Origin of the sequence: Microseira sp. BLCC-F43 (genome assembly GCF_041929235.1) — a bacterium.
Lineage (GTDB): Bacteria > Cyanobacteriota > Cyanobacteriia > Cyanobacteriales > Aerosakkonemataceae > Microseira.
The window spans coordinates 1-57,671 of record NZ_JBHFNP010000278.1; the positions used below are offsets into that span (position 1 = coordinate 1).

Annotated in this window: 45 protein-coding genes and 2 pseudogenes (1 of these 47 running past the window's edge); 21 read left to right on the top strand and 26 right to left on the bottom strand. The window is 46.2% G+C overall.

The genetic code is table 11. The features are described 5' to 3' along the window. Window positions 1–118 precede the first annotated feature (118 nt). A pseudogene (tnpA, locus tag ACE1CM_RS36370) lies at window positions 119–304 on the bottom strand (IS200/IS605 family transposase); the annotation flags it as partial. A 466-nt stretch (window positions 305–770) separates the two neighbouring features. Between tnpA and ACE1CM_RS36375 the strand changes: the two are divergent. The 4 genes and pseudogenes from ACE1CM_RS36375 (at window position 771) to ACE1CM_RS36390 (ending at window position 3,910) form a co-directional block, all read left to right on the top strand. Further along, window positions 771–1,262, top strand: coding sequence for a hypothetical protein (locus tag ACE1CM_RS36375; RefSeq protein ID WP_374883808.1), 492 nt, complete (start codon window positions 771–773; stop codon window positions 1,260–1,262). A gap of 149 nt (window positions 1,263–1,411) precedes the next feature. Next, window positions 1,412–1,963, top strand: a complete 552-nt coding sequence (locus ACE1CM_RS36380) for an IS607 family transposase (protein WP_374883809.1) — start codon at window positions 1,412–1,414, stop codon at window positions 1,961–1,963. 31 nt (window positions 1,964–1,994) lie between these two features. Beyond that, window positions 1,995–3,182 (top strand): annotated as a pseudogene (locus ACE1CM_RS36385) (RNA-guided endonuclease InsQ/TnpB family protein). A gap of 41 nt (window positions 3,183–3,223) precedes the next feature. Further along, window positions 3,224–3,910, top strand: a complete 687-nt coding sequence (locus ACE1CM_RS36390) for a zinc ribbon domain-containing protein (RefSeq protein ID WP_374883810.1) — start codon at window positions 3,224–3,226, stop codon at window positions 3,908–3,910. On the opposite strand, the gene glcD is transcribed toward ACE1CM_RS36390, so the two are convergent. The 6 genes from glcD to miaA form a co-directional block, all read right to left on the bottom strand. Beyond that, the gene (gene glcD / locus ACE1CM_RS36395; RefSeq protein ID WP_374883811.1) at window positions 3,870–5,345 is read right to left on the bottom strand and encodes a glycolate oxidase subunit GlcD; all 1,476 of its coding nucleotides are present in this window, start codon (window positions 5,343–5,345) and stop codon (window positions 3,870–3,872) included. The genes ACE1CM_RS36390 and glcD overlap by 41 nt on opposite strands. Window positions 5,346–5,412: 67 nt before the next feature. Then, window positions 5,413–7,416 carry a tetratricopeptide repeat protein gene (locus tag ACE1CM_RS36400; protein ID WP_374883812.1) on the bottom strand — a complete coding sequence of 668 codons (2,004 nt, stop codon included), beginning with the start codon at window positions 7,414–7,416 and terminating at the stop codon, window positions 5,413–5,415. A gap of 166 nt (window positions 7,417–7,582) precedes the next feature. After that, complete coding sequence (locus ACE1CM_RS36405) at window positions 7,583–7,753, bottom strand: hypothetical protein (RefSeq protein ID WP_374883813.1); 171 nt, start codon at window positions 7,751–7,753, stop codon at window positions 7,583–7,585. Between the two features lie 260 nt (window positions 7,754–8,013). Next, window positions 8,014–8,337, bottom strand: coding sequence for a hypothetical protein (locus tag ACE1CM_RS36410; protein WP_374883814.1), 324 nt, complete (start codon window positions 8,335–8,337; stop codon window positions 8,014–8,016). A 693-nt stretch (window positions 8,338–9,030) separates the two neighbouring features. Next, entirely contained in the window at window positions 9,031–9,210 is a 180-nt protein-coding gene (locus ACE1CM_RS36415) for a tetratricopeptide repeat protein (protein ID WP_374883815.1), read from the bottom strand. 262 nt (window positions 9,211–9,472) lie between these two features. Continuing rightward, window positions 9,473–10,387, bottom strand: coding sequence for a tRNA (adenosine(37)-N6)-dimethylallyltransferase MiaA (gene miaA, locus ACE1CM_RS36420; RefSeq protein WP_374883816.1), 915 nt, complete (start codon window positions 10,385–10,387; stop codon window positions 9,473–9,475). Between the two features lie 271 nt (window positions 10,388–10,658). Between miaA and ACE1CM_RS36425 the strand changes: the two genes are divergently transcribed. From ACE1CM_RS36425 to ACE1CM_RS36435, 3 genes are all read left to right on the top strand, one after another. Beyond that, a complete protein-coding gene (locus ACE1CM_RS36425; protein WP_374883817.1) occupies window positions 10,659–15,557 on the top strand; it encodes an ATP-binding protein in 4,899 nt (1,632 codons plus the stop codon). A gap of 608 nt (window positions 15,558–16,165) precedes the next feature. After that, complete coding sequence (locus tag ACE1CM_RS36430) at window positions 16,166–16,900, top strand: heme oxygenase (biliverdin-producing) (protein ID WP_374883818.1); 735 nt, start codon at window positions 16,166–16,168, stop codon at window positions 16,898–16,900. Window positions 16,901–18,017: 1,117 nt separating this feature from the next. Then, window positions 18,018–19,145 (top strand): choice-of-anchor tandem repeat NxxGxxAF-containing protein, encoded by a 1,128-nt coding sequence (locus ACE1CM_RS36435; protein ID WP_374883819.1) that lies wholly within the window; start codon window positions 18,018–18,020, stop codon window positions 19,143–19,145. 38 nt (window positions 19,146–19,183) lie between these two features. On the opposite strand, the gene ACE1CM_RS36440 is transcribed toward ACE1CM_RS36435, so the two are convergent. The 5 genes from ACE1CM_RS36440 to ACE1CM_RS36460 form a co-directional block, all read right to left on the bottom strand. Continuing rightward, window positions 19,184–19,474 (bottom strand): cupin domain-containing protein, encoded by a 291-nt coding sequence (locus ACE1CM_RS36440; protein ID WP_374883820.1) that lies wholly within the window; start codon window positions 19,472–19,474, stop codon window positions 19,184–19,186. A 197-nt stretch (window positions 19,475–19,671) separates the two neighbouring features. Further along, the gene (locus ACE1CM_RS36445) at window positions 19,672–20,739 is read right to left on the bottom strand and encodes a Mo-dependent nitrogenase C-terminal domain-containing protein (RefSeq protein ID WP_374883821.1); all 1,068 of its coding nucleotides are present in this window, start codon (window positions 20,737–20,739) and stop codon (window positions 19,672–19,674) included. Window positions 20,740–20,822: 83 nt separating this feature from the next. Beyond that, complete coding sequence (locus ACE1CM_RS36450; RefSeq protein WP_374883822.1) at window positions 20,823–21,326, bottom strand: cyclic nucleotide-binding domain-containing protein; 504 nt, start codon at window positions 21,324–21,326, stop codon at window positions 20,823–20,825. A 116-nt stretch (window positions 21,327–21,442) separates the two neighbouring features. After that, on the bottom strand, window positions 21,443–24,901 hold the full coding sequence (gene mfd, locus ACE1CM_RS36455; RefSeq protein WP_374883861.1) for a transcription-repair coupling factor: 3,459 nt from the start codon (window positions 24,899–24,901) through the stop codon (window positions 21,443–21,445). Between the two features lie 199 nt (window positions 24,902–25,100). Then, on the bottom strand, window positions 25,101–25,373 hold the full coding sequence (locus ACE1CM_RS36460) for a hypothetical protein (RefSeq protein ID WP_374883823.1): 273 nt from the start codon (window positions 25,371–25,373) through the stop codon (window positions 25,101–25,103). Between ACE1CM_RS36460 and ACE1CM_RS36465 the strand changes: the two genes are divergently transcribed. Next, the gene (locus ACE1CM_RS36465) at window positions 25,360–26,688 is read left to right on the top strand and encodes a hemolysin family protein (RefSeq protein WP_374883824.1); all 1,329 of its coding nucleotides are present in this window, start codon (window positions 25,360–25,362) and stop codon (window positions 26,686–26,688) included. The genes ACE1CM_RS36460 and ACE1CM_RS36465 overlap by 14 nt on opposite strands. Window positions 26,689–26,947: 259 nt before the next feature. Beyond that, window positions 26,948–27,691 (top strand): Uma2 family endonuclease, encoded by a 744-nt coding sequence (locus tag ACE1CM_RS36470; RefSeq protein ID WP_374883825.1) that lies wholly within the window; start codon window positions 26,948–26,950, stop codon window positions 27,689–27,691. A 30-nt stretch (window positions 27,692–27,721) separates the two neighbouring features. Here the strand turns inward: ACE1CM_RS36470 and ACE1CM_RS36475 are convergent, their stop codons facing one another. Beyond that, entirely contained in the window at window positions 27,722–28,066 is a 345-nt protein-coding gene (locus tag ACE1CM_RS36475; protein WP_374883826.1) for a hypothetical protein, read from the bottom strand. 374 nt (window positions 28,067–28,440) lie between these two features. Here ACE1CM_RS36475 and ACE1CM_RS36480 point away from each other — a divergent pair, with 374 nt between their 5' ends. After that, complete coding sequence (locus ACE1CM_RS36480; protein ID WP_374883827.1) at window positions 28,441–28,767, top strand: hypothetical protein; 327 nt, start codon at window positions 28,441–28,443, stop codon at window positions 28,765–28,767. Window positions 28,768–28,991: 224 nt separating this feature from the next. Here the strand turns inward: ACE1CM_RS36480 and ACE1CM_RS36485 are convergent, their stop codons facing one another. Next, a complete protein-coding gene (locus ACE1CM_RS36485) occupies window positions 28,992–29,915 on the bottom strand; it encodes a tetratricopeptide repeat protein (RefSeq protein ID WP_374883828.1) in 924 nt (307 codons plus the stop codon). 152 nt (window positions 29,916–30,067) lie between these two features. Continuing rightward, entirely contained in the window at window positions 30,068–31,456 is a 1,389-nt protein-coding gene (locus tag ACE1CM_RS36490) for an NB-ARC domain-containing protein (RefSeq protein ID WP_374883829.1), read from the bottom strand. 208 nt (window positions 31,457–31,664) lie between these two features. Here ACE1CM_RS36490 and ACE1CM_RS36495 point away from each other — a divergent pair, with 208 nt between their 5' ends. Continuing rightward, window positions 31,665–32,681, top strand: a complete 1,017-nt coding sequence (locus ACE1CM_RS36495) for an XDD3 family exosortase-dependent surface protein (protein WP_374883830.1) — start codon at window positions 31,665–31,667, stop codon at window positions 32,679–32,681. 314 nt (window positions 32,682–32,995) lie between these two features. Here ACE1CM_RS36495 and kdpC read toward each other — a convergent pair whose 3' ends face one another. From kdpC to kdpB, 3 genes are all read right to left on the bottom strand, one after another. Further along, window positions 32,996–33,610: a K(+)-transporting ATPase subunit C gene (kdpC, locus tag ACE1CM_RS36500; protein ID WP_374883831.1), complete on the bottom strand. Its 615-nt coding sequence runs from the start codon at window positions 33,608–33,610 to the stop codon at window positions 32,996–32,998. A 182-nt stretch (window positions 33,611–33,792) separates the two neighbouring features. After that, the gene (kdpF, locus tag ACE1CM_RS36505; protein ID WP_374883832.1) at window positions 33,793–34,170 is read right to left on the bottom strand and encodes a K(+)-transporting ATPase subunit F; all 378 of its coding nucleotides are present in this window, start codon (window positions 34,168–34,170) and stop codon (window positions 33,793–33,795) included. A 41-nt stretch (window positions 34,171–34,211) separates the two neighbouring features. Further along, window positions 34,212–36,281, bottom strand: coding sequence for a potassium-transporting ATPase subunit KdpB (kdpB, locus tag ACE1CM_RS36510; RefSeq protein ID WP_374883833.1), 2,070 nt, complete (start codon window positions 36,279–36,281; stop codon window positions 34,212–34,214). 148 nt (window positions 36,282–36,429) lie between these two features. Between kdpB and ACE1CM_RS36515 the strand changes: the two genes are divergently transcribed. Then, entirely contained in the window at window positions 36,430–36,789 is a 360-nt protein-coding gene (locus tag ACE1CM_RS36515; RefSeq protein ID WP_374883834.1) for a four helix bundle protein, read from the top strand. 222 nt (window positions 36,790–37,011) lie between these two features. Here ACE1CM_RS36515 and kdpA read toward each other — a convergent pair whose 3' ends face one another. Beyond that, window positions 37,012–38,718, bottom strand: a complete 1,707-nt coding sequence (kdpA, locus tag ACE1CM_RS36520) for a potassium-transporting ATPase subunit KdpA (protein ID WP_374883835.1) — start codon at window positions 38,716–38,718, stop codon at window positions 37,012–37,014. A gap of 277 nt (window positions 38,719–38,995) precedes the next feature. On the opposite strand from kdpA, the gene ACE1CM_RS36525 reads away from it, so the two are divergent. The 4 genes from ACE1CM_RS36525 to ACE1CM_RS36540 all read left to right on the top strand — a co-directional run bounded on the left by ACE1CM_RS36525 (window position 38,996) and on the right by ACE1CM_RS36540 (window position 43,420). Continuing rightward, complete coding sequence (locus ACE1CM_RS36525; protein ID WP_374883836.1) at window positions 38,996–40,165, top strand: sensor histidine kinase; 1,170 nt, start codon at window positions 38,996–38,998, stop codon at window positions 40,163–40,165. Between the two features lies 1 nt (window position 40,166). Next, on the top strand, window positions 40,167–40,853 hold the full coding sequence (locus ACE1CM_RS36530; RefSeq protein WP_374883837.1) for a response regulator: 687 nt from the start codon (window positions 40,167–40,169) through the stop codon (window positions 40,851–40,853). Between the two features lie 84 nt (window positions 40,854–40,937). Then, entirely contained in the window at window positions 40,938–42,080 is a 1,143-nt protein-coding gene (locus tag ACE1CM_RS36535; protein ID WP_374883838.1) for a universal stress protein, read from the top strand. A 341-nt stretch (window positions 42,081–42,421) separates the two neighbouring features. After that, the gene (locus ACE1CM_RS36540; protein ID WP_374883839.1) at window positions 42,422–43,420 is read left to right on the top strand and encodes a hypothetical protein; all 999 of its coding nucleotides are present in this window, start codon (window positions 42,422–42,424) and stop codon (window positions 43,418–43,420) included. Window positions 43,421–43,434: 14 nt separating this feature from the next. Here ACE1CM_RS36540 and ACE1CM_RS36545 read toward each other — a convergent pair whose 3' ends face one another. The 4 genes from ACE1CM_RS36545 to ACE1CM_RS36560 all read right to left on the bottom strand — a co-directional run bounded on the left by ACE1CM_RS36545 (window position 43,435) and on the right by ACE1CM_RS36560 (window position 48,078). Continuing rightward, a complete protein-coding gene (locus ACE1CM_RS36545; RefSeq protein ID WP_374883840.1) occupies window positions 43,435–44,187 on the bottom strand; it encodes a DevA family ABC transporter ATP-binding protein in 753 nt (250 codons plus the stop codon). A 103-nt stretch (window positions 44,188–44,290) separates the two neighbouring features. Then, window positions 44,291–45,451 (bottom strand): ABC transporter permease DevC, encoded by a 1,161-nt coding sequence (gene devC, locus ACE1CM_RS36550; RefSeq protein ID WP_374883841.1) that lies wholly within the window; start codon window positions 45,449–45,451, stop codon window positions 44,291–44,293. Window positions 45,452–45,607: 156 nt separating this feature from the next. Continuing rightward, window positions 45,608–47,248 (bottom strand): HlyD family efflux transporter periplasmic adaptor subunit, encoded by a 1,641-nt coding sequence (locus tag ACE1CM_RS36555; protein WP_374883842.1) that lies wholly within the window; start codon window positions 47,246–47,248, stop codon window positions 45,608–45,610. A gap of 194 nt (window positions 47,249–47,442) precedes the next feature. Next, window positions 47,443–48,078 (bottom strand): TetR/AcrR family transcriptional regulator, encoded by a 636-nt coding sequence (locus ACE1CM_RS36560; RefSeq protein WP_374883843.1) that lies wholly within the window; start codon window positions 48,076–48,078, stop codon window positions 47,443–47,445. Window positions 48,079–48,208: 130 nt separating this feature from the next. On the opposite strand from ACE1CM_RS36560, the gene ACE1CM_RS36565 reads away from it, so the two are divergent. Together ACE1CM_RS36565 and ACE1CM_RS36570 are read left to right on the top strand one after the other, a co-directional pair. Continuing rightward, window positions 48,209–48,985 carry an FkbM family methyltransferase gene (locus ACE1CM_RS36565; RefSeq protein ID WP_374883844.1) on the top strand — a complete coding sequence of 259 codons (777 nt, stop codon included), beginning with the start codon at window positions 48,209–48,211 and terminating at the stop codon, window positions 48,983–48,985. 203 nt (window positions 48,986–49,188) lie between these two features. After that, window positions 49,189–50,397 carry an RNA-guided endonuclease InsQ/TnpB family protein gene (locus tag ACE1CM_RS36570; protein WP_374883845.1) on the top strand — a complete coding sequence of 403 codons (1,209 nt, stop codon included), beginning with the start codon at window positions 49,189–49,191 and terminating at the stop codon, window positions 50,395–50,397. Window positions 50,398–50,408: 11 nt separating this feature from the next. Here the strand turns inward: ACE1CM_RS36570 and ACE1CM_RS36575 are convergent, their stop codons facing one another. Next, window positions 50,409–51,146 carry a phycocyanobilin:ferredoxin oxidoreductase gene (locus tag ACE1CM_RS36575; protein ID WP_374883846.1) on the bottom strand — a complete coding sequence of 246 codons (738 nt, stop codon included), beginning with the start codon at window positions 51,144–51,146 and terminating at the stop codon, window positions 50,409–50,411. Between the two features lie 87 nt (window positions 51,147–51,233). On the opposite strand from ACE1CM_RS36575, the gene ACE1CM_RS36580 reads away from it, so the two are divergent. From ACE1CM_RS36580 to ACE1CM_RS36590, 3 genes are all read left to right on the top strand, one after another. Continuing rightward, window positions 51,234–52,595, top strand: a complete 1,362-nt coding sequence (locus tag ACE1CM_RS36580; RefSeq protein ID WP_374883847.1) for a serine/threonine protein kinase — start codon at window positions 51,234–51,236, stop codon at window positions 52,593–52,595. A 77-nt stretch (window positions 52,596–52,672) separates the two neighbouring features. Further along, a complete protein-coding gene (tatA, locus tag ACE1CM_RS36585) occupies window positions 52,673–52,858 on the top strand; it encodes a twin-arginine translocase TatA/TatE family subunit (RefSeq protein WP_374883848.1) in 186 nt (61 codons plus the stop codon). Between the two features lie 559 nt (window positions 52,859–53,417). Beyond that, window positions 53,418–54,086, top strand: a complete 669-nt coding sequence (locus tag ACE1CM_RS36590) for a sulfotransferase family protein (protein ID WP_374883849.1) — start codon at window positions 53,418–53,420, stop codon at window positions 54,084–54,086. A 251-nt stretch (window positions 54,087–54,337) separates the two neighbouring features. Here ACE1CM_RS36590 and cphA read toward each other — a convergent pair whose 3' ends face one another. Both cphA and ACE1CM_RS36600 read right to left on the bottom strand, forming a co-directional pair. Next, window positions 54,338–57,022, bottom strand: a complete 2,685-nt coding sequence (cphA, locus tag ACE1CM_RS36595; RefSeq protein WP_374883850.1) for a cyanophycin synthetase — start codon at window positions 57,020–57,022, stop codon at window positions 54,338–54,340. A gap of 248 nt (window positions 57,023–57,270) precedes the next feature. Then, window positions 57,271–57,671, bottom strand: partial view of a cyanophycinase gene (locus tag ACE1CM_RS36600; RefSeq protein WP_374883851.1) — the 3' portion only. Its footprint extends 448 nt past the window's final position; only the last 401 of its 849 coding nucleotides appear in the window; the start codon falls outside the window, past its right edge — the gene reads right to left on this strand; it ends in the stop codon at window positions 57,271–57,273.

Sequence of the window (57,671 nt, forward strand, 5' to 3'; positions counted from 1 at the left end):
TCACCCACATGGTCATTAAGTTGTCAAGGTTCAGTTCAGCCGATACGACGGGCCATAACGCTTGCTAGGCATACACTTAGGGCTGATAGCCTTTCGTTTTCGCCTAAACGAATCGCACAACGTGGTCGGGCATAATTTCCACTTCAATGATGTCAACCTGAATTTCTTTAGCTATCTGCGCTAAAAGCTCTTTAAGTCTTAAATCAACCCCGTCTTTAAGTACAGGACGACGATATTTCGGTGTCCAAACAACATGGTATTTACATGAATAGACGACGTTATTGTTAGATTTAAACTTTTTCATGGAAGGTATTGTCAATATACTGCTTGGCTCTATATAATAGATCAAGTTAAGCTAAATAACAAGGCGGTGATTGTAGTGCAAGTAAGATGGAATTTCAAAATCAAGGCAACCAAGTCACAAGACGAAACTATGTCTCGTCATCTTGACACGTTGAGAAAGCATCGTAACTTTGCACTACGGGAACGAGAGACAGGTTATAACACCAATAATCAGAATGGGAATTCGGAGATTGTTTACGCTATAAATTCGTTTTGCGACATTACACTGCGGACAGAGTATGGATATTGTTGCGCTTTAACATGTCCCGGTCTCAAGCATGGCGTAGTCCCTCAAGACTTGAATATAGCCAAAAAAGCTAACAAGAAGACGGGCGAAATTAGATGGGATTCAGCGAGTGGCATCCAATCCAAAATCACAACTGAATTGAGACATACTCGTGCCAACGCAAGCTGAAATAGATTCGTGTGTGCTGCCAACTAATCTAGCCAACCTAGATACAGCATTCACTAATTTTTGGCGGCATGGACGTGGATTTCCCCAATACAAAACTAGGCTTGATTCTTTTGAGATTAAGACTGGTAGAGTATTAATTAAGGACGCTAGAGATAACTACGCTACCATCTACCTTCCTGGCATTGGTGATGTCAAGATTCACAATAGCCGCGATTTGAGTGGAATTCAAAAGTTTGGGACTTCTACCATCAAGCGAGAAGGCGGCGACTGGTACATTTCAGCATTAGTTGATGTACCCGACCTACCAGAAACCAACAAACTAGAAAATGCTAAATCTGTTGTCGGCATTGATGTAGGAGTCAACAAGCTAGTTGCCTTGTCAGATGGCAGCTTTACCCTTGAATACCCGTCCTGCTACCAACAAGAGAACTGCACGACGCCTATCCATGGGTCAACGCGCTGCAAGCCGGAAGCTCAAAGGTGCCAAGAACCGCAAAAAAGCTGATCAACGTGTTGCCAAGATGCAGCATGAAATAGCCCAAGAGCGAGATGGGCGCAACTGGCAAGCTGCTCAAAATATTGTCAACACAGCGGATGTGATTGGAGCCGTTAGATAGTTGTCAAGAATATATGCAAACGTCTTAATATGTTTCTATGATGGAGACATACAGACCGCAGAAATTTGGAGAATTAATTGGGAAGTCGGTGTCAACGTTGCAGCGATGGGACAGAGAAGGCATTCTGAAGGCTCACCGTTCGCCAACAGGACGCCGATACTACACTCACGACCAATTACTAGAATACCTGGGACTCTTTTGTGATGAGCAAGGAAAAAATATCGTTGATTTACGAGTGTCAACTATGGCACAAAAACCCGATTTGAAAAATCAAAAAGCTGCGGTTGCCTGTTATTGTCAGAGTCATAACATTCAGGTTGATGATTGGGTAGAAGAAATAGCTAGTGGCTTAAATTACAAGCGTCCTAAGTTATCACGAATCTTTGAAGACATTGAGTTAGGTCGGGTAAAAAAATTAATCATAGCTCACAAAGATAGGTTAGTAAGATTTGGATTTGAATGGTTTGAAGGATTTTGTAATCGGCATGGAACAAAAATTATTATAGTCAACGGAGAACAGCTTTCGCCTGAACAAGAGTTAGTGACTGACTTACTGTCTATAGTTCACATTTTCAGTGCTAGAATCTAAGGGTTGAGGTCATACAAAAAGGCAATTAAAAATGCTGCTTTGCAAAAAGAACCGGCTACAACTAAGTAAAGAAGGCATTTTGGCGCTAGAGTTTATGCAAGCTAAGTGTAGAGGCTTGTACAACTGGTGGCTCTCTAAATTACGTCATGGTGAACAGTGGCAACTGTATGAAGCTAAGAAAAGCTTGCAGCAGAGCAAACAACACGACCCCCAATTGAATCAAGTTTATGGAAAGCTATTAGCGGAGGTGTATTTCAGAATAGACTCTTCGATGCAAGCTTTTTACCGAAGAGTTCATCGCGGTGAAACGCCAGGATTTCCTAGATTTAGACCACGGCACGCTTTTTTCACACTCTGCTATCCGGCAAGTTATCTGAAAGTTGAGCACAAGCGCATAATTCTACCTACAGGAGGGAAAGGGAAAAACAAACTATATGCCAATATTCAAGCTGTCCTCACAGAACCACCCCCGGAAAAATTTAAAGAAGTTGCTGTTTCCAGAGACAGTCGAGGCAATTACTATTGCTCTTTTGTGTATGAAGCAATTCCACATCAATTAGATAGAATTGGCACAGTAGCTTTTGATTTAGGTGTCAAAACCTTAGCTGTCGGTGTCAACTCAGTGGGCAGAAATTATCACATAGGAGGATTTAAAGGTAATGGTTGGTTCAACAAGCAGTTAGACCGGATTCGTGCCAAACGCGACCAATGTAAAAAAGGTTCCCGACGCTATCGTTACCTCAGTAATGTTTACCAGCGGGTATCCGAGAAACGTCGAAACAAACAAAAAGACTCATTGCATAAAGCCTCAAGCTTAATCGCCTACAAACTGGCTGAAAGTGCTGTAGTAATTGGCGATTTGTCGGTGCGACAGATGGCAATGAAGTCAGAAAATAAATGGTTAAACAGGGCAGTATTCAATGATTGGGGTTTGTATCAGTTTGTCTTCATGCTCAAATACAAGTGCCAGAAAGCTGGGAAACAAGTTCATCTTGTGAGCGAACGAGATACCAGCAAAACTTGTCATCGTTGCGGACACACTCAAGATATGCCACTGTAGCAAAGAACTTACCATTGCCCAAATTGCAGTTTAGTAATGGACAGGGATGAGAACTCTGCCCGGAACATACTACTGCGGTATCTTGCGAGGCTATCGCCACACAAACTGCTATCAGGCAAGCGGTGTACTTGGGGTGACTCAAGAAATCGACACGTTTAAACACGTTTAGAAAGGCAGATGAAGACTTAAACCTGTCCAATATGGTCAAGCGTGCCCAGCCCAAACATAACGGGAAAGGCGGCTACAAGAAGAACGGAGCCAAAGCCAAAACGGGGTTAAACAAAGTCATCTTAGACTGTGGATGGAACGACTTGTTTAACAAAATTGCTTGGCTTGCCCTAAAAGCGGGTAAGTCAGTAATCAGAGTCAATCCAAAACACAGTAGTCAAGAGTGTCCAAAATGTCATCACATCGACAAAAGTAACCGTGATGGCGAAAAGTTTCTGTGTGTCAAATGTGGCTACACCGACCACGCAGACACTAAAGCTTCTCGAACAGTCGGGAAGAGAGTGGGGTTAGTCTTCCCACAAAAAATAAGAAAGACTCTACCGAGGGACTCTCGGAAAGTCACGCCTGTGAAGCCTGCTAGTCAGGAAGCATCAACCGTATCGAGGGTTGAGTCCAGGAACCATGCCTCTGAGCAATTGGGTATTCAGTTGTCCCTTTTTGATACAACTGAGTATACAACTGCCGACAGTCGGGTATCTAAGAGATACGGCAGAAACTCGCAAGAGTTTCCCCTTGCCTTTAGGCATGGGGAGTGTCAAACGATTTATGCACCGTCGTATCATCGTCATCCTCGTTCCCAGGTGGAACCTGGGAACGAGATCGCGAGATCTCAACTCACTAATACAGTTCTACGTTCTCAAATTTCTGCTCAATTTTAACGGCGCGCGCCGCTTCCCCACAGGTGCGAGGTGTGGGGAACATTTTACCCGGATTGGCTAAACCTTGGGGATTAAAAACTTCTCGCACCCATTGCATTGTTTCTAAGTCAATCTGGGTAAACATATCGGTCATATAGCAGCGTTTATCTGCACCAATTCCATGTTCTCCCGACAGACTCCCGCCAACTTGTACGCAAAGTTTCAGAATATCTCCGCCTAATTCTTCGACTTTTTCCAATGCTCCCGGTACGGAGTTATCGTAAAGAATCAGCGGGTGTAAATTGCCATCTCCGGCATGAAATACATTCGCGACTTTATAGCCGTATTTCTTGCTCAATTCCTCTATTTCTCGCAAAATAAAAGATAACTGGGTGCGCGGAATTACCCCATCTTGTACGTAATAATCGGGACTAACGTGTCCGGCGGCTGCGAAGGCGGCTTTCCGTCCTTTCCATAATTTTAATCGGGTTTCTGGGTCGTTTGCCGTTGTAATGTTGCGCGCGCCGTTCTTTTTACAAATTTCGGCAATGCGCTGTTTATTCGTCGCAACTTCTACTTCCAATCCGTCTATTTCTACTAGCAAGATTGCCCCGGCATCGCGGGGATAACAGCCAGTGGCAACTACATCTTCTACGGCGTTGATGCTGAGGTTATCCATAATTTCCATACCGGCGGGTATTATCCCGGACCCGATAATATCTGAAACCGCCGCTCCCGATTCTTCAATTGTGGTAAAATCAGCTAATAAAACGCAAATTGATTCTGCTGTTTTGAGGATTCTTAAAGTAATTTCTGTGGCAATTCCTAGGGTGCCTTCGGAACCAACAAATAAACCCGTCATGTCATATCCTGGCATTTCTTGAACCGCGCCACCGACATCGACAATTGACCCATCGGGGAGGACTAATTTTAATCCCATGACGTGGTTGGTGGTGACGCCGTATTTGAGACAATGAACGCCGCCGGAATTTTCGGCAACGTTGCCACCAATTGAGCAGATAATTTGACTAGAAGGGTCTGGTGCGTAGTAGAAACCTGCGCCGCTGACGGCTTGTGTCACCCAGTTATTAATGACTCCGGGTTGAACTACAACTCGCTGATTTTCTAAGTCTATGCTGAGGATTTTCTTCATCAAGGCGGTGACGATGAGGACGCAATCTTCGACTGGTAATGCACCGCCAGATAAACCCGTTCCCGCACCTCTCGCTACCCAAGCTATTTGATTTTGGTGGCAAATTTTGACAATTTCTGCTACCTGTTCCGTCGTTTTCGGTAGCACTACTGCTGCTGGTCTTTGTCGGTAGCTGGTGAGTCCGTCGCATTCGTAGGTGAGTAACTCTTCGCGACGCTGAACGACGCTGTTTTTACCGACTACGGCTGCAAATTGTTTGAGGATGGGTTGCCAGTTTCGCTGTTGTTTTTCTTGTAGGATCATGGGTGGTTTGTTGCAGGTTGCGTCTGAATAATATTGTTACAAAAATTAATTTAAAATAGATAGGGTGTTAGCGTTTTAATTTTCCCAGCAGTCGCTTGCGGTTCTCGATGGCTTCCGTATTGGCGGGCCAAATTTGAATGGCTTTGTCGTAGGTGGCGATCGCTTCCTCATATTTTCTCATTTTCTCCAACACTGCACCCCGGCGATACCAAGCTTGAGAGTAGTCTGGCTTAATTTGCGCCGCTCTGTCAAATGCCCCTATTGCTTCCTCATACCGCCGCATCTGTTCTAGAATTATTCCTCGGTTATACCAAGCATCGGCGTAGTCTTGTTTAATCCCAACGGCTTTGTCTAACGCGGCTAGTGCTTCATCATACCGTTTCAAGTTACCCAAAACTTGACCCCGTTCTCCCCAAGCGTAAGGCGAGTTGGGATCGAGTTGTAGCGCTTTATCTAAGGATGATACTGCTGCCTCATATCTCTGCAATTGTCGCAGCACTTCGCCTTTTTGCCTCCAAGCTTCTGCATATGCTGGTTTATGTTGCACTGCTTCCCCAAGCGATATCAAGGCGTCATCGTAGCGCTGTAGTTTATTTAACACCGCGCCTCGCTGATACCACGCAAGGGCGTCATCTGGTTTAATTTGAACGGCTTGATTTAAAGCTGCTAGAGCTTCTTCATAACGTTGCAGTTTATCGAGTAACTCACCCTGAAAGTACCACGCCGTGGCGTCATCGGGTTGAATTTGCACTGCTTTATTTACAGCTGCTAATGCTTCTTCATGGCGTTGTAATTTATCTAGCACCTTGCTGCGACCATACCAAGCGGGTGCATAATCTGACTTGAATTTAAGCGCTTCTTCAAAAGCTTTGAGTGCTTCGTCATTTTTTTGCAATTCCAACAGCGCCTCGCCGCGTTTTACCCAAGCTTGGGGGTAGTTTGGCTGAAATTGCAAGACTTTGTCTATGAGGACGATCGCTTCATCATACCGCCGCAATTCAACTAAGGTACTGCCTTGATTAAATAATTCAACGGCTTCGGGTACGGCAGGTGTTGGCGTGGGAGTATTGACTGGGGCGGGGAAACTCGGTTCTTCTTTGGGTGTAGAGTGTAAAAGCTGGGATAATCCCAAGGTCACCATAACCGTTACCAGAATAATCAACAACTGCGGTGACTTAACAAATTGCTGTTGTCGCAATTTTGACAGGACAAAGTATTGCGTCTGAGCCGCTGTAAAATTTTGTAAGGAACGCAAATCGTTGAGTACTTCGCTGGCTGATTGGTAGCGATCGCGAAAGTGCGATCGCACCATCCGGTCTAAAATTGCTGCAAAGACTTCGCTAACTTGGGCATATTGGCGCCAGATAATTTCCCCAGTTTGCGGATCTTCCTGGAATTGATCTGGTACGATTGCCGTCAATCCCTGGATTGCCGTTATTCCCAAACCGTAGATATCGCTGTTAAAACGCGGTTTTCCTCCCTGTTGTTCGTTTGGCATATAACCAGGGGAACCCACCAAAATTGTACAACTTGTTTCCCCCTGGGGATTCGCAATTAGGGTATTAATTTCTTTCACCGCGCCAAAGTCAATTAAGATTAGCTTACCATCAACGCGGCGTCGGATTAAATTTGATGGCTTAATATCGCGGTGAATCACATTTTGTTGGTGGACAAAAACCAGGGTTTCCAGGACATCCTGTAATAGCGCAATCGCTTCTGGTTCTCTCAGACACCCCTCGCCGCTGGTAAAATTGGCGAATTCGACGCCCAGATCGTCCCCGTCAATGAATTCTTGGACTAAGTAAAATTCCTGATTTTGCTCAAAGTGAGCAAACAGTTGGGGAATGCGATCGTGCGATCCCAAACGGTACAATACTTGGGCCTCCCTGTCAAATAAACGTCTCGCTGTCTGCAATACCGAAGGATCTGCATCTTTCGGTTTGAGTTGCTTAACGACACAGAGGGGATTACCGGGGAGATCTCTATCTTCAGCTAGATACGTCTCGCCAAACCCCCCACTTTTGAGCTGCCCAATGATATGGTAGCGATCGCGCAGTGTTTGTCCGAGCATGAACTTCGTGCAATGTAGCAAAGCATCTTGCTCAACGCATGATAACTGATTACTCGAAACTATGCATAGATCTCTAGTTGCCAAAACTACCTTCTAATTTTGCTTGGGATGCGCTTGCACAACTTGTTGATAAAAAGCTTCAAGTGCTTCTACGCAAGCTTTGTCGTCATAAAGATAGATAATCGTGACCTGCTTTGATTCGTTCTGCAATGTGGCGTCGCCAAGTTGGAGCTAAACCCAATTTGACGGCAATGTCTGTATATTCAGCTTCGTTTTGAGCAATTGTATCGGTGACGCCCAACATTTTTAGAAAGGCGTAGGCGTGACGCCCTCCCATGAATTCTCCGGGACAAGTAACAATGGATCAATTACAAGCGATCGCTTCTACAGGACTTACGCAAGGGCGTTGCCAGAAACAAAGGTGAGACCGTCGTTCGCGTTCGCGCAGCGGCGCGCCAGCGCTCAGCGTTGGGAGGCATATCTCTCGCCACCAAACCAACGATTTTTCGGAGCGCCCTTTGTTTCTTTGCGTAAGTCCTGTTCTAGTGATGTATTTCCCCCCGACCAACTTAATGTATCCAAAAAAAAATCTGAAATTCAATTATTTTTCAGATATTCAATTCGTTGCGTCATGCTGATAAATAGGCAGTAATCTTGGCTTTTCAGCCCTACCTTATCCCCAGCCCTATCCAGTCGTTTTGACAGCAATTTTAACCGCAAAAATACCAACCTGGCTTGAGGAAAGTGACGGGCAATTTCAGCAAAAATATAATCGGGCTGAGGCAGATATTTAAACGGTGCTTGGCCACACAAATAAATAACTGCATCATCGGGTAACCCAAAATCTGTCCTACTCTTTTTACTCGGGGGAATATCTTCTGCTTTGGCATAAACTACGCCAATATTCGGTAAACCAATCAATCTTTCATAATAATGTTATTGAGCATTTTTATGTTCGATCAACTTGCTGGATAAAACCTAGTCAATTGTTGCTATACCGGAAGTTACTGGATGTCCCCAAGCCGTGCATTGAACGGGGGCTAAACCCAACCCAGCCATTTTTACCGTTCCAGCTTCCATGGCGATTTCTGGAAATACTAGGATGTGTAATTCCTCGGCAATTATCTGTTGACAGACGGCTGACAGATTGCCAGTAATTTGATGAAATACATCGCTGTAGTTTCGGCACTGTTGCGTGAAAGTATCTGTAATTCCTTGATGCCCTAAATAATATCATGTCAGGTAGCAACGGTTGTGTAACTGCTAATAGCTAATCGCTGGCTGCTCTGGAGGCAATTGACAATATCGCAATTAGCAATTAGCAATTAGCCATCCATACACTACCGATATCTAAGGACATGATATGAAATGTTGTAGCACAAACTATCCCTGTCAAAGCATTGCTTTTACTTTCAGGGGTTGTTAGCGAGGTTTGCTGAATTAAATTTTGCATTCCTTCTCAATTGCTTGTTCAACTTGCGCCTGTTATAGTAACAACTTGCCCAAATTAACGTAGCTACCCCAGTGACTGGGATTGATATGATGTCAGGCTTTTCACCCATAATTAAAACTCAGAGCGTCAGAGTGTCCCCCCGGAGCGAGCGTCAGTCCTAACTATGGGTAATCAAACGGACATGATATGACTGATATTCCCTGAGGATAAACAGTTTCAGCTTCAGTTATTTCGCCATTCTTTGCTAAAATTAATCCCAAATTATTATAAGCATCGACCAAGTTTGAATCGAGAGCGATCGCATCTTGATAAGCCCCTATCGCCTCAGCCTCTTTATCCAATCTTTCTCAACAAGATCCTAGTACATAATACGCGGTTGCATTGGCAGCCAAATCAAAAGATTTTAAAATTGCTGACTGAGCATTTTGAGCCTAGCTAGTTTGATAATAAAAAATGCCTAAATTGCTCCTGGCTTCAGCGCGATCAATCCTCAACCGTAAATATTATTGATATTTTGGCACTGCGGCATCAAATTGCTGTTGCTGGTGCAAGGATAAGGCTTCTTGGTAAATTATATCCACGGCATTTTATGGCTGCATAAAACTATCGAATACTCCTGGTAAATTTTTGGAGTCTGTTCCACACTTTTTCTAACAAATCTGGTTGGTCGGCGTCAAACCATTCAATTTCGGGATAAGCTTTAAACCAGGTGCGCTGTCGCTTGGCAAATTGTCGCGTATGCAAAACGGTTAAATCTTTCGCTTGGGCTAGGAAAACCTCTCCCGCTAGATATTGTTTGATTTCTCGATAGCCTAGAGTATCGAGTAAAGGTAAATCCATACCATATTTTTGGCACAGCAATTCTACCTCAGCTACTAAACCATCTTTTAGCATTTTTTCGGTTCGTTGTTCAATCCGTTTCTGAATGTGAGACGGATCGCAATCTAAGCCAATTTGTAAAATAGGATAAGTGGGTGGATTTTCGCCTTGCTGTTGGGAAATGGGAATTCCTGTGACATAATACACCTCTAAAGCGCGTAATGTCCTTACGGGATCGTTGGGATGAATTTTTTGAGCGGCGGCGGGATCGACTTGTTGCAGCAAGGCGTAAACTTGAGTTTGACCGAGGGATTCGAGTTGCGAGCGCAATTCTTTCTGCGGCGCCACCCTGGGAATTTTCATCCCCCGCACGACTGATTTAATATATAAACCAGTCCCTCCCACTAATAAAGGAATGCATCCCCTTGCGTGAAACTGGGCAATTAATTCTTGAGCTTGCTGCTGGTAATCTGCAACCGTTAAAGTTTCTGTGGGATTGCAAATATCAATTAAATAGTGCGATACTCTCTGTTGTTCGCCAGGTGTTGGTTTAGCCGTGCCAATATCAAACTCCCGATAAACCAGCCGCGAGTCAGCGCTAATAATAACAGAATTCAGTCTTTGAGCGATATCCAAAGCCAGTCCCGACTTCCCCGTCGCCGTAGCACCGCAGATAACTATAAGTGGGTTATAGGTCATAGGTCGTCAAGTTTAGCAGGTGTGCAGGTGTGCAAGGGAGCAAGGGAGCAAGGGAGAATATATATTCAAATTCTCCTCTTGCCCCTGGAGCCTCCCCGCCGTCGTGCCCACCTGCACCCCTGCCCCATTTGCGAAGGGTACATACCCCAGATAAAAAACCATCTATGATGCCCTCCGGTCGCCTATAAGCCTTTTATGTTATAATTTTGGAGTGTTTTTTCCTTTTAGTGCTGCCAAGCGGATAAAAGGCTCTATTGGAGAAGTCCTTATTATGACGAGTAGTTACGGCGCCGATCAGATTCGAGTTCTGGAAGGTCTGGAAGCAGTCCGCACGCGACCGGGTATGTACATTGGTAGCACCGGGCCAAGAGGACTCCACCATCTAGTGTACGAGGTAGTTGACAACTCCATCGATGAGGCGCTAGCTGGCTACTGCACGCACATCGAAGTCGATCTGAATGCAGATGGTTCGGTCACGGTAACTGATGATGGTCGGGGTATCCCCACAGGTATCCATCCCCAAACTGGCAAATCCGCCCTGGAAACGGTGTTGACGGTCCTCCACGCTGGCGGTAAATTTGGCGATGGAGGCTACAAGGTTTCTGGAGGACTGCACGGCGTCGGCGTTTCGGTGGTGAACGCTTTGTCCGAGTTGGTGGAAGTCACGGTGTGGCGAGAGAAGAAGGTTCACAAGCAGCGCTACGAACGGGGGACCCCGGTCACAGAATTAGAGGTTAAGCCAATCAAAGAGAACCGAACGGGAACTTCGGTAACCTTCAGCCCCGATCCGCAAATCTTTACCACGGGAACCGAGTATGACTATACCACCTTGGCGGGACGCCTGCGCGAGTTGGCCTATCTCAATGCTGGGGTCAAAATTACATTTACCGATAACCGCACCGAATTGCTCAAAAGCAATACCCCCAAAGTAGAAGTCTACGAATACAAAGGCGGGATTCGGGAATACGTTGCTTACATGAACCGAGAAAAGCAACCACTGCACGAGGAAATTATTTACGTGCAGGGAGAACGCAACAACGTCCAGGTGGAAGTGGCGTTGCAGTGGTCTTCTGATGCTTATACGGATAATTTATTGGGTTTTGCCAATAACATCCGCACTGTGGATGGCGGCACGCACCTGGAAGGGTTGAAGGCGGTGCTGACGCGGACGTTGAATGCGATCGCTCGCAAGCGCAATAAAATTAAAGAATCCGAAGCCAACCTCGGCGGCGAAAACGTCCGCGAAGGCTTAACCGGCGTCATTTCCGTCAAAGTCCCCAATCCAGAATTTGAAGGTCAAACCAAAACCAAACTCGGCAACACCGAAGTCAGGGGTATTGTTGATTCTCTAGTAGGCGAAATTCTCACCGAATACTTAGACTTTCACCCAGCAGTAGCAGACGCCATTATCGAAAAAGCAGTTCAGGCATTTAAAGCCGCAGAAGCTGCCCGTCGCGCCAGGGATTTAGTCCGCCGCAAATCCGTCTTAGAATCCTCCCCTTTACCCGGTAAATTAGCCGATTGCAGCACCCGAGATCCCTCTGAATCCGAGATATTTCTAGTTGAAGGGGATTCGGCCGGCGGCTGTTGGGCCAGTTTTACTTATATATTACTGGCTGATGGATCAGAAAAAACTATCAAAGAGATAGTTGACGAACAAGCAGAAGGAAAAGAACACTTCTGCTACACCATCCGCGAGAGTGGAAACATCGGTATCGAGCGGATTACTAACGCTCGGATGACCAAGGCAAATGCTGAAGTAATAAAGCTGACATTAGATAACGGGGAAATCCTGATCTGTACCCCGGATCACCCCTTCATGTTGCGGGATGGCAGCTATAAAGCAGCAGCATTGCTGACCCCAGAAGATTCGTTGATGCCAATTCACCGCCAGATTTCCAAAAAAGATAAAAATGGCTGGGGAATTGACGGTTACGAAATGGTTTTGAATCCCCTGAATGATAAGTGGATTTACACTCATCTTTTAGCGGATTTTTATAACCTAAAACATGGAGTTTATCAGGCATCGGATGGCAATCATCGCCATCACGTTGACTTCAATAAACGCAACAACAATCCGACAAATATTCAGCGACTTCCGGCGGAAGAACATTTAGCACTTCATCGGGCGCATCTAGAGAAAACCTTGCACCGACCTGATGTAAAAGAAAAGAGTCGCCAAGTTCACATGAGCGAAGAATTTCGCGCCATGATGAGCGAAAGGATGCAACAGCCAGAAACGCGACAAATTATATCAGAACAGGCGAAAGCTCAATGGCAAGATGAAGAGTACAAAGCTTACATGACTCAAAAATGGCGTGAGTTTTATGAGAGTAATGAAGCTTATCGCCAGCAAAATCAGGAACTATTGGACAAAGCGCAGCAAGAGTATTGGAGTGATGAAGCGAATCGTTTAGCACAAGCTGAACGGGTGCGGAATTACTTTGCCAATAATCCTGAAGCGCGTGCAGCTCATTCAGAATTAGCGAAAAAGCAATGGGAAGATGAGGATTTGTTGGAATGGCGACGCCAAAAGACAAAGGAACAATGGACTTATGAATACCGCATCAAGCGGAAGGAAGCGTTAGACAAAACCTACTATCGCAAGACGATTGAGGCGTTGAAGAAAGTAGAAATTTGTTGCCACGGCTATCTGGATTTGGAGCTTTATCAATGCTACCGTCGCCGCCTGCGGGATAAGTCCTTGTTGACATTTGAAACTTTTTGCGATCGCTACTTCTACGGCGACATCACCGCAGCGAAGCGCGCAGTCAAGAATTACAATCACCGCGTGGTTAAAATCGAACCCGTAGAAGAGCGCTACGACGTTTACGACATCGAAGTTCCCAACAGCCACAACTTCGCCCTAGCGAGTGGTGTATTCGTCCACAATAGCGCCAAACAAGGACGCGATCGCCGCTTCCAAGCCATCCTCCCCTTGCGCGGTAAAATCCTGAACATAGAGAAAACCGACGACGCCAAAATTTACAAAAATAACGAAATCCAATCCTTGATTACAGCGCTTGGATTAGGCGTCAAAGGCGAGGAATTCGATGCATCTGGACTACGCTATCACCGCATAGTGATCATGAGCGTAGCTGGTGATGAACCAACCCTGGTGGCGGACGATACAGGCAAGACCGAATTTGTCTCTATCGGTCAATTCATTGATGATTGCGTTGAAGGTCGTCGGACTACAGAAAATTATCGCGTCATCTCCTTTGACCCCGTGACCCACGCCACCCGCTTTCGACCCCTCAAAGCTGTGATTCGTCACAGCCACGAGGAGCCGATGTATAAAATTACAACGCGCTACAATCGCTCGCTCAAAGTGACATCATCTCACAGCGTGTTTGTCTACGAAGATGGGCAAGTACGTCTCAAAAAAGGCAACGAAGTTCGACCAGGCGATTTGTTGGTAGCTAGTCGGCGTCTTCCGCGTCCAGACGTGAGTCCAACTGAAATTGATTTGCTGGCAACATTATACCGGACTGGCTTAACCGAGGGACTCTACCTACAAGGCGAAGACGTGCGGCAAGTAGCCAGTAAACGGGTTTTGGCGAAGGTAACGCGCCCAGAATTGTGGAGCGAACCGCGAGTTAAATTAGAGTTAGAAGATTGGCAACAACTGATAAGTCAACGTCAGGCGTTGGGAGTCTCCCAGAAAAAGGTTGCCAATGCTTGTGGCGTCAAGCAACCAATTACAATTAGTCACTGGGAGCGTGGAATTAACCGACCAACCTTGCCTGACTTTCTCAGTTATCTGGAAGCCATTGGTGGCAATGAAAATATCCTCTATGAAACATTGCCCAGCAAAATTGACGAACGACTGGCACAAGATGAGAAGAGCAAAAATGCCCGTTGGCGGGAAGTAAGTTGTGACAAACCGTTGGATTTCTTCACCCCCAGCGAACTCGCTCAAATGGGTGCAGATGTAAAAATTGTGCCGCAAGCGCATACCGATAAAGCATTTGGTCGCTACCTACCAATTACTCGCGAATTAATCTGGTTTTTGGGCTGGTATGTTGCTAAAGGAAGTTTGCTCCAGCATCAAGTTAGCCTTAGCTTGGGCAAAAAAGATGAGCCGTTCATCCCCGAACTCTGCGCTGCTATTGAGAAGGTGTTTGGTGAAATACCTCATCGCTATAACGATCCAAGGTATGACGGAATCAAGCTCTACTTCCACAGCATTGCAGCAGCGCGACTTTTGAAAGCTTGGGGTTTGAATGGATCGGACCATGAGAAGAAATTGCCAGATATCGTTTTCAGCTTGCCTGAAACATTGCAGCTGGCGTTTCTGGAAGGTTACTTCCTGGGAGATGGCTCAGCAGGGAAAAATAGCATCATATTTACCACCTCCTCTCCCACTCTCAAAGATGGGCTACTCTATCTGTTCGGACAACTAGGCATAATAGCCAGCGTTCATAACAGTCAGTCATCCAACCCCCCGGAAGCACCTGTTCAAACTCGCCACTACGCCTACTACATTCGGTTAAGTACCAAGGAACAGCTAGAACGGTGGAAGTCAATCTGGCAGCGCCACCCCAAAGCGTCACGGCTAGAGGAGCATCTGGCACGTCCAGGGAGCCAAGCAAAGCAATATGTGACAATAGGCGAGGATTTGATGGGGTTGAAAGTGGTTTCGGCTGAGGAAATAGATCTAGTCGGTGACTATGTTTACGATTTCTCAGTTGAGGGTGACGAAAACTTCATTTGTGGCATAGGTGGAGTCGGAGCAAAAAATACTGATGCTGACGTTGATGGCGCGCATATCCGTACCCTGTTGTTAACTTTCTTCTATCGGTATCAACGGGCGCTGATCGACCAAGGCTATATTTACATCGCCTGTCCTCCGTTGTATAAAGTAGAACGGGGTCGCTCTCACTACTACTGCTATAGCGATCGCGAACTGCAAAACCAGCTGCGGGAATTCCCCCCCAATGCCAACTACACCATCCAACGGTTCAAAGGATTGGGCGAAATGATGCCAGCACAGTTGTGGGAAACAACGATGAACCCGGAAACGCGCACGCTCAAACAAGTCGAAATCGAAGATGCCGCCGAAGCGGATCGAATCTTTACAATCTTGATGGGCGACAGAGTGCAACCCCGCCGCGAGTTCATCGAAACCTACGGTCCCAAACTCAACCTTACCGACTTGGATATCTAATCGGGCCAGAGGAGCAGAGGAGCAGAGGAGCAGAGGAAGATAACGAAGTAGAAGTAATGACTTCCCCAGCTCCCCCAGCTCAAGAAAGCTCCCCAAGCTCCCCCTTTCGTAAAAAATCTTAATGAAATTTCTCATCAATTCAGTCTAATGTAACGATTTAGGGGTTTTAAATCTTAGCCGGATCAATAGACTCCTCAGTAAACTTTAGGGACTGTAATTTAGCGTCAGCACCCCGCTCTAAAGATTTGGGGTAACGTTATCCCAAATCTTTAGGTAGCTGACCAGCCCAAGTCCCGAAAACGGGGCAACTACGTTATCGGCAAGCGTTCAAGTTCCTACCAGGGAATGCGTAGCCAGTTCTCTGCTCTAGAACTCGGTCGTTAAACAGTCCTACGAGGGGTAAGGCAGTGCGGCTCTTGGTAGTACCGACCGATAACAATGGCCTTGGCTAACTTTACCCCAGAAATGGGAGATTTGGGGAGAACAAATCCTCAGAGAGGGGTAACCATACCCCTCCACCCCGAAAGGGAAAGGCATTTAACCATGCCGTGTTACGTTTCATACACCACTTAAAAGAAGGTGGTTTCCACGTTCCCGCGAGGTTTTAGATGAGCACTAATTTAGCGACCAAATTACGCGAAGGCACCAAAAAAGCCCATACAGCGGCAGAAAACGTCGGTTTTGTCAAGTGCTTTTTACGAGGCGTTGTCGAAAAAAACTCATACCGGAAACTGGTAGCCAATCTCTACTTCGTCTATTCCGCGATTGAAGAAGAGATGGAACGGCACAAAAACCATCCGATTCTGTCCCATATTTACTTCAAAGAACTGAACCGGAAAAAGAGCTTAGAGCAAGATCTGAGCTACTACTACGGGTCAAACTGGCGCGAAGAAGTGGCTCCCTCCCCAGCTGCCCTTGCTTACGTAGAGCGAATTCGGGAAGTATCCCAAAGCGAACCGGAACTGTTGATTGCCCAATCCTACACCCGTTACCTGGGTGACCTATCCGGCGGTCAAATCCTCAAAGGCATTGCTCAACGGGGGATGAACCTGAATGGGCAAGGCATCGCGTTCTACGAATTCCAAGATATTCCTGACGAAAAGGCGTTTAAGAATAAATATCGGCAAGCGCTCAACGATCTCCCGATTGATGAAACCAAGGCAAATCGCATCGTCGATGAAGCCAATGCTGCGTTTGGCATGAACATGAAGATGTTCAAAGAACTCGAAGGCAATCTGATCAAGGCGATTGGTTTGCTGCTTTACAACACCCTGACTCGCAAACGCAGCCAGGGTAGCACCGAAGAACCCGATACCGAAGCTGGATTGGCAACGGCTGAGTAAAATCCCTGTCGAATCAAATAGATTCGCAATTGCTAAATAACTAAAAATTGCACTTTTACAATCCTGAAAGCTGGGTGAAACGGACAGCGTTTCTCTTTCATCAAGCTTTCAGGATTGTTAGCTTCTGTGGCAGTAGAGAGCGCAAGCTACAGATTCCAGGCTGACTCAACCAGAAGAATCGAGTAAAATATAGCCTGAGCCTATCACCAAAGTTTCTTGCTGGGATATCCAGTTGCAAACCCACGATTTTTCCTAGAAACCCGGTTTCTTTGCGTAAGACCTGAACAAGAAGAATCGAGTAAAATATAGCCTTAAAGCTTTTGCCCTACACGCCAGAAAAATGCTGGCTTTGTCTCGGTTTAGTGGTAATTGCTCGGTTGTATTTTTAGGGGCTCGGTGCTAATGTTGCGCTCGCCTCCGTAGGCACGATTGATTTACTGAAAGTCTACTGAAACTTTACGCAATCTTAAATATTACTGTTAAATTTTTCCGGCGATGATAGTAAACTTAGAGTATTAGTAACAACACCTTTCGCCGCACTTACGCAGAACTTATATCAGCAGGGTTAGTTCTCATCTACCAAACCATAGAAGTCGCCCATAAAGTGTAATTTTGCGTAACGGTAACGGCAAGCTTCAAACCATCGCGAGATCGCAGCATCGTAATCTCACGCTGGTTTGACAGTATCTACCTCAGGACTTACGCAAGGGCGTTGCCAGAAACAAAGGTGAGACCGTCGTTCGCGCAGCGTGCCGGAGGCATATCTCTAGTTCCCAAACCAACGATTTTTCGGATCACCAAAGTTTCTTTGCGTAAGTCCTGTACCTATTTTTAAAGCTGACTGCGTCACAACACCCTGCTTGCCAATTGCTTGAGGTGAGGTGACGTTTGTCTAGGGTTAAAATTTCAACTAACTTATCGGGGTTTTTGTCAGAGTTTACTCGGTTGCCGTTGAGATTCGTTTGGCACTGCAACAGTGTTTCTACTGTAAACACTCCAAAATTATTATAGGTGCTTCTATCTGGAACTGATAACATGCCTTGCTGAACTAGGGAAGGCTTTTGAAAGGTTCCGACAACCAACTCACGAAACACAATCTTGTAGAAGCACAAGCATTATGAAACTAGAATTAAACAGTCAAACAAGAGGAAAAAGTAGTTTACATCCCTTGGCAAGTAGGAGGAAATCTCAAGCATATACCTTTACAAAAATTGCTGAAACCAACGGCTTTTTTATTCAGTTTAGTTATATCGCTTCAATTAACAACAGAGGCGTTGTAGCTTTTCAAGCAGCTGCCCTGCTAAAAGGGGGAAGGGAAGCTATATTTACCGGCGATGGTGGCGCGATCGCTAAAATTGCCGATACGGGGGATTTTTTTAAGGGGTTTACCTCCCCCTCGATTAACGATGCTGGAGTTGTAGCTTTTGTGGCTAGCTTGAAAACAGGTGGCAAAGGTATTTTTACAGGTAATGGTCGCGATCTGACCCAGATTGCCGATACCAAAAGCCGCTTTTGCTGGTTCTCCGGTACTCCCTCGATTAACAATGCTTCAACTGTCGCATTTTGGACTGCCTTGGAAGATGGAGGCGAAGCTATTTTTACTGGGAATGGTTCCAATCTGACCAAGATTGCTGATACGAAAGATTATTTTAGCGCTTTAGCTTCCCCCTCAATTAACGACCAAGGAAATGTAGCATTTCGCGCTGCCTACGAAAAAGGCGGCTATGGTATCTTCAAAGGAAATGGAGATGGGATCTTAAAAATTGCAGATACCAGAAACTCGTTTAGCTGGTTCGCCCATCCCTACATCAACAACCTTGGAAGCGTCACGTTTTTGGCTTATCCAACCCAAGGAGGCTATGGCATCTTCAAACGAAATGGTCGCAAAATTACCAACATTGCCCATACCAGCGGTTGCTTTAGCCAATTCGCCTCCCCCTCGCTGAATGACGCCGGTGCGACCGCTTTTCAGGCTAACCTGAATGGGAGGGATGAAGGCATCTTTATGGCAACGGGTTCAACTGCTAAGAAAGTTATCGCAGTTGGAGATTACTTATTCGGTTCCAAGGTTACCAGTCTGGTATTTTCTCCAGGGGGATTCAACAATAGTGGGCAGATTGCATTTTTTGCCCGTTTGGCTAATGGGAATAGCGGTATTTTCCGTGCCGATCCAGTAGTACCTGCTACACCAAAGACGGGAGAAAGGCAAATTTTTGGACCGCGATCGCTAATCGCTAATTGTTGATTTGTTTTCTCTAACAATTAGCAATTAGCAATTAGCAATTAGCCAAACCGATAATGCTTTCTAACGTCCAGATTTATCTTCCAAGTGCAGGACATGCGCGCGGGGAAGGTTACCAAGTCACCTTTACCCATTTGTACGGGTTCTCCGCCCACTGGGGTTACGATTACATCTCCTTCTAAGAAATAGCAAGTTTCTTCATCATCATAAGTCCAGGGAAATTCCGAAACTTCTTTAGTCCAGATAGGCCATTTGGAGACGCCTAGTTGATTAAGACGTTCTTGACTCGGTTGACGTTCGATTTTAATTGTCGTTGTTTGTTTCGTTTCCATTGACTATTTTTTCCTAGCTTAATTGAACTCTCAATTTATTAAAACTTACCCAAATCAACCCGGTTTATAGGAAAGGTAATGGGTAATTGTCAATAGTATACTGCCAATGAATCCAATTACCAATTACCAATTACCAATTTGAATAACTAGCAACTTGCGTTATCTACTAAGAAACCGGGAATAAGCGTCGTCGTCGATCACAAGTAAGGCGTCACATCCTCTTTACACTCATCCGCCAGATAAGAAAGGGCGCGGAAGCGTAAACCTACTAATTGCTCGTACAAAGGATTGATTTTACACATGGGAGGAATGTGGACTATTTTTTTGCCAAATAACACAATATCTCGTTCAAACGGACACTGAGATGGAATCATTTTGCACAAGAATCGTGCCATGTAAGGGGTATCGATTTCCATTTCATCTAACCACTTACGCATCGGCTGCAATACATCGACTTGTGCCGATAAAGCCGGTTTTTTGAGGGAAAATGCTTCTTCTTTTTGCTTTGTCCCTTCATCGAAGGCAAGCATTAACCGCAGCATTTCTAGGATTTCTGCTTTTTGACCTAAAGCGGTGCAGAATTCTCGCAAGACTTTATCTTCAGATTCGGAATAAGTTCCGTTGGCGAGAGCAACAATTACCGCCGTTCTCAAGAAGTTTTCTGCCGTAGCGGTATTGCGACCGAAAGCATCGGCTAATTCTATCCCGGAAATGGGTTTGAGCGAACCGATATTTATATCAGGACAAAGGTCATCCCGCACCAATCCTTCAATTAATTTTTTTTCTTCCGCATTGTATTCACCATCTGCCCAAGCAATGGTTAATAAACCCCGCAACCAAGCGCTGACATGCAGACTTAATAGGCGAACGCGCTTGGAAAGAATGCGAATAATATTGACGCCAATTTCTGGATTTTCGCGAATCGCTTTATAGATTTGCGCCTGAGTTAATACTAGACATTTGCAAGGTTCTAAAGTTGTGACCGAAGCCGAATGTGGTTCCGAGTCAAATAAAGACATCTCGCCGAAATACTTACCAGGTCCTAATTTAGCCAACCGCAAGCCTCCCAGGTGAACTTCTACAGCACCTGAGACTAAAATATACAGCGCTGGCCCTAATTTACCCTGTTTAAAAATAGTATGACCCGCAGGAAACTGGACTTCTTCTAAATTCAGTGCCAGTCTACTTAGAGCCGTTTCGCGGTCGATGTCTCTGAAAATCGGTACATCTTGAAGCAGTTGGATATTTTCTTGACTGAGCATCATAAGCGATTCAAAATTTGTCCTTTTATTGGTTTAATCAACTCTTGAATTCCCTGACTGCCTTTGGTATAATTAAACGAATATTTTCATGATAGCTTCTCCTTTAACATGAAGTAGAACAAATCTTCAGAAGCACCAAAAAGACGATTTAGCTTGCGAACCCGCGAGACGAGGACGCGAATCATGTTGATAGCGATCGCGGGATTTTCTTTAATAGCTTGATGGATTTGTTGGCGAGTTAAGGTGAGGCACTTACACTCTGATAAAGTCGTCACCGAAGCGGAGCGAACGTTGGAATCAAACAAAGCCATTTCGCCGAAATAAGCACCTGTTTCTAACTGGACTAGAGGAAAAGTGTCGATGTGAACTTGAACGCGCCCATCCAGCAGAATATAAAGTAAATTGCCTTCTTCGCCTTTGTTAAAGATAGTGTGATTGGCTGGAAATATCTCTTCTTCTAAATGGGCGGCGAGTTGGGGGAGAAAATTGTGGTTTTCTATTTCTTGAAAAATTGGTATTTGTTGCAGGAAGCGCAGGCGTTCGTCTGCGCTGGTGGATAAAGAGGTAGTTGTCTTTTGTTCGGTATTCATCGTTAATGGTTAATGGTTAATGGTTAATGGTTAATGGCTAATGGCTAATGGCAGAAAAAAATACTATATTAAACTCTACTCACAATTAGCAATTAGCAATTAGCAATTAGCAATTATCAGATAGCAGCGATCGCAACTTCTGGAATCGCCCCTTGCATTTTAGCCAACCAATCGATTAAATTTTCTAACTGCTGGTCGGCGGGGAGGGTGCCCAAACCGCGAACCGTGACTTTACCGGGAGTATAGACGAAACGCGAGCGCAAGTGATCCGGCAAATTACCCGCCAGCAAATTCCAGGCGGGTTGTTCCATCGGCGTTTCTAGGACAACGTGCTGTTTGTTTTCGGGTTTAATGCGGGAAAAGCCGAGTTTTTTGGCAATCTGCTTTAGTTCTACCACGCGCAGGAGTTGAGTTGCCGCTTTGGGGATATCCCCATAGCGATCGCGTAACTCTGCCGCAATCTGCTTTAATTCTTCACTAGAATTAGCAGCCGCAACGGCGCGATAAGCGCTCATCTTCTGATCCAAATCGGCGATATAATCCGCAGGGATAAACGCCGTCAGCTTCAAATCAATCTGAGTATCGTCAACCTTGGGTATTTCTTGACCGCGTATTTCCTGAATAGCTTCTTGCAGCATTTCAGTATAAAGGTCAAACCCAATTGCATCCATTTGTCCCGATTGTTCCGCCCCTAAAAGGTTCCCCACGCCGCGAATTTCCATATCCCGCGTTGCCAGTTGATACCCAGAACCCAATTGAGTAAACTCTTGGATAGCTCTTAACCTCGCCCGCGCCGCTTCACTCAGCTGACTTTGTTTAGGATAAAACAACCAGGCGTGAGCTTGAATACCCGCACGTCCAACCCTTCCCCGCAACTGATATAACTGCGACAAACCAAAACGTTGGGCATCTTCAATCAAGATAGTATTAACCCGGGGAATATCCAAACCCGATTCGATGATAGTGGTACAAACCAGAACATCCGCCTCCCCAGCATTGAAAGCCAACATCGTCGCTTCCAATTCTGCCTCATCCATTTGACCGTGAGCGAGCGCTAACCTCGCTCCCGGTATCATCTCCCGCAGTTTAGCAGAAGTTTCTTCAATTCCCTCAATCCGGGGAACCACATAGAAAACTTGCCCACCCCGGTCTAATTCTTGACGAATTGCCGTGCGGACCGCTTCCGGATCGTAAGGACTTAAATGAGTTTTAATCGGACGCCGAGAAGGAGGCGGAGTCGCAATCAAACTCATTTCTCTGATTCCCGAAAGCGACATATAAAGCGTGCGGGGAATAGGAGTTGCCGTCAAAGTAAGCACATCAACTTGCGTTTTCAGCGACTTAATTTTCTCCTTTTGATTCACACCAAACCGCTGCTCTTCATCTACAACCAACATCCCCAAATCGCGGTATACAATCCCTTTCCCTAACAACGCTTGCGTCCCCACAACCACATCTAACTCCCCAGTAGCAAGACGACGTTGAATATCCTTACGTTCTTCAGCCGTGCGGAAACGATTCAACAAACCCACATTAATAGGATAAGGCGCAAACCGTTCCTTCAAAGTATGGTAATGCTGCTGAGTCAAAATCGTCGTTGGTGCGAGAAAAGCGACTTGTTTCCCAGCAGTAACCGCCTTAAAAATAGCGCGAATTGCCACCTCAGTTTTACCAAAACCGACATCCCCACAAACCAACCGATCCATCGGACGCAGCGACTCCATATCCCGCTTCACATCTTGCGTTGCCTTTAACTGATCCGGCGTAGCTTGATAGGGAAAAGACTCTTCCAACTCAACTTGCCAAGGACTATCCCCTGGATAAGCAAACCCTTCCTGCTTCGCCCGTTGAGCATAAAGTTGCAGCAAATCCACCGCCAACTTCTTAATCGCCTTGCGGACTTTATTCTTAGTTTTTTCCCACGCCTTCCCAGACATCGAATTGAGTTCCGGTGGTTTATCCCCCGTACTGCGAAAACGGGAAAGAGAACCCACCTGATCCGCCGCCACCCGCAACAAACCATCCGAATATTGAATCACCAAATATTCGCGATTTTCCAACCTATCCAACTTCAAAAACTTCCCAATCCCGTGATTTCGATGAACCACAAAATCACCCGGACGCAACTTATTAGGATCGACCTGCTTCGACGCCGCCCGCCTCCGCTTGCGCACATAACTAGGAGTAGCCAAAGAATGCTGACCAAAAAACTCGCGGTCAGTCACCACCACAAACCTAAAAGTAGGCAGAATAAACCCTTCCAATTCCGCCATCCCCGAATATTTCAGCGCAATTGGCACATGCTGAACCTGCAACTTATCAATCGCCGGAAAATCATTAGGATTCGGGACAAACTGAGCCGGACAATCGTGTTCTTGCAACAGCGACACCGACCGCGAAGGCTGCGCCGATACAATCCAAATAGAAAAATTGCGCTCGCGCTCCCCCCTTAACACCTCCGCAATCTTCGCAAACTGATGCGGCGTCGCGGGAACCGGACGACTAGCCAAATTTAACCCATTATTCTCCTCAGCCAACTCCGACAACTCAACCCAATTAAACCCTTCCACCGCAGCCAAAGATCCATCAAAAGATCGATGAATCTTAGGTAATTGGTAATTGGTAATTGGTAATTGCTTCCATTGCTCATCCGCATGTTCAACCCAAACAGAACAATGGGCGCCACATTGCTCCAACTCATCAATCGCAACCAAAGTATTATCAGGCAAATAATCCAACAAAGACGCCGGTTTCTCAAAAGCCAACCCAAGTAACCGCCGAACACCCTCCTCCTCTTCCTTCTCTTCCTCTGCGTCCTCTGCGTCTCTGCGGTTCCTTTTCTTCAACCCCTCTCGGATAATAGGAGCAAAATCAGTCGGAGTCAGAACCAAACGGTCAATTTGATCGAGCGATCGCTGCGTCGCGGGGTCAAACTCCCGAATTTGCTCCAACTCATCCCCAAACCATTCCAACCTTACCGGCACTTCCGCCGACACCGGAAAAACATCAACAATATCTCCCCGCCGACTCCATTGACCTTCAGTTTCCACCAACGGTACTCGATCGTAACCCATCTGAGCCAACCGCGTGCTAAAAACGTCCAAATTCCAACTTTGACCACGTTGCAGCGCCACACAATAGGGTTCAAAAGCATCTTTTGGTGGCAGATGGGGTTGAAGACTGCGCTCCGTCGCCACGATGGCGATTTTGGGTAATTGGTGGGAGTTGTCCCGATTACCCATAACCAAATCGGCTAACACCTGCATCTGTCCCCAAGTCATTTCTGATTCGGGGTCAAAAGGCTCGTAGGGCGAAGCTTCCGACGTAGGATAAAAATGTACCGTATCCCAGCCCATCGCCTCCAGCTGAGCCGCCCAGCGTCCGGCTTCTTCCAGAGTTGCGGTGACGACGAACAGATTTCGCTCCTCACTTTGTGCCAAAGTAGAAGCAACCAATCCTTTAGGCAAGCGTCCAACGCCAGATAGCCGCAAGTGTTTGGTGCGATTGAGTTTAGAGAGGAGTTCTGTTGTGAGCGGCGATCGCTTTAGGGTGCGAATAATAGAAGAGAAAACCATGTGTGGGAGAAATTGCTTCTGTGCGGGTTTTTCTGCCATAAGTTAGGTAGGTATCGTGGCTAGACCCGCCCTATATTGTGACAAAACAGCGCGAGACTGCGCTCCTACATTAATAATTTTAGAGGGCGAATCAGACTCGAACCGCTCTCGAGGCAGATTTATCAATCGGACAAGATGCTAATTTCAATACCAGATACCTTTATCTTTGTACTATTTTCCCGTCAGGGAAGAAGACGCGGGGACGGGGAGACAGGGAGACGCGGAGGGAAAGAAGTGTCTCCAGACCCACATCCGGAACTTCGGTTCCAGTGGTTTGATGCCCAGATTGAATCTTCTGATTCAGTCGCTCACGTTCAGGCGGGGTTTCAATCCCCTTCTTTCCGTTGTCCCCGCGTCCCCGCATCCGGGAGTCTCCGCATCCTTGAACATTCCCCAAGGCTAGCAGCCGAATTGCAGTAATGTCTTCAAACAACGATCTTCTGATTGTTTTCCTACTGATCCTCGCCAACGCTGCCTTTGTGATGTCAGAACTGGCGATTGTTTCGTCGCGCAAGGTGAGGCTGCAACAAATGGCTGACCGGGGGGATACCAAGGCGCGGGTTGCTTTGGATCTGTCGAATTCCCCCAATCAGTTTCTGGCGATCGTGCAGGTGGGGATCACCCTGTTGGCGATCGTCTCAGGTGCTTTCGGCGAAGAAACGATCGCCAAAAGACTGAGGTTGCTTTTGGAGCTTATACCGGGAATCAAACCTTATAGCAATGCGATCGCTTCAATTATCGCGGTTTTGCTCATTACCTACCTAACGCTAATTATCGGCGAACTGGTACCAAAGCGTTTGGCACTTAACAACCCAGAACCCATCGCCGCCGCCGTCGCCATCCCTATGCGGATGCTAGCTAAAATTGCCGCCCCCGTCGTACATTTACTCAGCGCTTCTACCGACGTGGTAGTGCGCCTGTTGGGAATGAAACCCTCTGGAGATCCCGAAGTCACCGAAGAAGAAATCCGCGTTTTAATCGAGCAAGGGACCGAGGAAGGTACGTTTGAAGCTGCCGAACAAGACATTGTGGAACGGGTATTCGACCTCAACGATCGCCCCGTGAGTGCCTTAATGACCCCGCGACCGGAAATTGTCTGGCTTGACCTAGATGACTCGATCGAGGTGAATCGCAAAAAACTGATCGACAGCGACCATTCCCGCGTGTTAGTCTGCCAAGGCGAACTGGACAATGTTCTGGGCGTCCTGGAAGTAACCGATTTACTCTCCCGCAGTCTCGCCGGGGAACCCCTAGATCTAACGCTCTCGCTGCATCGACCGCTATACGTGCCAGAAAGCACGCGCGGCTTAAAAGTGCTGGAGATGTTCAAGCAATCTGGCACTCACATTGTCCTAGTGGTAGACGAATACGGCGTCATCCAGGGATTGGTTACGCTTAACGATATCTTAATCGAACTCGTCGGCGATATTCCCTCGGTCTACCAACCCGAAGAACCCCAAGCAGTACAGCGGGAAGATGGTTCCTGGTTATTAGATGGGATGTTGTCCGTCGATGATTTCTTTAAATTGTTCAATATGGAAGATTTACCCGGACGGCAAAAAGGCAACTATCACACAATGGGTGGTTTTGTAATGACTCATCTGGGGCGCATCCCCATCGCCAGCGATCATTTTGAATTGGGAAACTTTCGCTTTGAAGTGATGGATATGGATGGCAATCGCGTTGATAAAATATTGGTGATGCCGTTGCCACAAGAGTCGTCTGATTCAAATACCGCAGAAACTTAATCTACTAACATCTTGCACCACGCGAGGCAGAGCCTCCCGGATATCGTTCCCAGGTTCAACCTGGGAACGAGAATACTGAGGCTCTGCCTCAAGGTGCAAGATCTGAGTCTAGTAAATCGAGCCGCAGAGGAGCTTCAGAAGCTTCAGGAGCAGAGGGGAAAAAGAATGATAGATAATCTTCTGGTGGGAAAGGAGTAAGAGCGATCTCGTGGGCAATTTTATCAAGCTAGGATCGATAGAATGCTGCTGGAAAACCGTTATGCTAAACTACAATCCGCTGCAAAATCTGCCTTCTAGCGACGAACTGCCCGATTCTGACGACACCCCTGTGGATAATGAGCTACAAAACTTAATTCCTGCGTTATTAAGGTCAATTTTAAATTGGCTGTGGGGCGCTCGCATGGATTGGTTTTTCGGCATCAATATGGGGATTTATCATACAACTGGGACAAATCCGAGAATCGCCATTGTTCCTGATGGCTTTCTCAGTTTAGGAGTCGAGCGACTCAGATTTGAAGGCACAAGGTTAAGGCCAAGTTACGTCACTTGGGAAGAAAATAACATCGTCCCTATTTTTGTATTAGAAGTCGTCTCTCATACTTACGGAGAAGAATACGACGAGAAAATGAGCAAATACGCCCGATTAGGGGTGTTGTACTATTGCGTTTACAATCCTGAATTTTGGCGTCGGGACAAGCATAACCCCTTTGAGGTGTATCGCTTAGTGGGTGGAGTCTATCAGCTTCAGGTAGGAGAACCAGTTTGGATGGCTGAAATTGGTTTGGGAATTGGACGAGCTGTTGGTAGTTACGATCGATGCGAGCGGGAATGGTTGTATTGGTATGATCAGCAAGGGAATAGATTTCCCAGTATAGAAGAAATAGCCGCACAAGAACGCTTTCGCGCCGAACAAGAACGTCTTCGTGCCGAACAAGAACGCCTTCGCGCCGAGCGTTTGGCTGAACAGTTAAGAGCAATGGGGATTAATCCAGACGAGTTGTGACTGTTGCGGTGGTGAGCGTGAGCGAGGTTTTTATTTAGATTTTAGTCTTGGAGTAACTTCGGAAATATAAGTTTCCATATCTTCGCCTTTTTGCCATTTCACCCACGCGCTCATTAGCAAATTCACCAGTTCTGATTTATCGATTTCAATACCCTGCCTTTGAAGTTGCAGCAAGGCTTCCTCCACGTCCAAGTCAGTTTCTCGCTTAACGTAGAAAGTTCGACCGATCCACGCTTCGTCGGATCTCTTTCCAATGGCAGGTCTACCCCTCTTCTTGGGTTCGCTTTTATTTGTTGGCACTGTTTGGGCGGGTGCGGGTGGTTTTGATTCCTCTACCTTAGCTTCACTTTCTTCAGGTGAAACGTCTTCTTGCATTGTTAGCGATCGCTTTTTTAAATGGATTCTCTTTCATCACAGAATATCCTTGCCCAGCAAGTCAAATTCTGATATGGACGTCACTGGTAGTTTTACCGACACCGACTTTGGCAAAAGTGCAGGTTACTAGCATCGGGAGTCGCTATGCTATACCAGCACTTTAATCTAAATTGTCGTCAATGTCTATTTGCGAATGGTCGAAAGTTCACCATTCTGCAATTTCGCCAATGCAAAAATGTAAATATTTGAAAATGGAGCAATACAAATTGCTGAAAAATTGCTATTATGCAGCAGACAAGTAATCCCGCCGCGCAGAGGATCTCGAACATCCCCTACGCGACTAACCCCCTAGAACGGTAGGAGGCTAAATTATCATGACAAACTTTGGTATTGGGTGGGGAACGTTGCTAAGTTCCCCGCCGCAGTTGGTTTACTCGCAAACTCTGGGCTTTGTGCCTGGAGGAGGTGACACTTTACCGTCGTTCATTTCTGCTGCGGATAGTCTGCCTGGTTCGACGGGCGACTATGAATCTGTGAGGGTGGTGATTTATGGCTCACCATACGGGGTAAGCTACACCATTCGCTGGCTGTATACGCTCAGGTTCGCTTTTGTCAACGAGTGGAGCTTTCTTCTGCCTGCTCCTAATGGGGAATACATGAGCATCGTTACCAAGCGCATCCCGCTCAATCGCATTACCTAATCGGTAGCCAAGCGAAACTTGGTAACAACTTTGTAGCAATGCTGGCGATAGTTTCAGCTGTATTGGAAGCGATCGCCAGTTTCTTCGGTAAATTAGTGAGGAACGACTATGACCAACAGCAATGGGCTTAACGGCGACACGCCTTAACCCGACCGGATAACAGAATTTCAGCGGTTTGCAAGCGCGATCGCACTCCACTAGCTTACGGGCGGTGAGCGATCGCATTAATCGGCAGCGGACTTTTTAGCCATGACTCGCTCTTTGAAACGAGCAGCTTGCTCGCGAATTGAGGGAATTTCAGTACCAGCAACACCCTCGGATTCGCTTGCCAATTTTATCGCTTCTTCCAGATTGTTCTGTACCTCAGCTAGTTCAGCCAAACGCAGCAACACACTAGCCATCGTATCGGGGCGACTGATTTCTTTGCATAGTTGAAGACATTCTTGATAATATTGTCTGGCTTGCTCGTAGTCTCCTGCTAAAAAGTGCCATCGCCCCAAGTTAAGTAATGGATCTGCTTGATAATAACGATACCTGTTTATCAGGGAATTATATCTTTCTAAGGATAGACTTAGTTCGCGGTAACTTGCTGGTAAGTCCTGCAATTGGAGATAAACTTCGCCTAAAGCATTAGGTAATTCCGCTTCGTGAAAAGCCCAATTTTCATTCACAGATGCTTGAGTGCGATTAACCGTTACAATATCTAGAGCTTTACGATAGTTTTTTAGAGCAGAGTTTAGGTTACCCTGGCGATGAGATAATACTCCCAAATATCGCATCAAACGACACTGTCCTATGGCATTTCCGATTAATTCATATTTTTGTAGCGCTGCATTAAAGTATGTTTCGGATGTGATAAAATCTTCCCATTCCATGCAAACCCATCCCAGTTCGCTTAAAAGCTGCGCTTGAATGGTAATGTTATCTACAGCTTTAGCCGCTCTGAGTACGATATTTCCACATCGGAAATAGTCATTCCAATACCCTAAAAACCACAACTTACCGCTGGTTTTTTCCCAGACTTGATACAGGAATTTGAACGAGCGATCGCTTTCCCCACTTTGCCCCAAACAAATCCTTTCAAAGTCTCGCAATAAACTAAATAAATTTGCCCTTTCCTCAAGGATAGTTAAGTCAACTGCCGTCATAATTACCCTTCCTTTAGCCAGATAAAATGACTGGATGCAGAGCATCCACATTCTGGTTCCCAGGCTCAGCCTGGGAACCAAAGTCGGGAGGTTCTACCGGACTTCGGGAGGCGTAAGCCCGGAGAACCAAAGTCGGGAGGTTCTACCGGACTCTATAGATCGATCCCAAACTTCCATACCGCTATCTTTGCCAAATCTTGCAATGAAGGTTGCCACTTATCAACCAATTCGCCGCGTACACTGCTTCTCACCCAAGGATGCAAATCATATCTCAAACTTCCTTGGGTATCTTGTACTTCTTCAATCAAATACCATCGTTTCAATTCGCGCTGGACTTGATGCCAATCTGATTCTTTCACCCACTTAGCGCCAGACAATTCTGCTAGAGTGACGCTAGCATCGGCTCGACCCATATAACGCAGTACATTTTTAGCTGTATTATTAATTCGCTGCCAAGCTGTTTCTAGAGAAAATTGATAGAATGCTTCAACTTCTCCGCTAGCTTTCTCTAGGGCAGATAATACAGGTTCGAGGTCTCGGTCATCCAAAACACGTCCGACAATAAAATGTAAAGCGAGTGGTGCGCCGCAGGATAATTCATAAACTCGGTCTAGCTGGCGATCGCTAGCTTGTAAAATTGCCGGAATATCTTTGTAAGTTGCTTCATCGCGCAACAAACTGTGGGATGATTCTTTATCTAATCCTTGAATTGGAATTAATCCAACAAACTGGGGATTAGTTTTGAGACGACTGGTAAGAAGCGCCCGACTGGGATTGAGCATTTTAACCAAGTTTGCCAGAATATCTTCTACCTGTGAAGTTTCGGCGTTATCTAATACAACGAGTAACTTTTCTTCTCTGAGGCGCTGTTGAACTCGTTCTATAGGACAAGCCAATTGATGAGCGATTTGATTTAAAAATTGGTTCCAATTGAGCGCTTCATATTCATTTGTAGCGCTGATGCGACCATCGACTAATTCAGTTTGTCTTGCTGTGACCCACAATACATCAGCAAAGAGATTGCTTTTAATTGCAGTTTGAGCTACAACACTTGCAGCTTCTGTTTTACCATACCCCGCAGCACCACTGAGAGAGAAGATGGATAACTCGTTGGGGTCAGCGAGGCGGTTTAATATTTGTGCGATTAGGTCTTTTCGCCCCCACACAGTTCGACAGCGATTATTAGGTACAAACAACCCGCGCTGGTGTTTGGTTTCTTCATCTGGGTTCTTGTTGAAACAGGTGTTTTGGGTTGCGATCGCCTTCGCTTCGTCAAACGAACAGTCGAGCAAAATCCGACACAAACCGTCAGCAATTCGATATTCACAGGTGTTGCGACTATCTGACAAAGCACTTCGTACCGCTTGGGGTGAAGGTTCCACAGTATCGAGTTGCTGACGCCACGCGCACAAAAAGTCTTGCATTAAGTTGCGCTTTCCGGGCTTATATCTTTTATTAAACTCTTCCTGTAACTTTCGCTTCAAATTTGAAGGCAGTTTAATCGTACTATTATTCCTTTTGGATTCATCAGGATTGCACATGGTAATTTTAATGTACTAATTGTCCTAGCCCAAAACAACTCATCAACTGTTTATTCCGCTTGTATAGAGAATATCAGAAAAGCTCAGTCCAGCAAACTGGGTAAAAATATTCAAATTACTTTCAAATTACTTTTAAATTACCTTCAAATTACTTTCTATTTAATTTTAAGAATTTTTATTAATGCTAAGGTTGCTTAAAGGCTGAAAAATGAGCTATCAGCTTATTTACTTAGCCACAGCGATCGCCAAAACTTGTGTATTGGAATTAACCGAAAACAATTTTGCTCCTCAAAGAGGTCATTGTCTTATGGGTCATCCAAAAAATGGAACTTTGTTAGTAGCATCTGTTATTGCAACTCTTTGCTCGCTATCAGCTATCAGCAAACCAGCAGAAGCGGCTAGTTTGTACAAGGGTTGGAATTATGCAATTGATTCGTTTAACGACAGCATAACTGGCAATAACGTTGGTGGCACTAAATATGAAATTTACGGTTTAGCTTTAAAGCAAACTGAGGATAAAGTTTTTATCGCTATCAATGCCAATCTGCCTTTCGGAGGAACTCATAGTGATTATGCTGATGACGAACACGTTGGTTGGGGCGATTTAATATTCAACTTCTCCGGAAAAAATCTCAGCACTGCTAGCGCCAATAAAAACTTGCTTGGCATTCGATTTGCTAGCAAAAATGATTCTGGTGTTGCAGCTACAGGTGTGTATGAAGATGTCACCGCTAAAACTGTTGCCAAAGCAAACGGTATTGCCTTAGATAGTTTAGGCGAGTACAACGAATGGGTTAAAAGTAAGGGTAAAAAACCATCACTAGGCGACTTAGCTGCAAACGATCCTTATTTCAATCAAGCAACTCACGTTCAAAATGTCATTGCCACCGGGAAAAAGGTAGGTGGTATCAATTTGCTGAGTGCTGGCAATTTAAGCAGTCTTGGTCTTGATTTCGGTCACTTCAATGCCAATGGTTCTCAGACAATTGGGTTGAGCGCTGACAGGTCTTTATTTCCGGAGGGTAATTTTATTCTTCACCTTGCTCCAGACTGCGATAACGACATCATTGCCCTTAAAGGAAAGCTTGACATTGTACCCCCAGAATCTGCTACTGTACCTGAGCCATCTGCGGTTTTAGGTTTAACGGCGATGGGGTTATTGTTTGGCAGTAGCCAATTAGGACGTAACAAGCAACAGAAAGCTCTGAATTCTAGCGCTAGCTAATTCATAGTTGACTGGCAATGCCTGAATCATTTCCTGAATTATTAACAATTCTGGATTAAGGCAGACTTGCGCTTGATTTTTGGCCTGGGCGTAATATGATGTCCGTTGAATTGCCCATAATAAAAAAACCTCACAGAGTCGTTGCGTAGGGACTAAGGCTAAAGAGATTTATCGGACAAACAGATAAGGTTAATAATGCCGTGTCCCGGCTTTTGATTATGGGTAATCGACCGGACATCATATAACACAACATTGTGGGGACACGGCATCCGAAAAACTTTGAGTAGGTGGCAAAACTTACTGATGCCGTGTCCCTACTCGCTACCAGGATTTAACGCATCTAAAGCCAAATTTAATTTCAGAACATTAACTCCAGGTTCGCCAAAAATACCCAAAAATCTGCCATCGGTATTTTGGTTAATTAATCTTTGGAGTTGATTTGGTTGTAAACCTCTGGTTTGTGCGACTCTGGTTATCTGCGCGATCGCAGCTGCTTTTGTAATATGAGGATCGAGGCTAGATCCAGATGTATAAACTAAATCTGCCGTTGGTTTAACACCTTCTTTTTGCAATCTAGCGAAATCTTTCCCTTTAATTCGAGCTAGCAATGCTGGGTTACTCGGTGCTAAATTACTCGCACCAGAAATCCCTGTTTTCAACACTCCTGCTGAATCGTTATTTGGGTCAGCCGTACTGTAGTTGGTCGTGCTGGGACGGCTGTTAAAATAGCGGTCTGAGGTAAAAGGTTGACCGATTAAAGCCGAACCTACAACTTGTCCCTGAGCGTTTTTAATCAAACTGCCATTTGCTTGGTAAGGAAAAATTAACTGTCCAATTGCCACCATTGCTAAAGGATAAATAATCGCCACTAATACCCATAGAACCAGGGTAACTCGAATTGCTTTGACTAACTCGCGAATAAAATTCATAGTGGATTGCTAATTGCTAATTGGTAATAGCTAATTGCTAATTGCTAATTGGTAATAGCTAATTGCTGATTGCTAATTGCTAATTGCTGATTGCTAATTGCTGATTGCTAATTGCTAGGAGCCGATAATAACTTTATTCTTACCTATTAGCCATTAGCCATTAGCCATTAGCCATTAGCAGTTTAAAATCGCTCTGGTTGGAACATGACTACGAATAAATAAATCGAAAGCGCTACCGTTACAATTGCCAAAATTCCTAGCGCATAAGACTGAGTGCGCGAAAGTGTTTCCCCGCTGGCGGCAAATACCGCAGGTGCAACAACGAGGTTAAAACACAGTAACAGGAATAAGTATAAAGGCAGCTTTTGACGACGCCATTCGCTCCAAATGTGGGAAATTACTTCAGGTGCAATACCAAATCCCGATTGATTACCCCCTGCATTCTTATAGACCGCGCAGGCGGTCTTTGTTTGTGTAGCCCCACCCTTCAGGGTGAGGGATTTTAGCGTTGATAAAAGCGGATTTGGTGTGAGTTGCGATCGCATGTGAATTGGTTCCATATCTTTTGCTAATTGCTAATTGCTAATTGGGGATTATGCCATTACCAAGGAATTAAAACATCAATCAACTTGATGGCAATAAACGGCGCTATTACACCGCCCAATCCATAAATTAAAATGTTTCTTCGCAGCAATTGATCCGCAGTCAAGGGACGGAATTTTACCCCTGTCAGTGCTAGCGGAATCAAGGCAGGAATAATCAAAGCGTTATAAATTAAAGCCGAAAGAATGGCAGATTGCGGACTTTTTAATCCCATAATATTCAGCGCGCCAATTCCAGCAGCCGAAAAAATTGTTGGGATAATCGCGAAATATTTGGCGATATCGTTGGCGATGGAAAAAGTAGTTAAAGCACCCCGCGTAATTAACAATTGCTTCCCAATTGTTACTAAATCGATTAATTTAGTTGGGTCGGAATCCAAATCCACCATATTCGCCGCTTCTTTCGCCGCTTGGGTTCCAGAGTTCATCGCCAACCCGACATTTGCTTGCGCTAAAGCTGGGGCGTCGTTTGTCCCATCCCCCGTCATGGCGACTAGCTTTCCTTGCGATTGTTCGCTGCGAATCACCTCGATTTTGTCTTCCGGCGTCGCTTCGGCGATGAAGTCGTCCACCCCTGCTTCTTTTGCAATCACCGAGGCGGTGATGCGGTTGTCTCCTGTCAGCATGATGGTTTTGACCCCCATGCGGCGCAATTGGTCGAACCGCTCGCGCAAACCCGGTTTTACAATATCTTTGAGGTAAATGACTCCGTAGATTTCGCTATCTTGACAAACGGCTAAAGGCGTGCCTCCTAACTTAGAAACTCGTTCGTAGGCGGCGTCGAGGTCGCTGGGGACTTGACCGCTGCGCGATCGCACAAAGCCCTTAATCGCATCCACCGCGCCTTTCCTGACTTCCCTACCATTGGGTAAATTTGTGCCGCTCATGCGGGTTTTAGCCGAAAATTCCACCCCAAGGGCGCGGTTGCGGTCAAAATCGATCCCAACGCGCAGCCGCTCTGCCAAAGCCACGATAGACCGACCTTCCGGGGTTTCGTCAAACACGCTGGCAGCTAAGGCTACTTTCGCCACTTCTTCTACCGTATGACCCTTGATAGGAATGAATTCATCTGCTAAGCGATTGCCCAAGGTAATCGTGCCGGTTTTATCCAAAACCAGGGTATTGATATCGCCGCAAGCTTCCACCGCCCGCCCGGAGGTGGCAATTACATTGAATTGCGCTACTCTGTCCATCCCGGCGATGCCGATGGCGCTGAGTAAACCGCCGATGGTGGTGGGAATGAGGGCGACGAGGAGGGATATGAGGATAGCGATCGTTGTTGGTGTATTTACGTAGTTCGCCAAAGGCGGCGTGGTGGCGACGACGATTAAAAAGACTTGGGTCAAAACTGCCAGCAAGACGGTGAGGGCGATTTCGTTAGGAGTTTTGCTGCGCGCCGCCCCTTCTACGAGGGATATCATCCGGTCAATGAAGCCTTGACCTGGATCGGCGGTAATTTTAATTACCAACTCGTCGGATACAATCCGAGTACCCCCGGTAACGGAACTGGCGATATCGGTTCCGGGTTGTTTTAAAACGGGGGCAGATTCGCCGGTAATGGCAGATTCATCGACGGAGGCGACTCCGGAAATGACTTCGCCATCGGCGGGAATCATATCTCCGGCGATGACTTTGACTTGATCTCCCCGTCGTAAAGTGGTGGAACTGACTTGTTGAATTGAGCCATCGGGGAGGATTTTACGGGCGAGGGTATCGGAACGAGTTGACCGCAGGGTGTCAGCTTGCGCTTTACCGCGTCCTTCGGCGACGGCTTCGGCAAAGTTGGCGAATAAGACGGTAAAGAAGAGGATGAGGGTAATTAAGCTGTTGAGGAGTCGTTGGTTTTCACCTTGTACGGTGCCGAATAAGTTGGGGTCGATGGTGACTAAGGCGGTGATGATGGTGGCTACCCAGACGATGAACATGACTGGGTTTCTGATGGCGATGCGGGGGTCGAGTTTGCGGAAGGCGTCCCGGATGGCTCTTTGGTAGAGTCCTGCCATGTTGGCTTTGGGTGTGTGTTTGCGGGTGTCGCGGGGACCAGTGGGTATTTTGATGGGTTTGGACATAGATGATGAGTGGATTGCTAATTGCTAATTGCTAATTGCTAATTGCTCATTGCTAATTGCTAATTGCTAATTGCTCATTGCTCATTGCTCATGGTTAAGGTGAGGATGGGTGGGGGAAGACTAGGTGATAGGAATAAGTCGGAGACCTATGGGAAAACCTAGCTTTGAGAAACTGGATGTTTACAAACTGTCGGAAAAACTATCTGATGAGATTTGGCACATTGTTAAGGAATGGGATTCCTTCACTAAAGAGACTATGGGGAAGCAAATTGTTAGGTCTGCGGATAGTGTGTGTGCCAATATTGCAGAAGGAGAAGGTCGATATAATTTCCAAGACAATCGTCGTTTCATCAAAATAGCAAGGGGTTCTTTATACGAAACCATCAACTGGTTAAGACGTGCCTACAGAAGGAATTTATTAACCAAAGAAGAGAGCAAGCGGATTACCTTAATCGTTGATGAACTATGCCCTAAACTAAATGCCTACCTTAATTCTATTGGTCATTAGCTAATGGTTAATGGCTAATGGCTAATTGCTAATTGCTAATTGCTAATTGCTGATTGCTAATTGCTGATTGCTAATTGCTAATGGCTAATTGCTGATTGCTAATTGCTATAAGAGCGTAATATAGCATTTTTCCTAACATTAGCCATTAGCCATTAGCCATTAACCATTAGCCATTAACCATTAGCCATTAGCCATTAGCCATTAGCCATTAACCATTAGCCATTAGCCATTAGCTATTTGGAATGCTTCGGCTATTGGTCCTAGTGCGAGGATGGGGAAGAAGGTGAGGGCGCCGAGGATGAGAATGATGCCTGCGGTGACGCTGATGAATAGTTTGGTGTCGGTTCTCAATGTGCCTACTGTCATGGGGACTGGTTGTTTGCGAGACATGCTGTCTGCTAGTAATAAGAGGGAAATTATGGGGATGTAGCGTCCGGCTAGTAGGCTGAAGCTGGTGCTGAGGTTCCACCATAAAGCGCCGGAGGCGGGTTGGCTGTCTGCTAGTCCTTCAAAACCCGAACCGTTGTTGGCTGCGGCAGAGGCGTATTCGTAAATGATTTGGGCGAGTCCATGATATCCGGGGTTGGTGATGCCGTTGAATTCGGTGGGGAAGCTGATGGCGATCGCTCCAGGAATTAATATGGCTATGGGATGGACGAGTAATATTAAAAAGCTGGCGAGGACTACTTCTCTTTTTTCGATTTTGCGTCCTAAAAATTCTGGGGTTCTGCCTACCATTAGTCCTGTGACGAATACTGCCAATATTAGGTAGGCAAATAGATAAGCGGTTCCGGTTCCTTGTCCGCCCCAAACTATTTGTAAGAACATGTTGGCAAGGGTGACGAATCCGCCTGTGGGCATGAAGGAATCGTGCATACTGTTAACGGCGCCGGTCATTGTGCCTGTGGTACTTACGGCATATAAGGCGGATTCTGCCCAGCCAAATCTGACTTCTTTTCCTTCTAAGTTGGGTGCGGTTGTTCCTAGTAAGGCGTTGATGGCTGGGTTTCCTTGGTATTCGCCTGTGGCGGCGATGATGATAAATAGGATAAAAATTGCCATCACCATGCCGTAAATCAACCAGGCTTGTTTGCGGTTGTTGGCTATGATGCCGAAGGTGTAAATCAACGATGAGGGAATCGCCAGCATGGTGACAATTTCGATTAAATTGGTGGCGGGGTTGGGATTTTCAAAGGGGTGGGCGGAGTTAATCGCGAAAAAGCCACCGCCGTTTTCTCCTAATTCTTTGATGATTTCAAAATGGGCAACGGGACCGCGCGCGATCGCCTGACTTATCCCCCCATTTTCCAATGTCGGCACTACGGTTGGCCCCCCTAATGTTTCCGGCACTCCCAAGGCGATTAAAACAATTGCGCCAACTATACTAATCGGCAGTAAAATTTGCGTAATTGATTTGATTAAATCGACGTAAAAGTTTCCCAATGGTCTACCCGTCAACCCGCGAATAAAAGCGATACCCACCGCCAATCCCGTCGCCGCTGATGTAAACATCATGAATCCTAAAGCAGCAAATTGACTGAAATAACTGTAGGTAGTTTCCCCAGAATAATGCTGCTGATTCGTATTAGTAACAAACGAAATCGCCGTATGTAAATTTGTATCCCAAGTCGGGGAACTTAACCTTGTTGGGTTAAATGGCAACACTCGCTGCCAGCTAAAAATCAAGAAGATAAACGCCGCCATCACTAAATTACTGTAAATAACGGCTCTAGCGTACTGCCAAACCGTCATATCTTCTTTCCTAGCAATCCCGCTTAATCTAAATATCGCCCCTTCTAAAAAATTGGCAATCGGGTCAAAAAACGTTTTATCTCCTAAATAAACCCGCGCCATATACCCGCCAAACACAGGCGTTATTGCCACAACAATCAGCAAAATTATTGCTATTTGAATCCATCCCTCTAACATACTTTATAACACCTCCAAAACTCATCTATCTTTCCAACCAACTCTTCTTTTCTCTTACCTCTGCGTTCTCTGCGCCTCTGCGGTTCAATAATCCAGTATTTTTCCATTCAACAAACTAATATTGCCGCATTTTTCCATAAAACAACAGGTATAAATCGCAGTTTAGCGAAGTTTTATATGAGAAGATATACCTCTTAAGATACAAAAGCGTTTAGAGCGTTTAGAAAGTGTTTAGTTGCCAAATATACCAGTGAATATATATTGAATTACAAAATTTATGGATATAATAAAAAATATAACTACTCTGGTAAATTCCCAGATGTCGCTTCAGTTATTGCTTCAAGCTTTACCTCGCAGGTGGATTCGGAAGCTAAAAGATCCGCAGTGGGGTGTATTCTGGACGATCGTGGGACTGTTTGTGGCGATCGCTATTTTAGAATTCTCCACGCCCCCCAGCTACGTATTCGCCTATCTTTACATCGGGCCAATTTTACTCGCTTCCTCGCGGTTGAGTCGCGAAGCAACGGTCCAATTTACCCTGGTGGCGGTGGTTTTAACCATGGTAGCGCTGTGGGGTTCCGGCGGAAACGGTCTTTTAGCGCCAACGATCGCATCCAGGCTGATCGCGGTGCTAGCATTGGGAGTAACGGGATTTTTAAGCGATCGCAATCGCAGATACCTTGATGCGATCGCACAACAGCAAGCCAAACTAGAAGCTGGGGAAAAATTATCCCGTCTGCGAGAAGATTTTGCTTCTACCCTCACCCACGATTTGAAAACACCCCTATTAGGTGCGATAGAAACTCTCAAAGCGTTCGATCAAGAACACTTTGGTGCAATTCTACCCGCACAGCGAAAAGTTTTGGCAACAATCGTCCGCAGTCACCAAACAAGTCTGCAACTGGTAGAAACTTTATTAGATGTTTACCGCAACGATACGGAAGGATTGCAACTCCAACTCGCTCCGGTAGATTTAGTAACTATAGCAGAGGAAGTCGCAGCAACGCTATTTGACCTCGCTAAAAGCCGTCGCGTTCACCTCTCATTTAACCACGGCGATTCGGAGTTTCGCAAGTATTTATGGGTAAATGGAGATGGATTTCAACTAGGGCGAGTATTTGCCAATCTGCTCACCAATGCCATTAACCATACCCCACGGGGCGGTAAAGTGGAAATTGTGCTGGAGCCTGGAGTTTCTTATCAAGTTGCCAAAATTATCGATACGGGTGCGGGGATAACAGCGGATCAACTACCCCACCTGTTTGAGAGATTTTATCAAGGAGATAGCGATCGCACTGCCAAAGGATCCGGTTTGGGTTTGTATCTAACTCGTCAAATTATCGCAGCACATGGCGGTACAATTTGGGCGGAGAGTCGTTCTCCCTATGGAGCAATCTTTTGTTTCCGATTGCCTGCTTTTCCCATCCAGCCGCATTCATCTCAATAAAATGCCCGCTGCCTCTATTAAAATCCTCCTAGTGGAAGATGACGAACTATTCCGTTTGGGTTTGCGAACTCGACTCGAACGAGAACCGGGAATGGAAATTGTTGCCGAAGCCGAAGATGGCGAAACTGCTGTAGAATTGGCAAAACACTATCCTTTAAATGTCGTAGTTCTTGACATCGGTTTGCCAGGAATTGGCGGCATCGAAGCCTGTCGTCAACTCAAACAAGCACAACCTAACCTACCGATTTTAGTCCTGACTTCCCGCACGCAAAAATCTCTGATTGTCAGGTTAATTGAAGCCGGAGTCCAGGGTTATTCTCAAAAAGGCGTCCCATCGGAAACGCTCATTTTAGCCATTCGTTCGGTGGCGGCGGGTGCGTCTTGGTGGGACTCAACCGCAACCGCAGAAATTAGAGCCAATTGTAGCAATCATTCTACTACTCCCAATCTTGAAGATGAAACTAATAGTAATAACCATCTCACCAGGCGCGAACAAGAAATCCTCGCCTTAATTGCAGCGGGTAAAACCAATCAAGAAATAGCCAACCTGCTTTATATTGCCCCCGGTACGGTGCGGGTACACGTGCATACAATATTGCACAAATTAGGCGTTAACGACCGCACCAGAGCAGCCGTAATTGCAATTCAAAAGCAATTAATCCCTCAAGAATTACTAAGCGATCGCTAATAGTGAATACCGAAACTAGAAACTTATTTTCTCTAACCAATTAGCAATTAGCAATTAGCAATTAGCAATTAGCAATTAGCAATTATGATTTATTCCAGCGAAATGAATGGCGATCGCAACAGGCGTCGCGGCAAGCATAAAATATTTATCGGCATGTCTCCCGGCGTTGGTAAAACTTACCGCATGTTAGAAGAAGGCAAGCAACTAAAAGAAGAAGGCATTGATGTTGTCATTGGATTGTTGGAAACCCACGGACGGGAAGAAACCGCAGAACAAGCAGTTGGTTTAGAAATAGTGCCGCGCCAACAAATAACAGTGTCTGGCACCACCCTAACCGAAATGGACACCGATGCTGTCGTGGCGCGCCAGCCTCAACTCGCTTTAATTGATGAATTGGCGCATACAAACGTACCGGGATCTCAGCGAGAAAAGCGTTACCAAGATGTTGAATATATTTTATCAAAAGGCATAGATGTTTATTCAACTGTCAATATTCAGCATCTAGAAAGTTTGAACGATATCGTCGCTAGAATTACGGGAATTGTTGTACGCGAACGCATTCCGGATCGCGTTTTAGAAGCAGCCGATGAAGTTGTTGTTGTGGACGTGACGCCAGAAACTTTAGAAGAACGTCTAACCGAAGGAAAAATCTACGCCCCCCATAAAATAGACCAAGCTTTACAACACTTTTTCCAGCGGCGCAATTTGATTGCACTTAGAGAGTTAGCGTTGCGGGAAGTCGCAGACAATATTGAAGAGGAAGCACTCGAACAAGAAGCGATCGGTGCAACTTCTAAAGGGGAGTATTGCAACATCCTCGAACGGGTTTTAGTCTGCGTCTCGACTTACCCGAATTCCTTGCAGTTGATTCGGCGAGGGGCAAGAATTGCCAGTTATATGAATGGTCGTCTTTATGTTTTATTTGTGGATAACCCGGATCGATTTCTCACCAGGGAAGAAAGCTTGCACATTCACAATTGCGAAAAGCTGTGTCAGGAATTTAGCGGCGAATTTTTGCGCGTCACCAGCTATGATATCGCCAACGCGATCGCTAACGTAGCAAAAGAATACCGCATTACTCAGATTGTAGTTGGGAAAAGCCCGCGCTCGCGCTGGAAGTTGCTGCTGAGGGGATCTTTAACGCAACAGCTAGTGCGACTGCTCAAAAATATCGATTTACATATTATCGCCAGCGATAAAAAACCTGCCCGCTCCCTCGATTCCTAGCTTTCTGTGACAAGGATCTTTCCCAGTCTCCCTCAGATTCAGCCTTTCACCCATGGCGAGTCATAGGCATTGAGGTTATCAGTTATAATTTAGCCACCCATGGGATCTTGACCTATGGGCGATCGCCCAGGCAAAATAGGTAACATTATTTAGAAAAATGGTATAAATTTCCAGTAGCTTCATTTGTCGGGAATGACATTCAGGAGTGCAACTACCGTATTCAGTGGAAACACTGAGTACCCCTAAAATCATTAGTATTTGGTGACTTTACTGATGATGACAACACCTTCCTAATGGGCATTCTATAAACAGACCTATTTTTTCAGATCACCCGCCCGACCATGTCAAAACCAATTATTCTCATACAACCGCAATTAGGATCTGCCCCCCCCAAGGATCAAACTAATAATCTCCCGCCGGATGCAATCTGGATGGGATCGTCTGGGGTATTGGCTTTATTGACCCTTGGTTTAGGAGTCTATTCTTTTCTCCAGGTTAAAAAGCTGGCAAAAGAACTGCGAATGGAAAAGTTTAAAAGCGAAGATGTTAAGAAAAAGTTAAAATTGGCGCTGGAAACGATTCGGAAAATGGAAACCAATCCCGATTTGGTTCACTCGCGAGAATTCAACCTCGACTATCTGCGGATGCGGATGGCTGAGGAAGTATTTCACTTTGCGATTGTCAATCAAATTAAGGTCAAGGTGAAAGATAAAATTTCCATCGCGTTGCGTCCGACTCAGGCGCAACAAGCTGCTGTCGGAATTGCCACGACCGCAGGCAGGCAAGTCGATGAAACTTTCGATGTAGAGTATCAGACGGCAGATAGCCCGAAGTCTAAAAAGGCCGTGTTGTTCCGGATTCAAATTCGGTTAATGAAGTTACCCACCCAAGCGACTTCGGTGACAATTAATCAAATTATCGACTGCATTGAAACTTACTTGAGTCCTTCTGACGAACATGATAATTGGCAACCGACGATTCAAGGTCGGATTGTGCAAATCCAATGGGATCAAAAAGCCAAGCCTACACCTTTGCTGGTGCTAGAACAATCGAATGAAGGGGTAAACGTCAGCTTCGCTACTAAAAGGCAAGTGTCCGCACCCGCAGCAGATATGCTACCACCGACTCCGCCGCCATCCAAACGGCAAGCGCCTGGTGAGGATCAAAAGCCTGCTGCTGCCAAACGTCCGACGCCTGGTGGGGATCGCAAGCCTCCTGCGCCCAAAACCGCGCCCCAGTCTCACCCTAAAATGCCCCTACCCGCCAATGGTAGGACGCCCCAAGCCAAGCCAAATCAAACGCGCCCACCAGTCAATCCGGCTAAAAAAACCGCAAAATAGTTTGAGCAGTTTAACTAATGAGACACCACCCCCAGGGGTGCATCTTTTGCCAAACGACCATCTTCCATATGCACGATGCGGTCGGCAATATCCAAAATCCGGTTATCGTGAGTCACCATTAAGATCGTACAGCCTTGTTCTTTGGCTAAGCGCTGCATTAATTCGACGACATCGCGACCCGATTTGCTGTCTAATGCGGCGGTAGGTTCGTCGGCTAAAACAATTTTAGGATGGCTGACCAAGGCGCGCGCGATCGCCACTCTTTGTTTTTGTCCCCCTGATAAATTCTCCGGGTAATAATCGATACGCTGACCTAACCCGACTGCTTCCAGCATCGTTTTGGCTTTAGCATTGGCTTCTTTGTGAGAAATCTCAGGGTGCAACTCCAGGGACATTAACACGTTTTGTTTGGCTGTCAAACTTTTGAGCAAGTTGTGCGCCTGGAAAATATAGCCAATATTGCGCCTCGCCTCTACTAACCTATTTTTACTCGCTCCTACTAATTCTTTACCTAAAATTTTTAGACTGCCTTCTATCGGCGATCGCAAACCTCCTATCATCGTCAGCAAGGTGGTTTTCCCCGACCCAGAAGGCCCCGTCATCAGTACAATTTCCCCCGGATATATTTCCAGACTGACATCAAATAATACCTGTTTCTTGAGCGACCCTTTACCAAAGTAATGATTCACATTTTTAATGTCAATCACTGGTTCGCTAACCAAGCGATTTCCACTTATAGCCTGTGTTTCATTCAGCGTCACTTCCATTTTGTTGCCCTTTGATTGTTAATTCTTCACCAATTACCAATTCCCCGCCTGGGACCGCAATTACCAATTACCAATTAGCAATTAGCCATTAGCAATTAGCCATTTAAAAAATATCTGCCGGATCTGCTGCTTGCAGTTTCCGCACCGCAATCGCACCCGATATCGTACACATAATTACAGTTAAAACCAGCACTGTTGTTGCTCTAGCTATTGTCATTACCATCGGCAAACTGGTAGCATTTCGCGTCAAAGTATACAAAACAGTTGCCACCCCATATCCTGGTATAAACCCTAAAATTGATAAAATAATCGCTTCTTGAAATACCACCCCCAGTAAATATAAATTTTTATACCCCATTGCTTTGAGCGTGGCATATTCAGCCAGGTGATCCGCCACATCGGTATAAAGAATTTGATACACGATTACCGTCCCGACAATAAATCCCATTAACGTACCTAAAAAGAACACAAATCCAATCGATGTCCCCGTTTCCCAATATTGCTTTTCAAACTGGATAAATTCTTCTTGATATAGCACTAAAACATCCGGATATGCATCTTTATAATAATTCTTCATCTTGGTTAAAACTTGTTCTTTATTGGCATCTGGTTTTAAATTAATTACGCCTATATCAATCGAACCTCTGTCCCGCCGAGAAAAGATACGCAGAAAGTTTAAATCGCTGGTGACGACGTTGCCATCTGCACCGAAAGATGCACCCAATTTAAACAATCCACCCACTCTGACCCGACGGCTATCTATTTCTGTTTCTACCGTTTGTCCAGAATTAAATAACTTTTCAACTGGCCCGAATTCCTCTCTAGATGCCGAATCGAATAAAACTACATCCGGAATTTTCACTTTATCCAAATTTTCCGCCAGTCCTGGTAAATTAAAAATTTGAGCGGCCGGATTAAAGGCAATCACCATTAATTGTCTGGTTTTGCGATTTTCGGGATTTTTCCAAATGCCGAAACCGAGATAAACAGGTGTAATTGTTTCCACTCCCTCAAACGCCATCGCTTGATATAATCGCCGCTGGGAAAAACTTTTCATCGCAATCAAAGCCGTGGATTGACTGCTGATTAAAAAGATATCGCCCCGCACATTTTTATGAAAAGTAATCGCACTTTCAAACAGCGCATCGCGAAATCCTAACTGCATAAACATCAAGATATCGGCGAAGCCAATCCCCGCTAAAGCAACGAGGAGTCGGACTTTTTCTTTTGTCAGTTGTAGCCAAGCGAGAGGTATTCTTGCCATCGTAGTAATGGGTCGTATGTCTGAATTATTTCTCTCTCTTCTCTTCTCTGACTCTGCGTCCTCTGCGTCTCTGCGGTTCAATAATTCAGAAACAACCGGAGGGGCGAGTTTAGATAAACTGTCGCCTTAAGTATAGATGGTTGGTGAAACCCGCCCCTACTGACCAATGATGATTCTGGCGATCACTTTTGAGTAGGTTAAACCAGAAACTTTCCTACTAGATTCTGGATCGAGTTGGATTTTGACTTCTACAACTCTGGCGTCTACGTCGGCGGCGGGATCGGTGTTGAGGATGTCTTTTTTACCGATTTGCAAGCCAATTTCAGCGACGGTTCCTTTAAGTTCGCCTTCAAAGGCATTTGTTTCGCTGTTAATTGTGGCAGCTTGACCGAGTTTTACTTTAGCGATATCGCTTTCGTAAACTTCGGCGATCGCATACATTTGTCCGGTTTGTCCGATATCGGCTATTCCATTGGTACTGCTAACAGATTCTCCCGCTTTTGTGTGAATTTTCAACACTTGTCCGTCAATCGGCGATCGCACGAAGGCTTGATCCAAATCCGCTTGCGCTTTCTTCACTGTTGCTTTGGCGCGGTCAATCTCTGCTTGCGCTGCATTTACGTCGGTAGGACGCACTTCGGCAATTTGGGTTAAAGTCGCTCGCGCTTGTTTGATTTGCTCGTTTAATGTATCTATTGTTTTGTTACGGTTGGCTTGTGCCTCCTTAATTTGTTGGGTTAAAGTTGCTTCGGTTCGACTCAAGTTCGCTCTGGCTTCATTTATTTGCTGGGTTACCGTATCTGCTGTTTTGTTACGATTGGCTTGCGCTTCATTTATTTGCTCAATTAACGTGGCTTCGGTTCTGATTAAATTCGCTTTCGCTTCGTTAATTTGTTGCGTCAGCGTGGCTTCGGTGCGGCTTAAATTGGCTTTGGCTTCATTGAGCTGCTGAAAAGCCGTTTCTAATTCCAAGCGCTTGGTGTCAATTCTAGAGGCCGCAATTGCTCCTTGTTGGGATAGCATCTCATAGCGGCGAAATTCGGTTTGAGCATTTTGCTGCTGTGCCGAAAGGCGGGCGATCGCTGCTTGTTGCGTCCTCTTTTCTCCCAATAATTGCGCTTGCAGGCGGGCGATGGTGGCTTGTTGCGTTTTCCTTTCCCCGTCTAACTGCGCTTGCAGGCGGGCTATTTCTGCTCTTTGCTGCGCCGCGTCTCCCGTTTGTTGCGCTTGTAGGCGGGCTATTGTGGCTTGTTGTGCTTTCCTTTCTCCCTCTAATTGCTCTTGCCAACGGGTAATTTCTGCTCTTTGGGTATTGATTTCCCCCTCCAGCTGGGCTTGCAGGCGGGCTATTTCGGCGCGTTGGGCGGCTAGTTCTCCCGCTTTCGCCCCTGCTTGAACTTTGGCTAAATTGGCTTCGGCAACTCGCACGTCTTGTTTGGCTTGTTCTAACCCGGCTTGCAAGCGATCGCGGCTGTCTAAAATTGCCACTAGCTGCCCTGTTTTCACCTGCTCTCCCTGTTTTACCAGCAGTTGCGCCACCCGCGACCCTTCTATCGAACTCGACGCCGATACTTTAATCACCTCTCCTTGGGGTTCCAGGCGTCCCAATGCCGTTACCGATGCGATCGCTGGCGCCACCGCCACTGGTACTTCCACTTGGGGCTGCACCCTCGTCTGTTGATAAACCTGATATAGCCCTACCCCACTCACACTAGCCGCCATAATTGCTAGCGGGATCGTCCAGCGGACTGGATATTTTAGCCATTGCCTATCTTTAACAGGTAACTCTATCCGCATAACTTTTCTTTACAACCCCTTTACTAAGCTTAATATTTTTTTTTCCAGAGGAAGAGGAAGGAGGTGCGATCTATCTACCTGTCTTTCAGCTTCTATCCGGAAAGGCTCGCCGCGCTTCCTCCTATTGAGCTATCCGACTTGATTGATTAATTAATCAACTTGCTCAGAAAAAAAGACGGTTTTAGCGATGTTTGCTAAGCACCCCCTGCATCAGTTACAAGCATTCCTTGCAAGAAAACCTCAACGGTAGTCTTTACCATTGTCTCGGCGTCAAGTTGCTGCGTATCTGGCTGGGGAAAGATTTCCCGCGTGAAAATATACGCCAGCAAAGCGCCAATAAAACAATAAGCTGCTGCTCCTGGTTCCATTGGTTTCAGCACGCCAGCAGACATTTGTTTTGCCAGATAGCGACTTAAAAATGCCATTTCGCGACTTGGTCCAGCGTTGTTCATCACTTCGGCAACTTTCGGTTGTCGGAATGCTTCGCTCATCACCAGCTTAAACATGGCGACGGCGGTCGGGTTTTCCAAGGTTTTCAGGAAGGCGCCAGCGAAGGTGGTTAGCACCTCTTGCGGTGGTTTGGTTAAAATCTCGTCACCGCTGTGAGCCAGCAGTTGCAGCAGGGGAACGCGCTGTTCTAATACCTGCTGGAATAGGTCGCTTTTGTCTTTAAAGTAGTGGTAGATCAGTCCAGGTGAGCCAATATTGGCAGCTTGGGCGATGTCTTTATTAGTTGCCTTTTCAAAGCCAAAGCTCGCAAAGACTTCCAATGCACCGTCTATAATTTGCTGCCGCCGCCGCTCGAACTCTACCTGGTCGTGGGCAGGCATGGTTTAATCTTGTTCTTTGATTGATTGGTTAATCAATATAGTAGCACGTGACAAATTGTTGTCAATGTTTGTGCGAGCCAGTAATTTGTCAAAATAAAGCTGACCAGCCGAGTGAGTACTATAAAAGATCATGCTAAAGGATTACATAGCTCACCAACTAATTGGTACGCCATTCGAGTCACCAGCCCGTCGCTGGCGCGAGTTGACCAAAATATCGCACAAATTGAAGCATCCAGAGCTGCGGGAGATGCACGCAGAGTCGTCGCGAATCGATCTGGCGATCGAGCGAATCATCAAGGACTCTATGAATTGCATCGATATTGGATGTCACCTGGGATCTGTGGTGCAACAGATGAAACGGCTATCGCCGCGAGGTCGCCACATAGCCATCGAGCCGGTTCCTTACAAGGCAAATTGGCTCAAGCGCAAGTTTGCTGACGTCGAGGTGATGCAATTAGCTCTGAGCGATCAGTCCGGCGAAGCAGAGTTTTTCGTACAGCCCGCGCGGTCTGGCTTTAGCGGACTGCGGTTCCATGACTCCGGTACGGAGAAAGTGGAGCGGATCGTGGTTAAATGCGAGCGGCTTGACGACCTAGTGCCACTCGACCGCCCGATTGGTTTTATCAAGGTTGATGTGGAAGGGGGCGAACTTGCTGTACTTCAGGGGGGAGAAGAACTGTTAAAACGTTGTCGTCCAGCGATACTGTTCGAGTGTACCAAAACTGGATTGCAGGCATTTCAAATCCACCCCAAAGACATCTACTACTTTTTGGTAGATAGGCATGGGTACGCAGTGTTCCTAGTCAAGGACTGGCTTTTGGGTGGGGAGCGGCTAAGTTACGAAAAGTTTGTGCAAGCGATGCAGTACCCATTTCAAGCGTTCAACTTCTTGGCAATTTCCAGCTGAACCGGGCTACATTGACCAAAATTAATGGGATACAAGCCCCGCCCTTATAGGGCGGCTTTAATTGTTCAGCTCAGAAAACTTAGTAGCAGCTTAGTCCCTTTGATTTTCAGGCATTCGCAATTCAATTGTTAAAAATGCCATAAACTAGCGGGTTATTTGTACGCCAATCATGTAGACTAAAAACAGAGCAAATCCAGGTCGATATGTTAGTTCTAGAGTACAAAGTCAAAGGCAAGCCAAGTCAATATCGGGCAATCGAAGAAGCCATCCGGACAGTACAATTTGTCCGCAACAAGTGCATTCGTTATTGGATGGACGCTCCTAGAGAAGCCAAGATTAATTATGCTCGTCTTTGTAACTATGTCACAGAACTACGCAACGAATTCTCCTTTGTTCAAGCCTTGAACGTACATGCAGGTCAAGCATCTGCTGAACGTGGATGGTCTGCGATTTCCAGGTTTTACAATAACTGCAAGTCTAAAAAACCAGGCAAAAAAGGCTATCCGCGTTTCCAGAAAGACAACCGCTCAGTTGAGTACAAAACTTCTGGATGGAAGCTACACCCAACCTGTCGCCGCATTACCTTTACTGACAAAAAAGGGATCGGCGAACTGAAGCTACTTGGAACTTGGGATATTCATACTTACCCAATTAAGTCAATTAAGCGGGTAAGATTGGTACGTCGTGCCGATGGTTTTTATTGCCAATTTGCCATCAACGTTGAGGTAAAAGAGCAACTAGAACCAATGGGAAATGTCATCGGGCTGGATGTAGGTCTGGAGTATTTCTACACCGACTCCAATGGATATCAGGAGGAAAACCCGCGATTTCTAAGGAAAGCCGAAGCTAAAATTAAGCACGCCCAACGCCGGATCTACAAGAAGGAAAAAGGCAAAAACGGACGCCGCAAGGCACGGAAAGCATTTGCCAAGAAGCACCTAAAAGTAAGTAGGCAACGGAACGAACACGCCAAAAGACTGGCGAGAAACGTATGCAAGTCTAACGACTTAGTAGCCTACGAAGATTTAGTTGTTCGCAATATGGTCAAAAACCATTGTTTGGCTAAGTCAATTAACGACGCTAGCTGGACGCAATTTAGACAGTGGCTTGAGTATAATGCTTGCAAATTTGAGCGCATTGCTGTTGCAGTTAGCCCACAATACACCAGCCAAAAGTGCAGTAATTGTGGTGCAATTGTGAAGAAGTCTCTATCAGTTCGCACTCACATCTGTAAGTGCGGGTGTAAGCTTAATAGAGACGAAAACGCTGCGCTAAATATTTTAAATCTTGCTCTGCAAGCTAGGGGAGGGCATCCCCGAAGTAACGCTGTAGGAGTTGGAGTCACTCCGCTAGTTGGTGAAAACCTGCTAGAGCAAACTCTGACGTTGATTACAGAATCCTCGTACCTTTAGGTCGAGGAGTGTCAATACACATAATCAAATAGCACTGTAGTCATGTAGCGTTCTGCCCAGTCAGTGCCAAAGGCTTTTTCTAGGACGCGGCGGGTTTTGTCATTTTGCTGCTGTTTGGTGCAATAGTTGCGCTGTCCGGCAAGAATTTGCACCCGCTGTTCCCTGGGTACTGGTTGGGATGCGATCGCTGTCTGGCAGTGAATTTCCAAAAAACACTTGACACGAGCGAGAAACTGTGCTTCTTCCTCTGGGCTACCCGGTCGAATAAAGATGCAAAATTCGGAAAAGATATCGCCCCAAGGGGGAAGATCGCGGGGTTGGGAGAAGTGTGGGGTGGGGGTAGCGGCGAGGGCGGATCGGTAACGATCGGGTAAAGTGAGATCTGGGTTAGTGGGAGAGAGATCGGCGATTGCAGCGCTAATTTGTCCTTTAGCGCCGACTAAATCGCAGCCAAACATCGGTAACGGGTATTCGGGGCGGGGAAACATGACGCAGTGCAAAATATCGAGCATTGACCCGACTTTTGCCAGTTCCAGGTGCATTTTGCGAAACTGGGGCGTTTGATAGCAGCGGTTTTCGATCGTCAGTTTTTCCCCTTCCAGGCGTCCTTCCACATATCCCAAATCTTCTGGCAAGTGGTAAGGTGAAAGGTCAAGGTATTGTGACCAAGTGGACTCGATACAGTCAGCCAGTTGACGAATCAGGGGGTGTTGTTGTTCGCGCAGAGAAGCGTTGGGGCTTTGTATCATTTTTTTGTTTAAAAATTGCAACAATCGGGGCGTAGCGCCCAGCTTAATTCAGAATAAACGAATATAGAGGGCGAGGGAAGCAAGATAATGTTCGATCGGCTATTGGACGATAGGCTATCCACCCTGGGAGATCGCTACGATATTATCCGGCAGCTTGGAAAAAAATCCGGAAGACGGACGCTGCTGGCGCGCGATCGCCAAACCCAAGAATTAGTCGTCATCAAGTTACTGTCTTTTGGCAGCGATTTTGCATGGGACGACCTCAAGTTGTTTGAACGAGAAGCATCGATCTTACAAGCATTATCCCATCCAGCGATTCCTCGGTATCTCAACCATTTTGAAATTGACTTGCCCCAGGGTAAAGGATTTGCCCTCGTACAAAGTTACATTCAAGCCAAATCCTTAGAAGAACATCTCAAAAGCGGACGAACTTTCACTCAAGCAGAAGTCGGGGAAATTGCCAAAGCTTTGTTACAAATCTTAATTGATTTGCACAACCGTCAACCTGCGGTGATTCACCGCGATATCAAACCCAGCAATATTTTATTAACCAACCGTTCTGCCCATAGTGTCGGGCAAGTTTATTTAGTAGATTTTGGTTCGGTGCAAACCCTTGCAGCCAAACAAGGCGGGACAATTACCGTAGTAGGAACTTATGGATATATGCCACCCGAACAATTTGGCGGACGTGCAGTTCCCGCTTCCGATCTTTATAGTTTAGGGGCGACATTAATTTACTTGGTAACGGGGACGCATCCAGCGGATTTACCGCAGGAAGAATTGCGAATTCAATTTGAGAAAATGGCTAATCTTAGCCAGAGTTTTAGCCGCTGGTTAAGGCGGATGACACACCCCAGTTTAGATCGGCGATTCACCTCGGCTAGGGAGGCACTCGAAGCTTTAGAAAACGAGTCTTCAACGGATATTGGGTATTTAGCCGTTGCACAACCAGCTAGCAGCCAATTCTTGCTGAAAAAAGATGAATACTCTATAGAAATTATCACCCCACCATCGGGATTTAACTTGCCAGTTGCTGCAATGTCTTTTGGATCGATTAGCTTAATATTTTGGCTAATTTTAAACTTTGGGCATCCCGCTAATCTGATGTCAGCCTTGCTATTTTTACCTTATTTAGTCCCTTTGGGTATAATGGGAGAGAGGATTTTATTTGCCTTATTTGGACGCTATCGGTTGCGGATCGACTGGCGATATATTTCTAAAACTTACGAACTGTTTGGATTGAAGCGCAATCTGTTTCGACCCGCGCGACGGCGTGAGATTACTAAAATTGAGTATATTGAGCGTGACTCTAACCATCGTAAAATTGTCATCTGGGCAGGGTCACAAAAATGCGAATTTGGCGCTGCAATGGCGAATGAAGAGGAACTCGAATGGTTAGCGGGTGAACTCAGCGATTGGTTAGGATTGCCTTTGACACGAAGCGAGTAGTAGAGAAACCCGGTTTCTCATAGAAACCGGGTTTATTTGTTGAAAGTTACCCTAAAAATAGATAAAAGGAGACTGATATGTTTGGATTAGGATTGCCGGAAATGGGAATTATTGCCGTAGTAGCACTTCTAATTTTTGGCCCTAAGAAAATTCCAGAAATGGGACGCGCCTTGGCTAAAACTTTACGGGGTTTTAAAGAAGAGATGAATAACCCGGAAACAGAGAAAGATGCACCAGCGGAAGAAGTAAAAACTAAAGATTAGACCTGTCTTGAAAATAGCAGGTGAGATGGATTTTCATCCTTGGTTGCGAACGTAGTTCATGCAAGTCGATTCGTGACAGGTTAAGAAAGTGGAATGAATGTCAATGAGCGAATATACTCAAATTAATCGGGAATGATAATGAGAATCTCACCGGGTCGGGGAGAGGGGAAAGCCAATCAACGATTGCCTTTCCCCTCTGTCACGAATGGCCTCAACCTTATAACTAACGCAAGTTGCTAGTTATAAACAAGGGCGTTGCTAATTGCTAATTGCTAATCTTGGATTTTTACCAATCTCGCCATTAGCCATTAGCTGCTATGCATGAGATAACTAACAACTTGAGTTAACTAGCAACTTGAGTTATTTATCTATACTTAAGTTAGTGGGCTTTGGGAGCATGTCAACTTTGTAGGTTGGGCCCAGTGTACGAAACCCAACTTTAGCAAGGCTTGTTGGGTTTCACTTACGTTCAACCCAACCTACACAGAAGAGCTAATGGCAAACCTGACATGCTGCCGTGGACTTTGGCGTTTAATGGAAGCAAAATATGGGGGAATTTATGGCAATTAAGGTTATTGCTGCAGGTTTCGCACGAACGGGAACGCTATCTCTCAAAACCGCTTTAGAAGAACTGGGCTTTTGTAAGTGCTACCACATGGTAGAATTCATGAGACACCCCTCTGATGTAACGTTTTGGGAGGATGCCAGTAATGGAAAACCTGTCAACTGGGATGCTTTGTTTGATGGCTACCAAGCAATAGTAGATTACCCAGGTTATCGTTACTATCGTCAACTGATGCAGCACTATCCTGATGCTAAAGTTCTATTGAATATTCGAGATGTGGATAGTTGGTATGAGAGTACCTTGAACACCATCTATCAAGCAGCGCCAAAAGGTTGGCAGAAGTTAAAGATGGCCTTATCGCTCCCATTTTCTCCAAGGATGCGGAGTCTAGTTCGCATCTTCCGCATGGTGGATCAAGATGTTTGGCTGAAGGATTTTCAAGGGAAATTTGAGGATAAGCAATACGCTAAAGCGATTTTCAATCAACACATTGAAGAGGTAAAGCGTTTTGTTCCACCAGATCGGCTGTTAGTTTACCAAGTGAAAGAGGGTTGGGAACCATTGTGTCGCTTCCTGGGTGTATCTGTTCCTAACAAGCCTTTTCCACATCTCAACGAACGCGCCAGCTTTCAACAGCTGTCAAAACAGCTTTACTCACATTGAGGCTACTTTGCAGTTTAATACTTTGCATCCTTGTTATCCTCAATTAGTTGTAGGATGGGCATTGTCTACCTTCATTATCGTTGCTGTCGTCGATAACGCAGACAGGACTTACGCACGACGAGAAAAGCAACCTCTCTGAGAAACCGGGTTTCTTTGCGTAAGTCCTAGCAGAATTCAACTACAAATAATTTACCCCCAAAACAAAATAGGGGAGGCTAATACCTCCCCTATCCTCCAAGCTTCTAAATCGCTTAAATCTGATTAGCCAGCGAAGATTTTACACTGTTAGTAACTTCCACCCCATTGACTTGCTGTACTTGTTCTGGAATGGGACGACGCGCTTCGATTAATTTAATGGCGCGAGATACGGTTTCGGGTAAAATCACCACCAAACTATTGGGAGTGGCGCTATCTAAAGCTGTATTAATCGCCGTCGTTTCATCTAGAATCGATTCGTAGCGACAATCTGGCTTCGCTTGCCCAATTCCTTGGATAATTAACTCAGCTGCTGCACCGCGATCGCGTCCCCTGGTATCGTCATCTTCCTTGACAATAATCCGGTCGAAGATATTTGCCGAAAGTTTACCCAACGTGACAAAATCTTCATCGCGGCGATCTCCTGGTCCACCTACCACGCCAATCCTTTCCCCTGGCCAATTCCGGATAAAATTGCCCAAAGCCTCGTAACTCGCCGGATTGTGGGCATAATCCACCAAAGCGTGATAGTTGCCTAAATTAAACAAATTCATCCGTCCCGGCGTTTGGCTAGCAGAAGCGCGGAATGTTGTCAAGCCCTTGCGGATATAATCTATTCCGACGCCTTGGACAAACGCCGCCAAGGAAGCCGCCAAGGCATTGGCAATCATAAACGGCGCTTTGCCTCCCATTGTCAGGGGTACGTTGATTGCTTGTTCGATTCGCAGCGTCCAATCGCCCTTTAATATCGACAAATAGCCGTTTTCATACACTGCCGCGACGCCGCTTTGCTGGGTATGAGCTTTAACGATTTCATTTTCTGGGTTCATGGAAAAGTAAGCGATTTGCGCCTTTGTCCGCTTTGCCATTTCCACGACTAAGGGGTCATCGGCGTTGAGGACGGCGTAGCCTTTGGGTAGAACTGCTTCCGCTACCACACTCTTGAGATTGGCTAATTGATCTAGGGTATCGATATCGCCAATTCCCAGGTGATCTGCCGCCACGTTCAAAACCACCCCTACGTCCGAGGCATCAAAACCCAACCCCGACCGCAGGATACCGCCCCGCGCTGCTTCCAGGACTGCTACTTCTACAGTGGGGTCGTGCAGTAGCATTTGGGCGCTTTGGGGGCCAGTATTATCGCCTTTTTCGACTAAATAATCGCCGATATAAGTGCCGTCGGTGGTGGTGTAGCCAACGGTTAACCCGGTTTGCTTGTAAATATGCGCCAGCAATCGGGTAGTGGTAGTTTTACCATTCGTCCCCGTTACCGCCAAAATCGGAATGCGACTGGGGGTTCCGGGGGGGAATAACATATCCAGAACTGGGGCGGCGACGTTGCGGGGTAGCCCTTCGCTGGGAGAAACGTGCATCCGGAATCCAGGGGCGGCGTTGACTTCAACGATGACGCCTCCGGTTTCGCGCAAGGGTTGGCTGATATCCGCCGTTACCACATCAATGCCTGCAATGTCAAGTCCGATGATTTTGGCAACTCGTTGGGCGATCCAGATATTTTCCGGATGGATATCGTCGGTGCGGTCTACGGCGATGCCTCCGGTACTGAGGTTTGCGGTGGCTTTCAAGTAACAAATTTCACCCGATTCCAGCACTGTATCGAGGGTATATTCTTGTTCTTTTAATAGATCCCAGGAAGTGCGGTCGAGTTCGATTTTTGTCAGGACGTTTTCGTGTCCCGTGCCGCGCCTGGGGTCGCGATTGGTTTCTTCAATTAATTCTGATATGGTTAATTTGCCATTGCCGACGACGTGGGCGGGGACTCGTTCCGCGACGGCGACGACCTTGCCATTTACTACGAGTACTCGGTGGTCGCGTCCGGTGTAGTAGCGTTCTACAATGACGCCTTTGGATTCGCCTTTAGCAGCGTCGTAGGCAGCTTCTGCTTGTTCCCAAGAATTGATGTTGAGGGTGATGCCCTTGCCGTGGTGACCGTCGAGGGGTTTGATCACGATGGGGTAGCCGCCGATATCTGCGATCGCATCTGGCAAATCATCCAGGTAATATACAACCGTGCCGCGCGGTACTGGCACTCCCCCATCGCGCAAAACTTGTTTCGTGCTTTCTTTATCGCAAGCCAACTCGACGCCCAAAATCCCGGTATACTCGCTCAAAGTAGCCTGGATGCGCTTGCTGTAAATTCCATAGCCGAATTGCACCAAGGCGCGGGCATTTAAATAGCGCCAGGGAATTCCCCGCGCTTCTGCTTCTTTAACAATAGTTTCTGTTGAAGGACCCAAGGCTGAATCCGAACACATTTCCTTGAGGTCTTGCAAATCTTGGGCTAATTCTGCTTCAGGATAGCTGCCGGTATTGACGATACTCTGGCACAACCGCACCGCTGCCCGGGCTGCATAGCGCCCTGCTTGTTCCTCCAGGTACTCGATTACCACTTGGTAAATGCCTGAGGTAGCGGTTTCCCGCGTGCGTCCGAAGCCTACATTCATACCTGCGAGGGTTTGCAGTTCGAGGGCGACATGTTCCACAATGTGCCCCATATAAGTTCCCTCCCGCACTCGCTGAAGGAAACCGCCCCGACACCCAGGGGCGCAGAAATGATCTTCCAAAGAGGGTAGCACCCGCAGCAAGCCTTCGTAAAAGCCGGGGATGCGATCTGATGGCTTGTCTGCCAAATCCTCCAAATCAAGACGCATGACCACCAGTTTGTGGCGTCGAATACTCCAATAGTTAGGACCGCGTAACGTCTGGATTTTCAGAATTTTCATAGTAATAGTCCGGGGATCTGTTGGCGACAAGCAAGGATTGAGGAGAACCCTATATATTTACACCTGGCATCCTCATAAAACTGTTCATTACGAACATTTTTCCGGTGAAATTGGGGTTTAAAAACGCAAGACTCGTGGCAGCGCATGGCAAAAATACTCTATCGAGAAAACCATAGAAGGCCAACATCTAGCGCTCTCAAACCTCCTATGCTATCTCACTATATTTGTGTCGGGGAGCGCAATCTGCTTCAGCCTGTAGGAATAATTGCACGCTGGTGCAGGTCGTAGCGCTGACCATAGCTGAGAATATGTACTCGTAAATTGTGAATGCTAATCGGGTCGGTGGCGCCGATCAAAGGCTGGTTGGTGTAGGACACTTCCCCCGGATCGACGATGGTTACCGTCCCTTTGCCCACCACTTGCAGGATACCATCTTGCTCGAACAAGGCACAGGTATCTTCATCGATGCCGATACCCAGACGGTCCGGATGGGCGGCGATCGCGCTCATCAATCTCGCCATGCGGTTGCGGTTGTGAAAGTGCTGATCTACCACCACTTCTGGTATAATACCAAGCCCCGTTGCCATATCGACTAAAGAACGGTTGGGACATTCGCCGCTACCGCCCCCTGCTATCATATGGTGACCCA

What these genes read in the sequence shown, in the direction of transcription:
- ACE1CM_RS36380 (WP_374883809.1), top strand. Translation starts at nt 1,412, where the DNA reads ATGATGGAGACATACAGACCGCAGAAATTTGGAGAATTAATTGGGAAG.
- ACE1CM_RS36390 (WP_374883810.1), top strand. Translation starts at nt 3,224, where the DNA reads ATGGTCAAGCGTGCCCAGCCCAAACATAACGGGAAAGGCGGCTACAAG.
- glcD (WP_374883811.1), bottom strand. Translation starts at nt 5,345, where the DNA reads ATGATCCTACAAGAAAAACAACAGCGAAACTGGCAACCCATCCTCAAA.
- ACE1CM_RS36400 (WP_374883812.1), bottom strand. Translation starts at nt 7,416, where the DNA reads ATGCTCGGACAAACACTGCGCGATCGCTACCATATCATTGGGCAGCTC.
- ACE1CM_RS36405 (WP_374883813.1), bottom strand. Translation starts at nt 7,753, where the DNA reads ATGGGAGGGCGTCACGCCTACGCCTTTCTAAAAATGTTGGGCGTCACC.
- miaA (WP_374883816.1), bottom strand. Translation starts at nt 10,387, where the DNA reads ATGACCTATAACCCACTTATAGTTATCTGCGGTGCTACGGCGACGGGG.
- ACE1CM_RS36425 (WP_374883817.1), top strand. Translation starts at nt 10,659, where the DNA reads ATGACGAGTAGTTACGGCGCCGATCAGATTCGAGTTCTGGAAGGTCTG.
- ACE1CM_RS36430 (WP_374883818.1), top strand. Translation starts at nt 16,166, where the DNA reads ATGAGCACTAATTTAGCGACCAAATTACGCGAAGGCACCAAAAAAGCC.
- ACE1CM_RS36435 (WP_374883819.1), top strand. Translation starts at nt 18,018, where the DNA reads ATGAAACTAGAATTAAACAGTCAAACAAGAGGAAAAAGTAGTTTACAT.
- ACE1CM_RS36440 (WP_374883820.1), bottom strand. Translation starts at nt 19,474, where the DNA reads ATGGAAACGAAACAAACAACGACAATTAAAATCGAACGTCAACCGAGT.
- ACE1CM_RS36445 (WP_374883821.1), bottom strand. Translation starts at nt 20,739, where the DNA reads ATGATGCTCAGTCAAGAAAATATCCAACTGCTTCAAGATGTACCGATT.
- ACE1CM_RS36450 (WP_374883822.1), bottom strand. Translation starts at nt 21,326, where the DNA reads ATGAATACCGAACAAAAGACAACTACCTCTTTATCCACCAGCGCAGAC.
- mfd (WP_374883861.1), bottom strand. Translation starts at nt 24,901, where the DNA reads ATGGTTTTCTCTTCTATTATTCGCACCCTAAAGCGATCGCCGCTCACA.
- ACE1CM_RS36465 (WP_374883824.1), top strand. Translation starts at nt 25,360, where the DNA reads ATGTCTTCAAACAACGATCTTCTGATTGTTTTCCTACTGATCCTCGCC.
- ACE1CM_RS36470 (WP_374883825.1), top strand. Translation starts at nt 26,948, where the DNA reads ATGCTAAACTACAATCCGCTGCAAAATCTGCCTTCTAGCGACGAACTG.
- ACE1CM_RS36475 (WP_374883826.1), bottom strand. Translation starts at nt 28,066, where the DNA reads ATGCAAGAAGACGTTTCACCTGAAGAAAGTGAAGCTAAGGTAGAGGAA.
- ACE1CM_RS36480 (WP_374883827.1), top strand. Translation starts at nt 28,441, where the DNA reads ATGACAAACTTTGGTATTGGGTGGGGAACGTTGCTAAGTTCCCCGCCG.
- ACE1CM_RS36485 (WP_374883828.1), bottom strand. Translation starts at nt 29,915, where the DNA reads ATGACGGCAGTTGACTTAACTATCCTTGAGGAAAGGGCAAATTTATTT.
- ACE1CM_RS36490 (WP_374883829.1), bottom strand. Translation starts at nt 31,456, where the DNA reads ATGTGCAATCCTGATGAATCCAAAAGGAATAATAGTACGATTAAACTG.
- ACE1CM_RS36495 (WP_374883830.1), top strand. Translation starts at nt 31,665, where the DNA reads ATGAGCTATCAGCTTATTTACTTAGCCACAGCGATCGCCAAAACTTGT.
- kdpC (WP_374883831.1), bottom strand. Translation starts at nt 33,610, where the DNA reads ATGAATTTTATTCGCGAGTTAGTCAAAGCAATTCGAGTTACCCTGGTT.
- kdpF (WP_374883832.1), bottom strand. Translation starts at nt 34,170, where the DNA reads ATGGAACCAATTCACATGCGATCGCAACTCACACCAAATCCGCTTTTA.
- kdpB (WP_374883833.1), bottom strand. Translation starts at nt 36,281, where the DNA reads ATGTCCAAACCCATCAAAATACCCACTGGTCCCCGCGACACCCGCAAA.
- ACE1CM_RS36515 (WP_374883834.1), top strand. Translation starts at nt 36,430, where the DNA reads ATGGGAAAACCTAGCTTTGAGAAACTGGATGTTTACAAACTGTCGGAA.
- kdpA (WP_374883835.1), bottom strand. Translation starts at nt 38,718, where the DNA reads ATGTTAGAGGGATGGATTCAAATAGCAATAATTTTGCTGATTGTTGTG.
- ACE1CM_RS36525 (WP_374883836.1), top strand. Translation starts at nt 38,996, where the DNA reads ATGGATATAATAAAAAATATAACTACTCTGGTAAATTCCCAGATGTCG.
- ACE1CM_RS36530 (WP_374883837.1), top strand. Translation starts at nt 40,167, where the DNA reads ATGCCCGCTGCCTCTATTAAAATCCTCCTAGTGGAAGATGACGAACTA.
- ACE1CM_RS36535 (WP_374883838.1), top strand. Translation starts at nt 40,938, where the DNA reads ATGATTTATTCCAGCGAAATGAATGGCGATCGCAACAGGCGTCGCGGC.
- ACE1CM_RS36540 (WP_374883839.1), top strand. Translation starts at nt 42,422, where the DNA reads ATGTCAAAACCAATTATTCTCATACAACCGCAATTAGGATCTGCCCCC.
- ACE1CM_RS36545 (WP_374883840.1), bottom strand. Translation starts at nt 44,187, where the DNA reads ATGGAAGTGACGCTGAATGAAACACAGGCTATAAGTGGAAATCGCTTG.
- devC (WP_374883841.1), bottom strand. Translation starts at nt 45,451, where the DNA reads ATGGCAAGAATACCTCTCGCTTGGCTACAACTGACAAAAGAAAAAGTC.
- ACE1CM_RS36555 (WP_374883842.1), bottom strand. Translation starts at nt 47,248, where the DNA reads ATGCGGATAGAGTTACCTGTTAAAGATAGGCAATGGCTAAAATATCCA.
- ACE1CM_RS36560 (WP_374883843.1), bottom strand. Translation starts at nt 48,078, where the DNA reads ATGCCTGCCCACGACCAGGTAGAGTTCGAGCGGCGGCGGCAGCAAATT.
- ACE1CM_RS36565 (WP_374883844.1), top strand. Translation starts at nt 48,209, where the DNA reads ATGCTAAAGGATTACATAGCTCACCAACTAATTGGTACGCCATTCGAG.
- ACE1CM_RS36570 (WP_374883845.1), top strand. Translation starts at nt 49,189, where the DNA reads ATGTTAGTTCTAGAGTACAAAGTCAAAGGCAAGCCAAGTCAATATCGG.
- ACE1CM_RS36575 (WP_374883846.1), bottom strand. Translation starts at nt 51,146, where the DNA reads ATGATACAAAGCCCCAACGCTTCTCTGCGCGAACAACAACACCCCCTG.
- ACE1CM_RS36580 (WP_374883847.1), top strand. Translation starts at nt 51,234, where the DNA reads ATGTTCGATCGGCTATTGGACGATAGGCTATCCACCCTGGGAGATCGC.
- tatA (WP_374883848.1), top strand. Translation starts at nt 52,673, where the DNA reads ATGTTTGGATTAGGATTGCCGGAAATGGGAATTATTGCCGTAGTAGCA.
- ACE1CM_RS36590 (WP_374883849.1), top strand. Translation starts at nt 53,418, where the DNA reads ATGGCAATTAAGGTTATTGCTGCAGGTTTCGCACGAACGGGAACGCTA.
- cphA (WP_374883850.1), bottom strand. Translation starts at nt 57,022, where the DNA reads ATGAAAATTCTGAAAATCCAGACGTTACGCGGTCCTAACTATTGGAGT.